At 60.2% G+C, this 57,671-nt stretch carries 55 protein-coding genes (1 of these 55 running past the window's edge); 28 read left to right on the top strand and 27 right to left on the bottom strand.

Translation table 11 applies throughout. From position 1 onward, the window contains the following. The 4 genes from F8A88_RS14890 to F8A88_RS14875 all read left to right on the top strand — a co-directional run. A protein-coding gene (locus F8A88_RS14890) for an HAD family hydrolase (protein WP_151151972.1) crosses the window boundary here: on the top strand, positions 1-351 show its 3' portion. The gene continues 321 nt to the left of window position 1, outside the view; 351 of the gene's 672 nt are visible here — the last part of the coding sequence; its start codon lies off the left edge, out of view; the stop codon is at positions 349-351. Between the two features lie 125 nt (positions 352-476). Next, positions 477-1,751 carry an HD-GYP domain-containing protein gene (locus F8A88_RS14885; RefSeq protein WP_161598440.1) on the top strand — a complete coding sequence of 425 codons (1,275 nt, stop codon included), beginning with the start codon at positions 477-479 and terminating at the stop codon, positions 1,749-1,751. A gap of 360 nt (positions 1,752-2,111) precedes the next feature. Continuing rightward, on the top strand, positions 2,112-3,326 hold the full coding sequence (locus F8A88_RS14880) for a CgeB family protein (RefSeq protein ID WP_151151970.1): 1,215 nt from the start codon (positions 2,112-2,114) through the stop codon (positions 3,324-3,326). 12 nt (positions 3,327-3,338) lie between these two features. Then, the gene (locus tag F8A88_RS14875; RefSeq protein ID WP_241667482.1) at positions 3,339-4,754 is read left to right on the top strand and encodes a glycosyltransferase family 9 protein; all 1,416 of its coding nucleotides are present in this window, start codon (positions 3,339-3,341) and stop codon (positions 4,752-4,754) included. A 92-nt stretch (positions 4,755-4,846) separates the two neighbouring features. Here the strand turns inward: F8A88_RS14875 and F8A88_RS14870 are convergent, their stop codons facing one another. Next, positions 4,847-6,658 carry a LysM peptidoglycan-binding domain-containing protein gene (locus F8A88_RS14870; RefSeq protein WP_151151969.1) on the bottom strand — a complete coding sequence of 604 codons (1,812 nt, stop codon included), beginning with the start codon at positions 6,656-6,658 and terminating at the stop codon, positions 4,847-4,849. A 192-nt stretch (positions 6,659-6,850) separates the two neighbouring features. Between F8A88_RS14870 and rlmB the strand changes: the two genes are divergently transcribed. Next, positions 6,851-7,615 (top strand): 23S rRNA (guanosine(2251)-2'-O)-methyltransferase RlmB, encoded by a 765-nt coding sequence (rlmB, locus tag F8A88_RS14865; RefSeq protein WP_151151968.1) that lies wholly within the window; start codon positions 6,851-6,853, stop codon positions 7,613-7,615. Between the two features lie 76 nt (positions 7,616-7,691). Here rlmB and F8A88_RS14860 read toward each other — a convergent pair whose 3' ends face one another. From F8A88_RS14860 to F8A88_RS14780, 18 genes are all read right to left on the bottom strand, one after another. Further along, positions 7,692-7,973: a hypothetical protein gene (locus tag F8A88_RS14860; protein ID WP_151151967.1), complete on the bottom strand. Its 282-nt coding sequence runs from the start codon at positions 7,971-7,973 to the stop codon at positions 7,692-7,694. 510 nt (positions 7,974-8,483) lie between these two features. Beyond that, entirely contained in the window at positions 8,484-8,753 is a 270-nt protein-coding gene (gene fliQ, locus F8A88_RS14855) for a flagellar biosynthesis protein FliQ (protein WP_151151966.1), read from the bottom strand. 23 nt (positions 8,754-8,776) lie between these two features. Beyond that, positions 8,777-9,502, bottom strand: a complete 726-nt coding sequence (fliP, locus tag F8A88_RS14850) for a flagellar type III secretion system pore protein FliP (protein ID WP_421958127.1) — start codon at positions 9,500-9,502, stop codon at positions 8,777-8,779. Between the two features lie 49 nt (positions 9,503-9,551). Continuing rightward, on the bottom strand, positions 9,552-9,956 hold the full coding sequence (gene fliO, locus F8A88_RS14845; RefSeq protein WP_241667481.1) for a flagellar biosynthetic protein FliO: 405 nt from the start codon (positions 9,954-9,956) through the stop codon (positions 9,552-9,554). After that, positions 9,949-10,494, bottom strand: a complete 546-nt coding sequence (gene fliN, locus F8A88_RS14840) for a flagellar motor switch protein FliN (RefSeq protein WP_151151964.1) — start codon at positions 10,492-10,494, stop codon at positions 9,949-9,951. Before fliN ends, fliO begins: the two co-directional genes overlap by 8 nt. Before the next feature lie 84 nt (positions 10,495-10,578). Next, the gene (locus F8A88_RS14835; RefSeq protein ID WP_151151963.1) at positions 10,579-11,070 is read right to left on the bottom strand and encodes a flagellar basal body-associated FliL family protein; all 492 of its coding nucleotides are present in this window, start codon (positions 11,068-11,070) and stop codon (positions 10,579-10,581) included. 64 nt (positions 11,071-11,134) lie between these two features. Further along, complete coding sequence (locus tag F8A88_RS14830) at positions 11,135-11,860, bottom strand: OmpA/MotB family protein (RefSeq protein WP_151151962.1); 726 nt, start codon at positions 11,858-11,860, stop codon at positions 11,135-11,137. A gap of 2 nt (positions 11,861-11,862) precedes the next feature. Then, positions 11,863-12,684 (bottom strand): OmpA/MotB family protein, encoded by an 822-nt coding sequence (locus F8A88_RS14825; RefSeq protein ID WP_151151961.1) that lies wholly within the window; start codon positions 12,682-12,684, stop codon positions 11,863-11,865. A gap of 24 nt (positions 12,685-12,708) precedes the next feature. Beyond that, a complete protein-coding gene (locus F8A88_RS14820) occupies positions 12,709-13,473 on the bottom strand; it encodes a motility protein A (protein ID WP_151151960.1) in 765 nt (254 codons plus the stop codon). A 21-nt stretch (positions 13,474-13,494) separates the two neighbouring features. Further along, positions 13,495-14,196: a YggS family pyridoxal phosphate-dependent enzyme gene (locus F8A88_RS14815; protein ID WP_151151959.1), complete on the bottom strand. Its 702-nt coding sequence runs from the start codon at positions 14,194-14,196 to the stop codon at positions 13,495-13,497. 375 nt (positions 14,197-14,571) lie between these two features. Further along, positions 14,572-16,164: a DEAD/DEAH box helicase gene (locus F8A88_RS14810; RefSeq protein WP_151151958.1), complete on the bottom strand. Its 1,593-nt coding sequence runs from the start codon at positions 16,162-16,164 to the stop codon at positions 14,572-14,574. A gap of 416 nt (positions 16,165-16,580) precedes the next feature. Further along, positions 16,581-17,339, bottom strand: a complete 759-nt coding sequence (gene aroE / locus F8A88_RS14805) for a shikimate dehydrogenase (RefSeq protein WP_241667480.1) — start codon at positions 17,337-17,339, stop codon at positions 16,581-16,583. Continuing rightward, complete coding sequence (locus F8A88_RS15890) at positions 17,308-17,643, bottom strand: hypothetical protein (protein WP_170283799.1); 336 nt, start codon at positions 17,641-17,643, stop codon at positions 17,308-17,310. Before F8A88_RS15890 ends, aroE begins: the two co-directional genes overlap by 32 nt. Before the next feature lie 33 nt (positions 17,644-17,676). Then, positions 17,677-18,441, bottom strand: a complete 765-nt coding sequence (locus F8A88_RS14800; RefSeq protein ID WP_151151956.1) for an enoyl-ACP reductase FabI — start codon at positions 18,439-18,441, stop codon at positions 17,677-17,679. Between the two features lie 249 nt (positions 18,442-18,690). Further along, a complete protein-coding gene (locus F8A88_RS14795; RefSeq protein ID WP_151152010.1) occupies positions 18,691-20,349 on the bottom strand; it encodes an AMP-binding protein in 1,659 nt (552 codons plus the stop codon). A 96-nt stretch (positions 20,350-20,445) separates the two neighbouring features. Next, on the bottom strand, positions 20,446-20,994 hold the full coding sequence (locus F8A88_RS14790; protein WP_151151955.1) for a helix-turn-helix domain-containing protein: 549 nt from the start codon (positions 20,992-20,994) through the stop codon (positions 20,446-20,448). Positions 20,995-21,057: 63 nt separating this feature from the next. Then, positions 21,058-22,704, bottom strand: coding sequence for an AMP-binding protein (locus tag F8A88_RS14785; RefSeq protein ID WP_151151954.1), 1,647 nt, complete (start codon positions 22,702-22,704; stop codon positions 21,058-21,060). Between the two features lie 9 nt (positions 22,705-22,713). Next, positions 22,714-23,277 (bottom strand): helix-turn-helix domain-containing protein, encoded by a 564-nt coding sequence (locus F8A88_RS14780; RefSeq protein ID WP_194163294.1) that lies wholly within the window; start codon positions 23,275-23,277, stop codon positions 22,714-22,716. 307 nt (positions 23,278-23,584) lie between these two features. Here F8A88_RS14780 and F8A88_RS14775 point away from each other — a divergent pair, with 307 nt between their 5' ends. The 4 genes from F8A88_RS14775 (at position 23,585) to uvrA (ending at position 28,748) form a co-directional block, all read left to right on the top strand. Continuing rightward, entirely contained in the window at positions 23,585-24,397 is an 813-nt protein-coding gene (locus F8A88_RS14775; protein WP_151151953.1) for a tetratricopeptide repeat protein, read from the top strand. Next, the gene (locus tag F8A88_RS14770) at positions 24,394-25,047 is read left to right on the top strand and encodes an ABC transporter ATP-binding protein (RefSeq protein WP_151151952.1); all 654 of its coding nucleotides are present in this window, start codon (positions 24,394-24,396) and stop codon (positions 25,045-25,047) included. The genes F8A88_RS14775 and F8A88_RS14770 overlap by 4 nt, the downstream gene beginning before the upstream one ends. Continuing rightward, positions 25,044-25,823, top strand: coding sequence for an ABC transporter permease (locus F8A88_RS14765; protein WP_151151951.1), 780 nt, complete (start codon positions 25,044-25,046; stop codon positions 25,821-25,823). The genes F8A88_RS14770 and F8A88_RS14765 overlap by 4 nt, the downstream gene beginning before the upstream one ends. A gap of 159 nt (positions 25,824-25,982) precedes the next feature. Then, positions 25,983-28,748 (top strand): excinuclease ABC subunit UvrA, encoded by a 2,766-nt coding sequence (uvrA, locus tag F8A88_RS14760; RefSeq protein ID WP_151151950.1) that lies wholly within the window; start codon positions 25,983-25,985, stop codon positions 28,746-28,748. Positions 28,749-28,751: 3 nt separating this feature from the next. On the opposite strand, the gene F8A88_RS14755 is transcribed toward uvrA, so the two are convergent. After that, complete coding sequence (locus tag F8A88_RS14755; protein WP_151151949.1) at positions 28,752-29,471, bottom strand: hypothetical protein; 720 nt, start codon at positions 29,469-29,471, stop codon at positions 28,752-28,754. Between the two features lie 213 nt (positions 29,472-29,684). Between F8A88_RS14755 and F8A88_RS14750 the strand changes: the two genes are divergently transcribed. The 7 genes from F8A88_RS14750 to F8A88_RS14725 all read left to right on the top strand — a co-directional run bounded on the left by F8A88_RS14750 (position 29,685) and on the right by F8A88_RS14725 (position 36,727). Continuing rightward, entirely contained in the window at positions 29,685-29,909 is a 225-nt protein-coding gene (locus F8A88_RS14750) for a YgdI/YgdR family lipoprotein (RefSeq protein WP_151151948.1), read from the top strand. Positions 29,910-29,963: 54 nt separating this feature from the next. Next, complete coding sequence (locus F8A88_RS14745; RefSeq protein ID WP_151151947.1) at positions 29,964-30,350, top strand: PilZ domain-containing protein; 387 nt, start codon at positions 29,964-29,966, stop codon at positions 30,348-30,350. A gap of 128 nt (positions 30,351-30,478) precedes the next feature. Next, on the top strand, positions 30,479-32,470 hold the full coding sequence (locus F8A88_RS14740; protein WP_151151946.1) for a flagellar hook-length control protein FliK: 1,992 nt from the start codon (positions 30,479-30,481) through the stop codon (positions 32,468-32,470). A gap of 155 nt (positions 32,471-32,625) precedes the next feature. Then, positions 32,626-33,369: a flagellar hook assembly protein FlgD gene (locus tag F8A88_RS14735; RefSeq protein WP_151151945.1), complete on the top strand. Its 744-nt coding sequence runs from the start codon at positions 32,626-32,628 to the stop codon at positions 33,367-33,369. A gap of 166 nt (positions 33,370-33,535) precedes the next feature. Continuing rightward, a complete protein-coding gene (locus F8A88_RS14730; RefSeq protein WP_151151944.1) occupies positions 33,536-35,215 on the top strand; it encodes a flagellar hook protein FlgE in 1,680 nt (559 codons plus the stop codon). 149 nt (positions 35,216-35,364) lie between these two features. Next, the gene (locus F8A88_RS15800; RefSeq protein ID WP_161598439.1) at positions 35,365-35,520 is read left to right on the top strand and encodes a hypothetical protein; all 156 of its coding nucleotides are present in this window, start codon (positions 35,365-35,367) and stop codon (positions 35,518-35,520) included. Between the two features lie 268 nt (positions 35,521-35,788). Next, complete coding sequence (locus F8A88_RS14725) at positions 35,789-36,727, top strand: flagellin N-terminal helical domain-containing protein (RefSeq protein WP_151151943.1); 939 nt, start codon at positions 35,789-35,791, stop codon at positions 36,725-36,727. A 49-nt stretch (positions 36,728-36,776) separates the two neighbouring features. Here the strand turns inward: F8A88_RS14725 and rnc are convergent, their stop codons facing one another. Further along, positions 36,777-37,490, bottom strand: coding sequence for a ribonuclease III (gene rnc, locus F8A88_RS14720; protein WP_151151942.1), 714 nt, complete (start codon positions 37,488-37,490; stop codon positions 36,777-36,779). Between the two features lie 23 nt (positions 37,491-37,513). On the opposite strand from rnc, the gene F8A88_RS14715 reads away from it, so the two are divergent. The 7 genes from F8A88_RS14715 to F8A88_RS14685 all read left to right on the top strand — a co-directional run bounded on the left by F8A88_RS14715 (position 37,514) and on the right by F8A88_RS14685 (position 46,785). Continuing rightward, the gene (locus F8A88_RS14715) at positions 37,514-39,616 is read left to right on the top strand and encodes an acetate--CoA ligase family protein (protein ID WP_151151941.1); all 2,103 of its coding nucleotides are present in this window, start codon (positions 37,514-37,516) and stop codon (positions 39,614-39,616) included. A 35-nt stretch (positions 39,617-39,651) separates the two neighbouring features. Next, on the top strand, positions 39,652-40,719 hold the full coding sequence (locus F8A88_RS14710; RefSeq protein WP_151151940.1) for a phosphotransacetylase family protein: 1,068 nt from the start codon (positions 39,652-39,654) through the stop codon (positions 40,717-40,719). A gap of 110 nt (positions 40,720-40,829) precedes the next feature. Beyond that, positions 40,830-42,173, top strand: a complete 1,344-nt coding sequence (locus F8A88_RS14705) for an MATE family efflux transporter (RefSeq protein ID WP_151151939.1) — start codon at positions 40,830-40,832, stop codon at positions 42,171-42,173. A 92-nt stretch (positions 42,174-42,265) separates the two neighbouring features. Further along, positions 42,266-43,174 (top strand): zinc dependent phospholipase C family protein, encoded by a 909-nt coding sequence (locus tag F8A88_RS14700; protein WP_151151938.1) that lies wholly within the window; start codon positions 42,266-42,268, stop codon positions 43,172-43,174. 79 nt (positions 43,175-43,253) lie between these two features. Continuing rightward, positions 43,254-45,548: a PAS domain S-box protein gene (locus tag F8A88_RS14695; RefSeq protein WP_151151937.1), complete on the top strand. Its 2,295-nt coding sequence runs from the start codon at positions 43,254-43,256 to the stop codon at positions 45,546-45,548. Positions 45,549-45,629: 81 nt separating this feature from the next. Further along, entirely contained in the window at positions 45,630-46,346 is a 717-nt protein-coding gene (locus tag F8A88_RS14690; protein ID WP_151151936.1) for a sulfite exporter TauE/SafE family protein, read from the top strand. 22 nt (positions 46,347-46,368) lie between these two features. Beyond that, positions 46,369-46,785 (top strand): MarR family winged helix-turn-helix transcriptional regulator, encoded by a 417-nt coding sequence (locus F8A88_RS14685; protein ID WP_151151935.1) that lies wholly within the window; start codon positions 46,369-46,371, stop codon positions 46,783-46,785. Between the two features lie 234 nt (positions 46,786-47,019). Here the strand turns inward: F8A88_RS14685 and F8A88_RS14680 are convergent, their stop codons facing one another. The 3 genes from F8A88_RS14680 to F8A88_RS14670 are packed head-to-tail and all read right to left on the bottom strand — an operon-like array spanning position 47,020 to position 48,417. After that, the gene (locus F8A88_RS14680) at positions 47,020-47,598 is read right to left on the bottom strand and encodes a flavodoxin family protein (protein WP_151151934.1); all 579 of its coding nucleotides are present in this window, start codon (positions 47,596-47,598) and stop codon (positions 47,020-47,022) included. 1 nt (position 47,599) lies between these two features. Next, the gene (locus F8A88_RS14675) at positions 47,600-47,899 is read right to left on the bottom strand and encodes a putative quinol monooxygenase (protein ID WP_151151933.1); all 300 of its coding nucleotides are present in this window, start codon (positions 47,897-47,899) and stop codon (positions 47,600-47,602) included. A 2-nt stretch (positions 47,900-47,901) separates the two neighbouring features. Then, complete coding sequence (locus F8A88_RS14670) at positions 47,902-48,417, bottom strand: nitroreductase family protein (protein WP_151151932.1); 516 nt, start codon at positions 48,415-48,417, stop codon at positions 47,902-47,904. Positions 48,418-48,562: 145 nt separating this feature from the next. Between F8A88_RS14670 and F8A88_RS14665 the strand changes: the two genes are divergently transcribed. Both F8A88_RS14665 and F8A88_RS14660 read left to right on the top strand, forming a co-directional pair. Continuing rightward, a complete protein-coding gene (locus tag F8A88_RS14665; protein WP_151151931.1) occupies positions 48,563-48,955 on the top strand; it encodes a winged helix-turn-helix transcriptional regulator in 393 nt (130 codons plus the stop codon). Between the two features lie 121 nt (positions 48,956-49,076). Next, positions 49,077-49,634 (top strand): hypothetical protein, encoded by a 558-nt coding sequence (locus tag F8A88_RS14660; protein WP_151151930.1) that lies wholly within the window; start codon positions 49,077-49,079, stop codon positions 49,632-49,634. 40 nt (positions 49,635-49,674) lie between these two features. Here the strand turns inward: F8A88_RS14660 and F8A88_RS14655 are convergent, their stop codons facing one another. Next, positions 49,675-51,948: an acetate--CoA ligase family protein gene (locus tag F8A88_RS14655; RefSeq protein WP_151151929.1), complete on the bottom strand. Its 2,274-nt coding sequence runs from the start codon at positions 51,946-51,948 to the stop codon at positions 49,675-49,677. Positions 51,949-52,147: 199 nt separating this feature from the next. Here F8A88_RS14655 and F8A88_RS14650 point away from each other — a divergent pair, with 199 nt between their 5' ends. Further along, on the top strand, positions 52,148-52,633 hold the full coding sequence (locus F8A88_RS14650; protein WP_151151928.1) for an Lrp/AsnC family transcriptional regulator: 486 nt from the start codon (positions 52,148-52,150) through the stop codon (positions 52,631-52,633). Here F8A88_RS14650 and F8A88_RS14645 read toward each other — a convergent pair. Continuing rightward, positions 52,562-53,545: an alpha/beta fold hydrolase gene (locus F8A88_RS14645; RefSeq protein ID WP_241667478.1), complete on the bottom strand. Its 984-nt coding sequence runs from the start codon at positions 53,543-53,545 to the stop codon at positions 52,562-52,564. The two genes, F8A88_RS14650 and F8A88_RS14645, sit on opposite strands and share 72 nt — an antisense overlap. Between F8A88_RS14645 and F8A88_RS14640 the strand changes: the two genes are divergently transcribed. Then, positions 53,532-54,575, top strand: a complete 1,044-nt coding sequence (locus F8A88_RS14640) for a DUF1786 domain-containing protein (protein WP_421958125.1) — start codon at positions 53,532-53,534, stop codon at positions 54,573-54,575. The two genes, F8A88_RS14645 and F8A88_RS14640, sit on opposite strands and share 14 nt — an antisense overlap. A gap of 20 nt (positions 54,576-54,595) precedes the next feature. On the opposite strand, the gene F8A88_RS14635 is transcribed toward F8A88_RS14640, so the two are convergent. Next, positions 54,596-55,738 (bottom strand): ATP-binding protein, encoded by a 1,143-nt coding sequence (locus tag F8A88_RS14635; protein ID WP_151151927.1) that lies wholly within the window; start codon positions 55,736-55,738, stop codon positions 54,596-54,598. A 283-nt stretch (positions 55,739-56,021) separates the two neighbouring features. On the opposite strand from F8A88_RS14635, the gene F8A88_RS14630 reads away from it, so the two are divergent. Further along, positions 56,022-57,542 carry a hypothetical protein gene (locus F8A88_RS14630; protein ID WP_151151926.1) on the top strand — a complete coding sequence of 507 codons (1,521 nt, stop codon included), beginning with the start codon at positions 56,022-56,024 and terminating at the stop codon, positions 57,540-57,542. Positions 57,543-57,671 lie beyond the last annotated feature (129 nt).

The following is a 57,671-nucleotide window of genomic DNA, read 5'->3' as shown; positions in this document are numbered from 1 at the left end:
GTGGCCGTGGGCGTGATCTCGCGCAACATAACCCCGGCGGTGACAACGGTCTTTCCCGACATCCTCGACCATGTGCAGGTCTTCATTCCCCGCGACGAGGCCCGCAAGGTCAAACCCCACCCCGACCATCTGCATCAGGCTCTGGAGATCGTGGGCGTAGCTCCGGAACATACGCTCATGGTGGGCGACCACCCCATGGACGTGCAGACCGGGGTCCGCGCAGGTGCCGCCGGAGCGGGCGTAACCACAGGACATGCGGACAAAGCCGGATTCCGCGATGCCGGGGCTTTGTTCGTGGCCGACGACGTACGCGCGCTGGTGGACATGCTCTGTGACAAAAAACATATCTGACAGCATGAGAACCATTGCTTTCCGGTATAAATATTATGTATCCTGCCATTTCGGCCGGGCTTGAGGGGGGCGGGCCGGTTTTCCGTTGCAAGGGGAGCGGAATACTCAAAGGGTGGGGGACAGACATGAGCCATCAGGATCGGGATACATCGTCCCGGCAACAACTGGAACAGGAAGCACGAGAGCGCTTTGAGCAAAGGCGGCGGGCCAAGCTCGCCGTGGACGCCCTTGATGACCGAAAAGGCGACCGCAAGGCACATCTTGACGAGGCACAGCTTTCCCGTGATATCCGGGCCGAGGCCGCACGCGAACGGGAGCGTGAAGCGCGCCACCGCTCCGAGGAAATGGCGAGACTCCGCACCCAGATGCGTGAACAGCGTGCCGCGGAAAAGGATGAGTACCTCCAGGCCGGAGTGCCCGAACCCCGTACCCGGAAACTGTCAGTTTCCGACAAGGAACGGGTGCCCCTGGAAGAGGAGATCGTCCGCGCAGACAAGATTTACGGTCAGGCAGTGGACTATGCGCGCGGCTTTCTGGATGACGTCCGGTCCGGGCGCGCCTTTGACCACAGGGCCTCCGAACCGGTGGTGGACGGCTTCATCGATTCGGTTTTCCGCAACGAATCCGCCGCATCCGCTCTCTGCAAACTGCGCAACTACGACGAATACACCTACACCCACAGCATCAACGTGGCCGTGCTGTCCATCATTCTGGGCAAGCACATCGGGCTGGACCGCGACAAGCTCAGGCTTCTGGGCATGGCGGGCATGTTCCACGACGTGGGCAAGGCCGTCATCCCCGAATCGATCCTGAACAAGCCGGGCAAGCTTTCGGACCGGGAAATGGACGTCATGCGCACGCATCCGCGCGAAGGCTTCGACATCCTGAGCAAACAGCCGGACATGCCGCCACTGGTGGCGCGCGCCGCGCTGGAGCACCATGAACGGTTCGACGGCAACGGCTATCCGCAAAAACTGAAGGGGGAAGGCATCAGCCTGATCTCGCGCATCGTGGGCGTGGTGGACGTGTACGACGCCCTGACCAGCAAACGGGTCTACAAGGCCCCCCTGCCCCCGGGCAAGGTGCTGGGCATGATGTACCAGTGGCGGCTTTCGGACTTTCATCCCAATATCGTGGAACATTTCATCAAGAGCCTCGGCATCTATCCTGTGGGCAGCTTTGTGCGGCTCTCGGACGGCGAATTCGCCATCGTCATGGACCACAACCCGAACGCGCCCCTGCGCCCCACGGTCAAGATCGTCTATGACTACCGCATGCGCCCGCGCCCGTTCCGGCTGGTGAACCTGGCCAACCCGGCCTCCAACCGCAAGGCCCTGCTCATCTCGGACATCGTCAACGCCCGCGACCACAACATCGACGTGGCCAAGCTCATGTGCTGACCCGAAACGGGTACAGAAATTTGGCCCGGCACCGGCGACACCGGCACGATGTTAAAAAAATTATACCCGGCATCGGGCGTTGAGCCAACAGAGGGAACAATATTCAGACAGCGCAATCACCTGTAATTATTATCTTTGTTTATTAATTTTACAGTGATCCAAACTTTGGCACGGTCAATGCTATATGGAAAGTATCCTTCTTCTTTTGTAGCGAGAATCCACAGGCTCCCAGGGACGGTCCCTCGGGGGCCTTCTCGTTTTGTGGGGTTTTGAGGGCAGGCGGGTTCCGCTTGAGCCCTTCCCCGCCCCGTGTGCGCCCGGTATGGACATCAGCCCATACCAAGGGTAGATATTGATGTCATGAAACAGACAGACTCTCCCCGGATTCCGGAGCTTTCGGGCACAAAACCCCGCGTGTTGCTGCTGACCAGCCAGTATTTCATCATGGGTGAAATCGAAGCGGCGCTCAAGCGACTCGGCGTGGAACACCGGCTGCTGGACCTTGCGGCAAGGGAAATGGACCTGAACGAATTCGTACGGCTCATGACCGAAACCCTGAGCGATTTCAAGCCGGACTTCGTGCTTACCGTGAACCATCTTGGCGTGGACCGCGAAGGCGTGCTCATGTCAATCCTCGACCAGATGAACGTGCCGCTGGCCAGCTGGTTCGTGGACAATCCACACCTGATCCTCGACCTGTACAGCAATGTGAACACCGGACGTTCGGTGCTGTTCACCTGGGACGCGGACACCGTGGAAAGCCTGAAGGCGGACGGGTACGAATCGGTTTTTCACCTGCCGCTGGGCGCGGACCCGCACCGCTTCACCCCGGAAGGAAAGGATGTGCCGCAAGAATGGCGAGCGGCCATTTCATTCGTGGGCAACTCCATGAAAACCAAGACTGAAATGCGCTTTGCCGCGGCCCGGCCCACCTTTGCCATGATGGAGTCCGGCTTTGAAATGGCCGAAGGATTCATGGAAGCGCCGGAACGCACGGTACGCGAATACCTGCAGCGCGAATGGCCGGACATTGTCACGGAAATGAGCCGCCAGCCGCGCGAACGGGCACTGGCCTTCGAGACCTACCTCACATGGCTGGCCACCTGCCTGTACCGGCGCGACTGCCTGCTGCGCATCATGCCCTTCGAGCCGCTCATCGTGGGCGACGACGGCTGGAACGACATTCTCGGCCGCATAGAGGGCTGGCGGTACCACGCCGAGCTGAACTATTACGACGACCTGCCGGACTTCTATCTGGCCAGCGACATCAATTTCAACTGCACCAGCAAGCAGATGAAAGGCGCGTGCAACCAGCGCGTGTTCGATGTGCCCTGCTGCGGCGCGTTTTTGCTCACGGACCACCGCGACCAGATCGAAACCCTGTTCGAGCCGGGCCGTGAAATGGCCGTATACAACACCATGGACGAAATCCCGGACATGGTGGAACGGTTCATGGCCGAGCCGGACGAACGCAAGCGCATTGCCGAAGCAGGACGCAGGCGGGTACTGGCCGAACACACATACGATCACCGCATCGTCTCACTGCTGACGACCATGCGCGACACGACCCTCTAGCCGGAACCGAACGTGCCCGAGAAAAAACCCATCCTCGTACTCCAGATGCAACGCATGGGGGACCTGATCCTGTCCTTTCCCATGCTGCTGTGGATCCAGCGCCACTATCCGGGCCATCCGGTCTGGGTTGTGGCGGAACCGAACTTTTACACCCCGCTCATGGCTCTGGCCCCGCAGGTGATATTCATGCCGTGGACCAGCACGGCCTTCATCAAACGGCACGACTACACGCTGGTGGTCAACCTGAGCATCCGCGAACAGGCCGCAACCCTGGCCGCAGAAGTTTCAGCCGAGCGCAAGATCGGGCCACTGCTGGAGAACGGCATTGCGCGCATCAACGGCAACTGGCAGCTCTACCGGGCCTCGCTGGTGAACAACAACCGTTACAACCGCTATCACTGGGCCGACCTCAACGCGCTGGACATCGTCAGCGCCAGCACCGTGGGCGGCACGGTTTTCGAGGAACCGCGCACCCTGCCGGGCAAGGAAAACCGCATCGGACTGTTTCTCGGCGCCAGCGACCCGGCCAAGCATCCCACGCCTGCATTCTGGGCCGCGCTCATCAGCGAGCTCCTTGGCCGCGGACTGCGGCCGGTGCTGTTCGGCGGCCCGGCCGAGGTAAAGCTGGGCAACGAGGTGCGCAGGCTGTTCAACGGCCCGGTGCTCGACTATTGCGGCAAACTCGAATTGAACGATTTCACCAAGGTAGGCCAAAGCCTGGCCCTGTTCATCACGCCGGACACCGGCCCCATGCACCTGGCCGCGTGGACCGGACTCAAATGTCTGAACCTGTCCATGGGCAACGTGCATCCGTGGGAAACCGGCCCCTACCAGCCCGGTCATTTCGTGCTGCGCGCGTCCATGGACTGCGCCAAGGGGTGCTGGACCTGCCCGGAAAACACCCTTGCCTGCCACGCGCCGTTCGAGCCGAAACGCATTGCCATGCTCACCTCACGGCTGGCGGCCGGGGACGGACCGGACAAACTTGCGCGACTCCGGCTGCCCGGCCTGGACCTGTTCCGCACGGGCCGATCCAAGAGAGGCATGTACCATCTGCACTGCCTCGGCAGCCAACCAGACGAACACCGCATGCTGAGCCGTTTCTGGAACGCATGGTTCGGCTGGCGCCTTGGCGGTGCCAAGGAACAGGACAAAACGGACGCCCGGCAATGCTGGACCGATCTGCAACAGCAATATCCCGAGGCCGCAGAGGCACTGCTCGGCCACGTTCCGGCCATGAGTCGTCAACTGCGGCACGGATTGGCTTCCGGCGAGGTGTTGGACCAGAAGTTCTGGGAGGACAGTCCGCAGCGGATCAAACCCCTGACTGGATTCGCCCACATGCTGCTGCAGAACAGAGACTACTCGCAGCAGGCGTGGAAGGACGGCATGCAACTGCTGGAGGCGTTTCTGGCCATCTGCACCTGAACGCACTCTCCGGCCCGGCCCAACACGCGCAAAAAAATCCCGACACCATGAAAAGCATGGCGCCGGGATTTTTGTCCTTGATGTATCGCCGCCTACTGAACGTAGACCTTGAGACGCTGGCCCGCGTAGATGGTGCCTTTCCTGTTCAGGCTGTTCCAGCGGCGCAGGTCGCTGATGCGCACGCCAAAACGGCGGGCAATCTTGGAAAGGGTATCGCCCCGGCGCACCTTGTAGCGCACCAGTTGGGCGGCCTTGGCGCTTTCGGCCTTTTTGGCGGCCGTACGCGTGGCAGCCGAGGAATGGTCGGGAATGAACAGCTTCATGCCCGGTTTGAGGCGGCTGGAGCCAAGCCCGTTGGCACTCTTGAGCGTGCTCACGCTGATGCGGTAGCGCTTGGAAATCGACCACAGGGAGTCGCCCCGTTTGACCACGTAATTGCCCTTCTTGGCAGCAATGGCGCGCTTCTTTGTGGATGCGGAGGCGTACTTCTTGGAGGCCGAGGCCTTGGAACCGGGGATACGCACGATCTGTCCGATTCGCAGCGTATTGCTCCGGCGGTTGTTGGCACTCTTGAGACGATTGATGGAAACCCCGAACTTGCGGGAAATGGTCCACCATGAATCGCCGCGGCGCACCTTGTAGCGGCCCGACGTCGGAATGGGGCTCGTGCCCGAAGAGGCGATGGCCCTTGCCGAACCGCGGCCCGGAACCATGACATAGCGGCCAGGGCGCAGGGTGTTGCTGCGCCGATTGTTGACCTTCTTGAGCACGGAAATGGGCACTCCGAACTTGCGGGAAATACGCCACCACGAGTCGCCGCTGCGGATGCGGTAGCGAACATAGCCCGCGTAGGGACGCGAAGACGGGTTGGCCAGATAGGCCATCATCTTGTCCGCCCTGTCCACGGGCAGATGCGCGGTGGCCTTGAAATCGGGCGGGCTGACCTGCCTGCGGAAGGCCGGGTTCATTTCGTGGAACTCGCGCCAGCTCATTTTTCCGGCGCGGGCAAGGGCCAGCAGGTCCGTGCCGCCGGGGATGGCCACGGCCACGGTCTCCTTGTCCTGATCCCAGCGCACCGGCTCGAACCCGAGCATGTCGAGGTTCTGGAATATCTTGGAAATGGCAATGAATTTGGGAACGTAATGCCGTGTTTCCTTGCGCAGCCGACTACGGCGCGAAAGCCTGCGGTTCTTCTTGCACAGCTCGAAGAAGTCGTCGGAATTGGTCTTTTTCAGTGCGCGTGAGATTTTGCCTTCGCCCGCGTTGTATGCGGCCAGGGCCAGATACCAGTCCCCGAACCGCTCATGCAATTCCTTGAGGTATTTGGCGGCGGCTTCGGTTGCCTTGTACGGATCACGGCGTTCATCAATCCACCAGTCCACCTTGAGCCCGTACTTGCGGCCGGTATAGGGCATGAACTGCCACATGCCGCCCGCTCCGGCCCACGAATAGGCCTTGGGGTTGTACCCGGATTCGGTAAAGGGCAGCAGCACCAGATCCTGGGGCAGGCCGTGGCGGGTCAGGGTCTTGCGCACATAGGGCAAATACGGCTCGGAACGTTTGAGCCAACGCTCGAACGTACGCCGCGCCTTATGCGTGAAGTACTTAAGGTATTGTTCCACTTCCTTGCTTTCGTGCGGTTCAAGGTCGAACAGCAGTCCGAAGCGGGAGTTGAGCACTGTCTGCTCGGCTTCGGTCAGGGTGGAATCGTCGGATTTCGGGTCGGCGGCCAGTTCCGGGTCGAGGGTCTCATCCGGGCTGTCCGGCCCGAAGGATTCCGCATACACGGTCCTGTCCGTTGCGGCCTGTTCGTCGGTGGACACGGATTTGGGCGTACATGCCGCCAAAAGCGCCGCGCCGGCAACCAACAGGAATAAAAGTCGTACTCTACTGAATTTATGCAAAAAGTCCTCCTAGCACTTGCCTCGAGGCCGGTGGTCCGGGGCTTCCGGGAGTCTAGAAAATGTCTTAAAAATCGGTTACGCCTTGAAGATACCTGCTATCCTACCTGCGATCCAATTGCAATAGTGGACCGAAACCGCTACTCAGTGCCTGTGGCGCGTGAGCGCCGACTACACTCGGAATTTGGAGCAAAAATGCAAAAAAACGCAGAGAGACCACAGGCGGGCGGCAAGTCCTTTGTCATCGGCAACAAGCCGGTGCTGGAATTATTGCAGAATTCCCCGGCCCGCGTGGACTTCGTCTATTTTCGCAAAGGTCGCCACGACAAGGGGCTGGAGCAGATCATTTCATTATGTAAAAAGGTCAAGATTCCGTTCAAGGCCCTGCCGGGCCAAAGCCTTGACCGCATGTATCGCGGCAACCACCAGGGTGTCATCGCCCAGGCCGCGGCACTGGAATACGTTGACCTCGACCATGTGCTCGAAGCAGCCCACAGCGCGCCCTTGCCGCTGGTGGTGGTGCTGGACCAGGTGCAGGACCCGGGCAACGTGGGCGTTCTGGCCCGCACGCTCTATGCGCTGGGCGGGGCCGGGCTGGTGGTGGGCCGCCACCACAGCGCCTATCTCGGAACCGGAGCGGTCAAGGCCAGCGCAGGAACCCTGAACCACCTGCCCGTGGCCAAGGCCGGAAACGTGAGCCGCGCGCTGGAGCAATGCGCCAAGCAGGGATTCCTCATCTACGGAGCGGGAACCGGAGACGACGCGCAGCACGCCTATGAGACCGAGTTGCGCACGCCTGCGGTACTGGTGCTGGGCAACGAGGAAAAGGGCATCCGCCCGGGCGTTGCCAAGCATTGCGACACCATGCTGGCCATCCCCTTTGCCCGGCCGTTCGATTCGCTGAACGTTGCCCAGGCCGGGGCCATTCTGGTCAGCCGCTTTTCCGCGCAATGCATGTGACGGATTCGTACGCACGCCAAAAAGGCCCGGCTCCCATTGGGGAGCCGGGCCTTTTTCGTCCGGAAACAATTCCGGCCTACTTGATCCAGCCGTTGAGCGCGTCCACGATCTTCTCGGCCTGCGCCTTGCTGGAAATATTGAACTTGGATTTGGGACGATAGGTTCCGCTGACCTTCTGGTAGCGCCGGATGGAATATTTCTCCGGTCCGTATTCGCCCTTGGCACGGTTCCATTCCTGATACCGAAACAGGATGGTGGTCCATGCGCCCTTGGACAGGATGACCTTGTCCAGCTCCTGAACGATAAGCTGGTCGTCCTCGGAATAATTGATGGTGATTTCGTCTACCGTGGCAGCCACTGTATGTTCCTCCCTGAATGAAATGAGCCGCTCATGCGGCCAGAAGGTTGCTTACATGGATGAAAGCAAAAGGGCAACCCACACGGACAAATGGCATCACCGTGGCCAATCAAAAAGCATTCCCGGCATTTAGACCGTCAAAAACACGGAAAACGTGCGCCGGGCCGCCGTTGCCGACTGGCAAGAAACAGGGCTCCCCACCGGGAAAATCCATTTTTCTGCATTTCATGGTTGACAGAATATATCTTTATAGGAATAATTATCATTAGCATTGCAACGTCACACGCTTGGGGCGAGCCTCTTCCTCTCCTCCCGAAGGGGCCGCCCCGAAACAAACGCTTTTTGGGACGGCAAGGGCGTCTGCCCGCACCGTCCCGGCAGGCCGCGGCGAAAGAAAGCCGCCGCAGCCGAACAACCCCCGGCCCGTGTGCCGGAAGTTCCTCCCCTCCTTGTGCCTCCTGGCAGGGCGGTCTCTTCCCTGGGAAAGGGGCCGCCTTCGTATTGCGTAAGCTATTGGATATATTTCGGAAGATTGATGAACAGCGTGCGGGTGTAGGTGACCATCTTGTCCATTATCCATGGAAACGCCACCAGCAGGGCAATGAAGATGGCAATGATCTTGGGCACGATGGTCAGGGTCATTTCCTGCAGCTGGGTAGCGGTCTGGATGATGGAAACCGTCAGGCCAACCACCATGCCGATGGCAAGCATGGGCAGGGCGATGGTCAGGGTCATTTCAATGGCCTCGCGGGCAAATCCTATGACGAATTCCGGTGTCATGGCGCACTACTCCCCTGGATCGGTCATTTGATCATGAACGTGTTGACCAATGAGCCCACCAACAGGCTCCAGCCATCCACCAGAATGAACAAAAGAATTTTGAACGGCAGCGAAACCATGACCGGCGGCAGCATCATCATGCCCATGGAGAGCAGGATGCTGGCCACGACCATATCCAGAATGAGGAACGGAATGTAAATGAGAAACCCGATGGTGAACCCGGTCTTGAGCTCACTGATGGTATAGGCGGCCACCAGCATGATGGTGGGCACATCCTGCTTGGTGGTGGGCCGGGGCTCCCCGGTGATGGAATAGAAAATGGAAAGGTCCTTTTCCCGGGTATGCTTGAACATGAAGGCCCGGACGGGTTGCTGGGCACGATCCAAGGCTTCGGAAAAGGGAATCTCTTCTTCCAGATAGGGCTGCAGGGCCTCGTTGTTGACCGTGGTGGCCACGGGCCACATGATCACGAAGGTCATGAACATGGCCAGCGCTGCCATGATCTGGTTGGGCGGCATCTGCTGCGTGCCCATGGCCTGCCGCAAAAAATGAAAGACCACGATGATGCGGGTGAAGGAAGTCATGGTCAGGATGATGGCCGGCGCCATGGACAGCACCGTGAACATGAACAGGATTTCCAGCAGCACGGAAATCTCTTCGGGCTCGGCCTGACCGGCGGCAAGGCTCATGCTCAGCTTGGGGATGACCGGGTCCTGCGCCCAGGCGGCAACAAAGGAGACGAGCACCATTGCAACGGCGGCAATCAATATTGCCAGAGGCCGGACAGCCCGGCCGGAATCAGGATTCCGATGCATCCTCGACCTTTCCCTTGAGCAGCCCGGCAAACGCGGAGGACGACGGTTCATTGTCTTCCGGCTCGTCGCCCTCTTCCTGCCCGAGCAGGTTGATCTGGTGCTCGGTCACACCCAGCACCATTGTTTTCGTCTTGTAGCGCACCACGGCCACGCTTTGGCGATTGCCCAGATACAGCCGCCCCAACAGGCGCGGGCTGTGCGCATTCGAACCCGGCGTGCCCATGCCGAACGGCCCGAACCGGCGCAAAAGCCAATACACTAAAAACAGCCCGCCAAGAATCAGGCACAGATAGCCCAATGTGGCAAAAATGCTCGACCCCGTGTCGAGAACCGCGCCGGACGACTGGACCGCCCTGTGCGCTCCGTCGGCAATGGTGGCGTTATCCAAGCTGTTTCACCCGTTCGATGGGGCTGATGATGTCCGTCAGCCGGATACCGAACTTTTCGTTGATGACCACAGCTTCGCCGCGCGCCACCAGCTTTCCGTTCACGTAGATTTCCAGCGGTTCGCCCGCGAGCTTGTTCAGCTCCACAACGGAACCCTGACCGAGCTGCAAAAGCTCGTTGATGAGCAGCTTGGTGCGCCCCAGTTCCGCGGAGACGTCCAGAGGGATATCCAGAATGAAATCAAGGTCCCGCTTGCCGCCTTCGTTGGAGCCGGACTTGGCTTCTGCGGTCATGTCCTCAAACTCCGCAGTGTGCGCCTGCGTGGCCAGGAACTGCTGTTCCTTTTCGTCCCGGACCTCTTCCTGCTCGGTATCGGCCAGAGCCGCGGCCCATTCGTCGGCAAGGGCCTCATCGGACCCGCCTCCGGCGTCCGCGGCCATGTCGGCCATGGTATCCTCGACCGGATCCGAGCCTTCGTCCTCGTCTCCGCCCAGTGCTGCGGCCCATTCTTCAGCCAATTTGTCCTGATCGTCAGACATGTTCATACCTCTGCAAAAAAGTGTTCAACATCGGGGACACGGTCAAAATGCCGTCGGTCCGGGAATGGTTTTGCAATAACCGTGCTACTGAATAACCATTTCCGTTATGTACACCCGCAGAATGCTGCCGTTGCCCAGAATCTGGTTGAGCCTGCGCACGATCTCCTGCTTGAGCTCCACCTTGGCCTTGAGCGTGGAAAGCTGGTCGAAGGTCTTGCTGGAAAGCAGCAACAGCATGGTATCCTTTATCTTGGCCTCGTTCTTGGTCAGGTTCTCCGTAACCTTCTCGTCGCGCACCTCCACCTCAAGCCCGAGCTTGAGATAGCGCCTGCCCAACGGGTCGGCCAAATTGACCAGAAATTGCGGCAGCGGCACCAGCTGCCCTTCGGCAGGCTGCTGCGCCTGTTGCTGGTCACCGGCCTCTTCAGCCTGCGTTTCCTCGGCGGGCGCGGCAAAGAACTTGGTGTAGGCAAAGTAGCCGCCTCCGGCCAGCGCGATGATCAGCACGGCCAGAATAATCCACTTGATCTTGCCGCCCTTTTTCTTTTCTTCCTGGGGAAGCGCTTCGTCAGCCACGAATACCACCTTTGTTGTTCGTTGATTCCTTCAGAGTACTACCCTGAATCGGCTTGTTTTTCCACTACAGGTACGAGCCCACCGCCACCCGGGTCTTGAGCAGTATCTCCACGCGCCGGTTCTTGGCGCGCAACTCGGGATTCTCGCCCGTATAGCGGGGCCTGTCGTTGCCGTAGGCCGATAGGGAAAACCGTTTCTGCGGCACCTTGTTGTCCTGCAGGCAGGTCAGCACGGACAGGGCGCGGTCCTCGGACACGGCATAGGGGTCCACGCCCTCGGCCAAAGTATCGGCATAGCCCACCACGTTCACGGGCGCGGTCATGTAATTGATGACCGGGGCCAGCCTGCCCACCACGTATTTGCCGGCATCGCTCAGCTCAGTGGAGCCTTCGCGAAACAGCAGCTTGTCCGTGATCACCAGCGCCACGCCGTCATTGCGGGCCAGTATGTCCAGATTCTCGCTCAATTCCCGCTTGTTCAGTTCCAGCGGCATGGTGTCCTCCGGATAGAGCAGGTCCTTGATGCGGTTCTGCTTGTCCATGACTTCCCACGGTTTTTCCATCATCTCGGCCACAAGACGCTCGGTGGCCGTGACCTTGCCCGAACCGCGAATGTCTAGCAGGCCAAGGTCCGCGGTGGTCAGGGTGACCGTGGTCAAAAGGCTGCTGTCCATGGACGACATGGTCAGAAGCAGCACGAAAAATGTCAGCAGCAGCGTGGTCAGGTCGGAGAACGTGACCAGCCACAGCGCCAGCGGCGGACATTTCTCTTTTTTCTCCTTTCTGGCCATGGCTATTGCTCCGGCGTGTCGTCGCGCACGTCAAAAATGAAGCCGTCCACATCCACGGTCCCCGGCTTTTGCGGCGCTGTTTCGCGGGTATCCTCGATGCGGTCGCGCTCAATGCTTGAGCGCTTGTCCAGCACGAAATCCACACGCCGGTTCTTGGCCCGTGTGGCCGCTGTGTTCTGGGACCAGTGCGGCTTGAACTTGCCGAACCCCTCCACCTTGAGCAGATTGGGATCCATGCCATTGTCGATAAGCCAGCGGTAAACCGCCAGCGCACGATTCAGTGAAATCTTCCACGAAAGGTCCGGGACCATGTCCGCGTCGCCCGGGTTGTAATTCCTGCCCAGTTCATCGCGCAGTTCCGAGGTATGCCCGGCCAGCAGCAGGGGGTACTCCACGCCGCTCAGGGTGGGCAGCACGGTCTGCAGGAAGCGTTCGCCTTCGGGCGTGATCACGGCCCCGCCCGGCCCGAAAAGCACGTCCGCGTTCACGGAAAGCACCTGCACGAAACGGCTGGAACGGAAATCGAGATCCTGCTCGGCGTAATCCCACATGAGGGGCTTGAGGGGCATGAGGTCGCCCTGGTCGATGGGACCGGGCTCAACGGTGCGGCGGGTGTCCGTGCGCGTATAGACGCGGTAGGACTGGTCGTGAAAGCCGAAGGTGCCGATGATGGAACCGAGCACCACCAGCTTGCGCCGTTCGTCTACCTTGGCCATGGATACCAGCAGCACGAAAAAGGTCAGCATCAACGTCATGACGTCGGTGAAGGTGATGAGCCACGGGGCCATCTCCTCGCATTGCGCCTTTTTCTTTTTTCTGGCCATGACGTGCTCCGAAACGTGCCGCGACTAAGGCTGGTCCGTGACCCTATCCTTGGGCGGCAGGAAGCTGTTGAGTTTTTCCTCGATGATGCGCGGGTTCTCGCCCTTTGAAATGGCCAGAATGCCTTCGAGGATCATTTCGCGGATCAGCACTTCTTCCTTGCTGCGGGTCTTGAGCTTGCCGGACATGGGGTTGAAGACGAGGTTGGCCAGAATCGCGCCGTACAGGGTGGTCAGCAGGGCCACGGCCATGGCCGGGCCGATGGTGCTGGGGTCGCTCATGGTCTGGAGCATCTGCACCAGCCCGATAACCGTGCCGATCATGCCCATGGCCGGGGCCAGGGTGCCCAGCACGGCCACCACGTCCGCGCCGGTTTCGTGCCGCTCCTGCAGATAGGAAATCTCGGTTTCCATGATCTCCTGAATGGTCTGGGGCTCGAGTCCGTCCACGGTGAGCTGCAAGCCCTTGCGCATGTAGTCGTCGTCAATCTCCTTGAGCAGCGGCTCCAGGGAAAGGATGCCCTCGCGGCGGGCGCGGTTGGCGTAGTCTTTGAATTTGTCGATGACCGAGGCCGGGGTATCCAGATTGGAAAAAAACGTATTCTTGATGACGCCGATGACCCCGATGACATAGCTCAGGGGGTAGTTGACCAGAGCCGCGCCGATGGTGCCGCCAAGCACGATGAGCGCCGAAGGCACCGAGATGAAAACCATCAGGCTGCTGCCGGTCAGGATGGCCGCGACCACCAGTCCGAAGGACAACACTATGCCGATTACGGTTGCGAGATCCATACTACCCTCTTGGCGGGGTTGCTATTTCTGGGGCCGTGCCCCGAATATCCTGGTTCCGATGCGGACCAGGGTTGCTCCTTCCTCGACAGCGGGCACGAAATCGCCGGTCATGCCCATGGACAGATGCGGCAGCCCCAGCCCCATGCGGGCCGAAAGCCGTTCGCGCAGCCTGCGCAGCTCCGCAAAAACAGGCCGCGCGCGCTCCGGGTCGTTGAAAAACGGAGGCATGGTCATGAGTCCCTGCATGCGCAATCCGTCCATGGCCGCCACTTCGTCGGCCAGCCGGTTCAGGCCGTCTTCGGCCACGCCGGACTTCTGTTCTTCCCCGGCAATGTTGACCTGCAGCAGGATATCCTGCACCACGCCCAGCGAGCGGGCCTTCTTGTCCAGCATGGCGGCCAGCTTGGCCGAATCCACGCTGTGCACAAGCGCAAAGCGCCCGGCCACATATTTGGCCTTGTTGCTCTGCAGTCCGCCGATGAAATGCCAGCGCAGGTCGAGTCCGGAAAGCTCATCCTGCTTGGCCGTGGCTTCCTGCACGTAATTCTCGCCGAAATCCAGCTGTCCGGCCTGCTCGTGCACGGTCCGTATGTCCGCCGCGGGATGCAGCTTGGAAACCGCCACAACCTGAACGTCCGATGCGGACCGTCCGCATTTTTCGGCCGCCTCGGCCACCTCGTCCCGCACCCGGATCATGCGTCCGGCCAATTCCTGTTCACTCATAATCTCGTCATATCCATGCCTTAGGGTCAACAAGACCCTTATCGGCGGTTTATTCGTTTAGTTAAGTGATCAGTACCGGATTCCCGGGCAAAGAACAACACGGGCCGCAAAAAGCGCTGCCCGTCCCAAATTGCATTCACCCGAAATGAATGGAGATAGATTTTCTCTAGAGATTTTCAAGCGTTGCGATATTTTTTTTGAAATTTACCGGGTGAACGGTACGGAACATGCCGGACACGCTTATTTTTTCAACGCACAGGCCACGGTCGACGCGTTGAAAAAGCTCTCTGCAACGAGATTTTGCAACAAGGCAAAAAAAAAAGCCGGGGTGCGGTGAACGCGCCCCGGCATTGTTCATCTTGTGTGCCAATCATCCTAGCGATTCTTGACCTGCACCTTGGGACCGCCGCCGCGGCTCATGCCGCGCAGAATGAATTTCACTTCCTGCTCGGGCACGGAAAACTCGGTCTGGAGATTCTGCACCTTGACGTTCTGGATCTTGAAGGGGCGGGTCTTGGTCTTGCTGACCAGAAAATCCACGAACTTGCGCGGGTTCATGCCCTGCTTCCGGCCCACGGACGCAACCATGCGCACCCGACCTCCACCACCGCCACCACCGCCACGCCCCTGACGGTCGCGCTGGTCATGGCGCACGTCGCGGATTTCGCGATAGGCGTCCTGTTCCAGTTCTTCGCCGAAGGCATAGCGCAACAGCGCGGCCATGGCCTGATCCGCGTCGCGTTCCTGCAACAGTTCGCGGGCAAGCGGCATGTAGGTCTCGAAATCCTCGGTGGTGAAAATTTCATCCAGCTGGGCCACGATGCGGGTCTTCTTGTTGTAGATGACGTCCTCGACCCGGGGCAGCTGTTCCTTGGTTATCTCCATGCCCGTGGCGCGGCAGATGAACATGAGCCTGCGGAATTCGCGCGGGGCGATGAGCGTGACAGCCTTGCCTTCCTTTCCGGCACGGCCCGTGCGACCCACCCGGTGCACGAAGGTCTTGTGGTCCTGCGGCAGGGCAAAGTTGACCACGTGACTGAGGTCGGGCACGTCGATGCCGCGCGCGGCAACGTCCGTGGCCGCGAGGATGTCTATGGAAGCACTGCGGAACTTGCCCAGTATGTGCTCGCGCCGGGCCTGATTCAGGTCGCCATGGATTGGCTCGGCCGGATAGCCGCGCTCGGCCAGGCGCGAGGCCACCTCGTCCGCGTCCGCGCGGGTACGGCAGAAAATCAGGCCGCGAAAGTCCGGCTCCGCGTCGATGACCCGGCACAGGGCCTCGAAACGGTCGGATTCGGCTATCTCATGAAAAACCTGCGTGGTCAGCGGGGTTTCGCTCTTCTTGGGCTTGACGCTTACGGTCTGGTAGTCGCCCATGAATTCCGAAGCGATGCGCATGACCTGCGGCGGCATGGTGGCGGAAAACAGCAGGGTTTGCCGGTCCGGGTTGCTCTGGGAAAGAATGTCGCGAATGTCGTCAATGAAGCCCATGTCGCACATTTCGTCCGCCTCATCGAGCACGGCCATGTCAATATGGGAAAGATCCAGCGAGCCACGGTTGAGATGGTCGAGAATGCGGCCCGGGGTGCCCACTACCACATCCACGCCCCGGCGCAGGCTCTTGAGCTGCATGCCGATGTACTGGCCACCGTATACGGGCACCACGCGCAGCTTTCTGTCGCCCTTGAGGGAGTTGATTTCATCGGCCACCTGAATGGCCAGCTCACGCGTTGGAGCCAACACCAGCGACTGCACCGCACGCACGGATTCGTCGGCCCGTTCGAGAATGGGCAGGCCAAAGGCCGCGGTCTTGCCCGTACCCGTGGAGGCCTGCGCCACGATATCCGTGGTTTCCGACAACAGCATGGGGATGGTGCGTTCCTGAATGGGAGTGGGCTGTTCAAAGCCCTTTTTTTCCAAAGCCGCGACAATATTGTCCGACAATCCGAGTTTCTTGAAAGGATTCATATTTTCCTGTGGTTGAAAGTTTTGCTCGTTCCCGAAGGGCCCGGAATCCTTACCGGAAAATGGTGCCGCCAGTGCCGTATGCATTACGACCAAGCGATATCGGGCCGAAGATTCATGCGATAGGAGGACGGGAACGAAAAAGAGGTGCGGCGCGTCCTGAAGCGCTATCCGCGTGGTACGAGGTATGCCAACCCGGGCGGAAGGTCAAGTGAACAGCAAATACGCCCGGCGTACAAACAGGATTCAGGCGGCCTTGGAGGATACGTCAGCCGCCTGAATCATCTGGGGGGAATGGAGGGCATTCCCAATACCGGGTGCCGATAACTGTCTGCAAGCAATCTAGCGCTCCCCCAACATGACAATCCATTATTATCACACGGCAAGGTGTAGGCGTCCGCACCCGCGACCTGCCGCCATCACCCCAGCGCCGAGCGCAACAATTCCCGGGCCGTGTCCGGATCCGGTTCCTGCCCGGTCCAGAGCCGGAACTGGGCCAGCCCCTGTTGCAAAAACATTTCCAGTCCCTCGATGATCAGACACCCGGATTGCTCGGCTTCACGCAGCAAACGGGTGCGCAACGGATTGTACACGATGTCGTAAACAACGCATCCGGACGGAAATTCTCCGGGCCACGGCGTCATGTCCTGCATGTCTCCGGCCATGCCCAGCGGCGTGGTGTTGATGATCAGATCCGGCGTAGTCGTCTGCCGTTTTTCCCAGTCAACCACCCGTGCGGCAAGGTCGTGCGCTATGGTTTCGGCCTTGGACCGGGTGCGGTTGGCAATGAAAACGGACTCGATTTCCAGTTCGTTCAACCCGGCAACGGCAGCCCGCGCCGCACCGCCGGCGCCCAGAACCAATGCAGTTTCCGGCTGTTTTTGCAGCGCACGCAGCGGCGCGATCAGTCCGGTCACGTCCGTATTTTCTCCGAAAAGCTGCCCGTCTTCCCAGAAAAGCGTGTTCACTGCGCCCACGCTTTTGGCGCGAAACGACATGCCGTCCAGATGCTTCATGACCGCCTGCTTGTGCGGAATGGTCACGCTCACGCCCTGTATTTTTTCCTCGCGAACCCGCGAAACAAAGGCTTCAAGCTCCTCCGGCTGCGTGGGCCAGACCTCGTATTTTGCGTCCAGTCCGTGCCGTTCAAACAGGAAATTGTGCAGCGTCGGACTCATTGTATGACCCAAAGGCCAGCCGATAATTCCCATTTTTTGCGTCATGTCGGTCCTGTTTTTTTGCATTTTCAGACGGCAATCTTACCGTTTTTTGAACAGGTGCGGGGCGTTTTTTTTGCCTCCGGCGGCCAAAGAACCTTTTGGGAAAAAGGTTCTTTGGAATCTCCAAAACCTTTTGGCGGTGAGCACGGTTTGCGCTGCAAACCGTGCTCACATTTGACAGGCTAATGCGTTTGAAAACAAATGGGAAGAGATGGCCAAGAGACAAAATACCGGGACAGACCACCATGAACGAAAGTTCCACGGCGACTGCTCCCCTGCTCCTCCCGAAGGGAGCCTACACACCCATGATGTTGTATCCGGAATCCACGAACACCACGTCGCCGGTGGTGCCGGAAGACAGGTCCGAGGCCAGATACAGTGCGCATTTGCCCACGTCGTCGGTGGTGATGTTGCGGTGCAGGGGCGCACGTTCCTCGATCTTGGAGAGAATGGTCTTGAACCCGCCGATGGCGCTGGCGGCCATGGTCTTGACCGGCCCGGCGCTGATGGCGTTGATGCGCACGCCCTTTTCTCCGAGGTCCACGGCCAGATAGCGCACGCAGGCTTCCAGCGCGGCCTTGGCAACGCCCATGGCGTTGTAGTTGGCCACCACCTTGCCCGCACCGTAGTAACTGAGCGTGAGCACGGATGCGCCCGGGGTCAGCATTTCCTCGTATGCGCGGCACAGGGCCACCAGTGAAAACGAGGAAACGTCCAGGGCCACCTTGTAGCCTTCGCGGCTGGTATCGATGAACCGGCCCTTGAGATCTTCACGGTTGGCATAGGCGATGGAATGGACGATCACGTCCACGTCGCCCCATTGTTCCCGCACCAGGTCGGCCCCTGCGGCAATGTCCTCGTCCGAGGTCACGTCGCACTTGTACATGAACTCGCCGCCAAGATTCTCGCTGATGGGCGCGAGCCGCTTGGCAATGGGGTCCGCGGCATAGCTGAAAGCAAGCCGCGCGCCCTGTTCGCTGAACTGCTTGGCAATGCCGTAGGCAATGCTCCTGTCGTTCACAACGCCGAATATGAGAGCTTTTTTTCCTTTCAAAAGCATATGTATCTCCTTGATGGGATGGTCCGGGCTGACGGCTTGCGCAACAGTGCGCGCCACACCCGGCGCGGCCCAGCATACCAGATTCCTCGCGGCTGGCAATCCGCGGAAAAAACCACATGGAAAAGAAAGCAAAACAACACGTTCGGACACAGCCTGAAAACCATGCGGACGATGTTTTCAAATCAAAAAAGGCGCGGCATTCCGCAAGAACAGGAATGCCGCGCCCGTGGTTAACGCTCTTTTTTTTTGCTAGGCAGAATACTTTTTGGAGTCTTCGGTGCGGATTTCCGCGCGCTTGATCTTGCCCGAAATGGTCTTGGGCAACTCGTCAACGAACTCGATCACGCGCGGATACTTGTACGGAGCCGTGATCGTCTTGACGTGATTCTGCAACTCCTTGATCAGGTCTTCGGATGGCTCATAGGTCGGGCCGAGAACGATGGTGGCCTTGACCGCCTGCCCACGCACCGGGTCCGGCACGCCTGTGACCGCGGCTTCCACCACGGCGTCGTGGGACACCAGTGCGGATTCCACCTCAAAGGGTCCGATGCGGTAGCCCGAACTCTTGATCAGGTCGTCGGTACGGCCCATGAACCAGAAGTATCCTTCCTCGTCTTCCCAGACCTTGTCACCAGTATGGTAATAGCCGTTGACCTTCACTCCGGCGGTTTTTTCCGGCTCATCCATGTAGCTGTCGAACAGGCCGTGCACGCCGTTGTTGCCGTGCTCCGTGTGCATCTTGATGCAAATTTCGCCCTCTTCGCCGCGCGGAACAGGTTGGCCGTCATCGCCCAGAAGCGCGATTTCCCAACCCGGCACCGGACGGCCAATGGACGAAGGCTTGGGCTCCATGAACTTGAATGTGGCCACCTGCAGGGTGGTTTCGGTCTGTCCGTAGCCCTCGTAAATGGGCAGGCCCGTGGCTTCCCGCCAGGCATGAAACACGGAATCGTTGAGCAGTTCGCCCGCCGTGGTGCAATGGCGCAGGTGCGAAAGGTTGTAGCCCTTGAGGTCCTCGCGCACCAGAAAACGGTACACCGTGGGCGGCGCGCAGAACGTTGTCAGCTTGTTGTCCGCGATGATCTGCAACAGCTCCGAAGGCACGAACTTGCCCCGGAAGTCCCAGACAAAGATCACGGCACCGGCCATCCACTGGCCGTAGAACTTGCCCCACACGCACTTGCCCCAGCCCGTGTCGGAAAGGGTCAGATGCACGTCGCCCGGCTCCAGATCGTGCCAGTAGGCGGCGGTTGTGTAGTGGCTGAAGGGATAGGTGTGGTTGTGCAGCACCATCTTGGGCATGCCGGTTGTTCCCGAGGAAAAGAAGATCAGCAGCGGATCGTCGCCGCCCGGCGCGTTTTCCGGACGCGGATAATCCATGTATCCGTCCGTGAGCACGGCGTCCCAACGCTCCCAGCCTTCGGGCGCGCCCTGCCCGTCCACCTGCACCAGCGTGCGCAGTCCGGGGCAGTCCTTGCGGGCCGCTTCCACGCGCTCCACAATGGAATCTTCACAAATGATGCCGGTAATGTTGGCGTAATTGACACGCTCGCGGATGTCCTTTTCCGTGAGCAGCGAGGGCGAGGGAATGGGCACGGCCCCGATGCGGTGCAGGGCCAGCATGGCAGTCCAGAACTCCACCCGGCGGTACAGGATGAGCATGACCCGGTCGCCTTTTTTCATGCCCCGCGATTCCAGCGCGTTGGCAAGGCGGCAGGACTGCTCCTTGAAATATCCGAAGGTATACTCCCGGCGTTCTCCGTCCGGACCGAGGTGAACCATGGCCAGCCTGCCCGGGTCCTCGGCCAGTTTGTCCAGCACGTCGAAAGAAAAGTTGAAGTTCTCGGGAACCTCGAGTTTATAGTTGGCGGCAAAGTCCTCGTAGGACGTGAATTCCTGTTTTTTCATCATAGTCGTCTCCGTGATTCGGAAAGGGTTGTCCGTGGTAGCTTCTCCAATGGGTCCTGTCGTTTGGAGCGGGCAGACCGTGAAAGGCGGCCAGCCCTATAGAATCACGTCGATGAATACAGCCTGCTTGCCGTCCAGGCCGCGCAGGGCGTGGGGAGATTCGGAGTTGAAATACACGCTGTCACCCGGCTCCAGAATCAGGGGTTCGCCGTTGATACGCAGTTCCAGCCTGCCTTCGAGCATGTAGATGAATTCCTGTCCCTTGTGGCTGGTCTCGGCCATTTCCTCGCCGGACTTGGGCGGAACGCTGATGAAAAACGGTTCCATTTCGCGGCCCGCGAACTTGTAGCCCAAGCTCTTGTAGTCGTAGTCCTTCCTGCGGTCCACGGCAAAGCCTTCACCCTTGCGCACCAGCGCATACGATTTGAGATGGGGTTCGCGCCCCGAAATCAGCGTGGTCAGGTCCACCTTGCACAGACGCGAAACATCCAGCAGATAGCCCACGGGGATTTCCACTTCCCCGTGTTCGAACCGCTGGACATCCTCGACGCTGCGATCAAGCTTTTCCGCCATTTCCTCGGCGGTCCAGCCCATGTCGTCCCTGAGTCCTGCCAACCTCGGAGCAATGTCCTTGTACTGCTCCATGATCACTCCTTGTGGTTGAAACGGGCGGACAGGGTTCATGCCCCGGCCCGCCCGAAACGGAATCTATGCGTCCGGGAACATTTCCCCGGCCATTTCGCGCAACTTGTATTTCTGAATCTTGCCGCTGGCCGTCATGGGGTATGCCTCCATCATGGCCACGTATTTCGGGATCTTGTAGCGGGCGATCTTGCCCCGGCAATAGTCCTTGACGTCTTCGGGCTGAATGTCCTGCCCTTCCTCAAGGATGATGAACGCACCCACTTCCTCGCCGAAACGACCGCTGGGCACGCCGGCCACCTGCACGTCCTGCACGCCGGGCATGGTGTACAGGAACTCCTCGATCTCGCGGGGATAGATATTCTCGCCGCCGCGGATGATCATGTCCTTGAGCCGGCCGGTAATGGACAGGTAGCCGTCTTCGTCCATGACCCCCAGATCGCCGGAATGCAGCCAGTTGTCCCCGTCGATGGCCGCCTTGGTGGCCTCGGGATTATTGTAGTAGCCCTTCATGACGTTGTAGCCCCGGCAGCAAACCTCGCCCTGCTCGCCCGGAGCGCACTCCTTGCCGGTTTCCGGGTCCACCACGCGCACCTCGATCTCGGGCATGGGCGGCCCCACGGATTCGGTCATGTGCTTCATGCTGTCGCCGATCAGGGTCTGGCTCATGACCGGGCTGGCCTCGGTCAGGCCGTAGCAGATGGTGATCTCGGGCATGTGCATCTGGTCGATGACCTGCTTCATGACCTCCACCGGGCATGGCGAACCGGCCATGATGCCGGTGCGCAGGGAAGAGAAGTCGAACTTGTCAAAGGCCTTGTGCTGCAGGATGGCGATGAACATGGTGGGCACGCCGTACAGGGATGTGCAGCGCTCCTCCTCCACGGCAATCATGACCTGCATGGGATCGAAATCCTCGAGAATGACCATGGCGGTGCCGTGGTTCACGCAGGCCATCACCCCGAGCACGCAGCCGAAGCAATGGAACAGCGGCACGGTCAGACAGAGCCTGTCGTCGGCGGAATAGTTCATGTTCCTGCCGATCCAATAGCCGTTGTTGCCCACGTTGTAATGGGTCAGCTGCACGCCTTTGGGGAACCCGGTGGTTCCGGAGGTGTACTGCATGTTGACCACGTCGTGCGGGTCCAGCGAATCCTGCCGGGCAGCGTATTCGTCGTCGTCCACCATGGCGGACATGCCCATGACCTCGGGCATGGAGTACATGCCCCGGTGTTTTTCCGCACCGAGGAAAAAGACCCGCCTGAGGTGCGGGAACTTGGGACAACGCAGGTTGCCCCGCTCCTGAGTCCGCAGCTCCGGAATGAGTTCGTAGGTGGTGCTCAGGTAGTCGTGGTCGCGGTATTCCCCGATGATGACGAGGTTTTCGGATTCCGAGTTGTTGAGCAGATATTCAAGCTCGTGGGTGCGGTAATGGGTGTTGACCGTGAGCAGCACGGCCCCGATCTTGGCCGTGGCAAACTGCAGGGCCACCCAGTAAGGCACGTTGTTGGCCCAAACGGCCACCTTCTCGCCTTTCTTGATGCCCATCGCCATGAGCCCCTTGGCCAGGTCGTCCACCAGTTCGCCGAATTGGGACCAGGTGAGCCTGAAGTCGCGGTCCACGTAAATGACCGCGTCATTGTCCGGATATTTCTGAACGGTCTCGTCCAGAATCTGGCCGAGCGTAACGTTTCTGAGTGCTGATTCTGCCATGCTCCCCCCTTATTCCGGGAAGTAGAGCACCGCGTATATTTCACATTTTTCATCCCCGGCTGCGGAGACGTTGTGCGGTACTATGGAGTTGTAGTAGATGCTGTCGCCTGCCTCGAGGATGGTCTCTTCCCTGCCATAGGTCACGGACAACTGTCCGGACTTGACCAGGATGAATTCCTCGCCCTCATGGGAGGAAAGGCTCTTGTCCTTGCCGGATTCGGGCAGAATCTCGATGAAGAAGGGTTCCATGTGGCGGTCGGACTTGCCCTGTCCCAGCGGAAAATAGCGAAACGCGGCAGCATGGTCGCCGCCGTGCATGGTCAGCTCTTCCTGACGCTCGTCAAGACGGACCACAAGCGGATCGCGGGAGACCTGATCGTCCAGGAACGTCCCCAGACGGACTCCTAGGGCGCGTGCGATCTTGAGTAGCGGTCCGAGGGAAGGATACATGCCCTCCTCTTCCACCGCCTTGAGAAAATCGATTCCCAGGCCAGTGCGTTCGGCCATGGCTTCGAGCGTAAGATCCTGCTTTTCCCTGAAAGTCCTGATCCGTTTGCCAATCTTGTCCTGCATCAATGCGTCCTCCATTCTTTGCCCGAACCAGTCGGGGCGGGCTGCACTATTGCGGGATGCGAAAAAACGCCACAGCACGACAAATGAGCATGCTGAATGGCGGTTTCACCCCCCTTTTCACCTCTCTCGACCTTTGGCATGTACCCGAACCCGGCCCAAAAGTCACGAAATCCGAAGTCAAATACGCAAAACGTAATCACCGCAATGTAACCGAACAGCGGTTGCAAACTGCTCCTGGCCAGTGTTATGAAAAGACTTGATATTTTAATCCGAACCAAACCAATTCATATCTTACCGGAATGATTCCATGACCAGTGAAAACGTGGAAAAAGACGGCTCCGTCAATCTTGAACAGGAACAGGACAGCTTTGCCGTGCCCGAAACAGTAAACCGCACGCTGATTTCCGGTCTGTTCTCCTCGCAACAGGTGGACAAGGTGGGCACGGGCACCACCACGCGCAAGACCGTGAGCAAGACCTACTGGTTCTGCCAGGAACGCGAGGACGGCATCGTCGAGGTTCAGCCCCTGAATGTAAACAATATCCCGTCCGGACCAAAAAACGAAATCCCGCGCGAGGACCTCATCGCCAAGTTCAACCCGGAACCCGAATATTACCAGAAAGAGGTCTTCCCCAAGATCAAGGAGCTGAATTCCTCGCTCAAACGCGCCGAGGAACAGCGCAAGCAGGGCGCGCACTACAGTGCGGAATTCGAATTCCAGCAGGCCCTTTCCGTGGACGAGGAGAACGTGCGCGCCAACTTCGGACTGGGACTGACCTACATGGAACGGGGCGAAGCCAACAAGGCCAACGACATGTTCAAACGGCTGGTGGGGCTGGAAGCCGCCTTTACCCCGGAACACAAGCACCTGTTCAACGAATTCGGCATCAACCTGCGTAAATCCAACCTCTTCGATCAGGCCATCGAATACTACGGCAAGGCCATCGACACCGCGGAGAAACCGGACGAGAACCTGCACTACAACATGGCCCGCGCCTATTTCGGCAAAGGTGAAAAGGACCAGTGCGTAAAACAGCTTCAGGAAGCCCTGACCCTGAATCCGAACTTCGAAGAAGCCAATAAATTCCTTGAGTACCTGAATGACGCCGAGGCCACATGACCCTGCGTCTGCACGCCGTGACCTTTGCCTATCCGGATGCGCACCCGGTGCTGGAAAACGCGGACCTGACCATCGACACGGGTCAATTCCTGCTGGTCCGCGGAGCGTCCGGCGCGGGCAAATCCACGCTGCTGCGCCTGCTCTGTCGAATGGAGCTGCCTGTTTCCGGCCATTTGAGCCTTGACGAAACGCCCTACGAAGACATCGACCCCACAATCCTGCGTCGCCGCGTGGCCCATGTGCAACAGACCCCGACCCTGATTCAAGGCGCGGTGCGCGACAACCTGCTGCTCCCCTACCGGCTCAAGGCCAATGCGGACCTGCCCGTGCCGGACGAGGCGACCATGCGTGCGGCCATGGACGATTTTCTGCTGGAATCCGTGGACCTGGGCCACAATGCGGCCGACCTTTCCGTGGGGCAGGCCCAACGCGTCTGCCTGCTGCGCACCCTGTTGCTCTCGCCCGAGGTGCTGCTCATGGACGAACCCACCTCGGCACTGGACCCGGACAGTGCCAGCGTGGTGCTCGACGCAGCGCGCAAACAGCATGACAAGGGCACGACCGTGATACTGGTCTCCCATTCCGAAACCGTGCCGCACGGCATCACCGGCACCATCACCCTTGCCGACCGAAAGGCGGTGCTCGCATGAACGGCATCGCAGACATCGGCCCATGGCAACTGGCCCTGTGCCTCGTATTCACGCTCACGGCCGGAGCCGCGTCCATGGCCCATGGCCTCGGGCTGGGGCGCGACCTGCTCGTGGGCACGGTGCGCACCTTTGCCCAGCTTTTCCTCATGGGCTATGTGCTCAAGTTCGTGTTCCGGCTGGACATGGCCGCCCCGGTCATCGGCCTGTTCCTGATCATGGTGGGCGCGGCCACGCACATCATCCGGGGCAGGATCAAGCAAAAGAACATCCCCATCGCCCTGCCCACGTTCACAGCCATGTTCGTCAGCTATTTCGCCATGTCCGTGGTGGTCACGGGCGTGATCGTGGACGCGGACCCGTGGTGGAAACCGCAATATTTCATTCCGCTGGCCGGAATGATCGTGGGCAACGCCATGACGGCCATAGCCATTTCTCTGGAAAGACTCTTCTCGGACCTCAAGGCCCATCGCAACGAAGTGGAAATGCGGCTCGCGCTGGGGGCCACGCCCGCCGAGGCCTCCGACGGATTCGTTGCCGAGGCCATCCGCGCGGGCATGATTCCGTCCATCAACTCGCTCATGGGCGTGGGCATCGTGTTCCTGCCCGGCATGATGACCGGCCAGATTCTGGCCGGAGCCGACCCGCTGGTGTCCATCCGCTACCAGATCGTGGTCATGCTCATGCTCGTGGCCTCGGTGGCCGTGGGTTCGGTCATCGTGGTCCGGCTGGTGCGCAACCGCTGCTTTGGCAAGGCTCAGGAATTGCTGGTGCGCTAGCCTCCATTCCCGAACGCTTCGCACCCCTCCATGATGCAAATCGTCAGGCAATGAACCGCAGACCATGCCATTCAGAGCACGACAGATGAAAACCCATGCTGCGGGTTGGGACGCACGAATTTGACTTGCCAACTTTTTAAGAATGATTATCATCAAGCGATGAACAAAAACACATCCGACAACTGTATCCATATAGAAGGCGCCCGCCACCACAACCTCAAGGACCTGACCCTGGACATCCCCCGGGAACAACTGGTGGTTGTCTGCGGCCCGTCCGGTTCGGGCAAGTCCACGCTGGCGTTCGACATCGTCTATGCCGAAGGCCAGCGACGCTACGTGGAATCGCTTTCCGCCTATGCCCGCCAGTTCCTGCCGCAGATGGACAAACCGCAGGTGGACAGGGTGGAAGGGCTTTCCCCGGCCATTTCTCTGGAACAGCAGACCACCTCGCGCAACCCGCGCTCCACCGTGGGCACGGTCACGGAAATCTACGACTTTCTGCGCGTATTCTTTGCCCGGCTGGGCAAATTCCATTGCCCCAAGTGCGGCCTGGCCATCGAGGCCCAAACCACGGACCGCATCATCGACGACATCCTGTCCATGGAGCAGGGCACCAAATTCATGCTGCTGGCTCCCATGGCCGAGCACCAGAAGGGAACCCACAAGGACCTGCTGGCCCGGCTCAAAAAGGACGGCTTCGTGCGTGTGCGCGTGGATGGCGAGATCATGCTCGTGGACGACGTACCAGACCTTGAAAAAAACAAGAAACACACCGTCGAGCTGGTGGTGGACCGGCTGGTCATCAAGGACGGCGTGCGCAAGCGGCTCGGGGATTCCGTGGAGCTGGCCCTAAAATACGGCGAGGAACGCATCACCGTGGTGACCATGGGCGAAAACGGAACGGAACGGGCCATGAGCACCCTGTCCACCTGCCCGTCCTGCCGCATTTCCATGCCGAGGCTCACCCCGCAGCTCTTTTCGTTCAACAGCCCGCAGGGTGCCTGCTCGCAATGCAAGGGCATCGGGGCCGTGGACTATTTCGAGCCGGATCTGGTGGCCCCGAACAAGGGACTTTCCCTGAACAGGGGCGGCATCATCCCGTGGAAATCCGCCTACCGCCAGAAGCAATACGGCCCGCAACTGGCCACGCTGGGCAAGGAGTACGGATTCACGCTGGACACGCCCCTGGCCGAGTATTCCGAACAGGCGTGGGACGCCCTGTTCTTCGGCTGTGACAAGACCGGATGGCAGGGCGTGATCCCCATTCTCGAATACGGATTTCAGCAGTCGGACGTGTGGGATCACTGGCTGAGCACCTTCCGCCAGACCCGGCCCTGCCCCACCTGCGCGGGTGCGCGCCTGCGCCCGGAGACACTGGCCGTGCGCGTGCAGGACAAGAATATTTTCGAATTCGTGTCCATGTCCATCCGCCGTGCGCTGGGTTGGCTGGAAACGCTGGAATTCACGGGCCACGAGACCCTGATCGCCGAACCGCTGCTCAAGGAGTTGACCCATCGGCTGGGCTTCATGGTCAACGTGGGGTTGGACTATATCAACCTCGGCCGCAACATGGCCACGCTCTCGGGCGGCGAGGCACAGCGCATCCGTCTGGCGTCGCAGCTCGGCTCCGGGCTGGTGGGCGTGACCTACGTGCTGGACGAACCCAGCATCGGCCTGCACCCGCGGGACAACGAACGCCTGCTCCAGACCCTGCGCTCGCTACAGGGCCGGGGCAACACCGTATTGGTCGTGGAGCACGACGAACCCACCATCCGCCACGCGGACCACGTCATCGAACTGGGGCCGAACTCCGGCATGCTGGGCGGTGAAATCGTGTTTCAGGGGCCAGTGAAAAAACTGCTCAAATCCGATTCGCTGACCGGCAAATATTTGCGCGGGGACATGCGCATCGACATCCCCACAGAGCGGCGCACGGCCACCGGGCACATCTCGCTCAAGAACGTGACCACCAACAACCTCAAGGGCATGGACGTGGACATTCCGCTGGGCGTGCTCACCTGCGTGACCGGTGTTTCCGGGTCGGGCAAGAGCTCGCTGGTGGTGGATTCGCTGTACAAGCACCTGCAACTGCACATGGGCACGCGGGCCGACAACCCCGGCACCATCGGCGGCATCGAGGGGCTGGAACAGGTGGAAAAGGTCATCTCCATCGACCAGACGCCCATCGGCCGCACCCCGCGTTCCAACCCGGCCACCTACACCAAGATATTCGATGAAATCCGCAAGCTGTTCGCGGGTTCCAAGGAAGGCAAAAAGCGCGGCTACAAGCCGGGCCGGTTCAGCTTCAACGTCAAGGGCGGCCGCTGCGAGGCCTGCCGGGGCGACGGCCAGATCAAGATCGAAATGCACTTTCTGCCGGACGTGTACGTGACCTGCGACACCTGCAAGGGCAAACGCTACAACGCCCAGACCCTTGAAGTGACCTACCGTGAAAAGAACATCGCCGAAGTGCTGGACATGACCGTGCGGCAGGCCAAGGCGTTCTTCGAGCACCACCCGGGCCTTGCCCGCAGGCTGACCGTGCTGGAACAGGTGGGGCTGGAATACCTGCACCTCGGCCAGCCCGCCACCACGCTCTCGGGCGGCGAGGCCCAGCGCATCAAGATCAGCCGGGAACTGGGCAAACGCAGCCTGCCCGGCGCGCTCTACATTCTGGACGAACCCACCACCGGCCTGCACATGCACGAGGTGGGCAAGCTCATCCGCGTGCTGCATCAGCTTGTGGACAAGGGTGCCACGGTGGTGGTCATCGAGCACAACACGGACGTGATCATGAGCTCGGACCACGTCATCGACCTCGGACCGGGCGGCGGCGAGCACGGCGGCGAGATCGTGGCCTCGGGCACCCCAGAACAGATTCTGGCCGACCCGAACTCCGTGACCGGCCGGTTCCTCAACACCTAACCGCTATTTTCGAGGCCACGGACCGGGCGTATCCACCTTGCCCGGTTTTCCGGGCCACGGAGAAGGCGGCGTAATCCCTGGAACTTCTCCCGGCGGCGGAAACAACGGCGGCACGGGCTGTGGCACTGCGGGTTTTTTCCGGGGCGGCTCAGGCTTTTCCCGTGGGGGTTCTGGCTGTTCAGCAGGAGAATCCCCGTCCTCCCCGGCCATGACCGGAACAAAAAAGACGTCCGGGGGCAGTTCTTGGCAAACCTGTGCGAAACACTGGTCCCGCAAACGCTTTCCGGGGCTGAATCCCGCCTCGCAGTCGCAAAGGCAGCGCCGTCTGTCTATGCACGACTCCAGTTCGGCAGCGTGTTTTTCCGTGTATCTCCCGGTGGAACGCACGGAACGGATGATGCGGTCCAGATCCTCCTCATATTCCATGTACTGAACGACCAGACCGTGACTCGCCCTAATCTTGGCCTGCATACCCAGAAGAGGATGCACGGCGGCAGCGATCGACGCCAGCCCGCTGGTCAGCACCCAGGCATATTTTCCCAAAGGGGACTGCCAGATGAACCAGCCGGAAACAGCGGACGACGGAGCCGCCACGAGCATGAATATCTGAATAAACCGATCCCTGCGCTCGTATTTGGTCCTGATGGCCGTATACACCTTCTTGCTGAAACGAACGTCCCGAAACTTGTTATACAAATCCCATACGGATTCACTCGAGGTCATGACGGCTTCCTCCGTTTATACTAGCAGCCCGCCCCGGCGAGACTTCATAGGCCAAGCTATACCATATTCTCATACAAAGAAAAGCCGCCATGCCCAAAAAACCGACCGGACGGTTCCTCAAGCAGGATTGAAACAGCGTCTAAACATGTTGCGCACAGGGCGAAAAACGCCGTATGAACAGGGCATATACAAACAACCTTTTTCGGAGGCATCATGAAAACCCTGTGCACGACCCTGCTCCTGTGCCTGTTCCTGTTGGCGGCAACCGGATGCGGCTCCAAATCCTATCAGGTGAAAACCACGGACGGCGACGTCTACACCACGAGCGAGCAGCCCGAATACGATAAGAAGTCCCAGACCTATTCCTTTGAAAACGAAAAAGGCATGGCCGTGACCATCAAGCGCGAAGACCTCAAGGTCATCGAAGAAGTGAAATAGAGTTGTAACGAAATCTAATGGGCGGCCACGGCCGCCCCATGATACGATACCGCCATGATACGCAAATGGTTCGACAGCATTCGCAAACGGCTCCGCCCGGAACACCGCAAGCGCAGCCGCGTGCACATGGGCATCGAGGCCTTCATCGAGGCGGACGGCGTGGTCACGCCCGTGGTCACCAGCAACCTGAGCATGAACGGCGCCCTGTGCCGCGGGCTGGAAACCTTTGAATCCGGCCTTGCCTGCTCGCTGATCATCCCGCTGGCTTCGGGCGTACGCATTGCCATCGAGGGCGAAATAGTCCGCACCACCGAGCAGGGAACCGCCATCCGCTTCCGGTCCATGGGGCCGGAAAGCTTCACCCACCTGCGACGCATGGTGGAACTCAATGCCCGGGACGCGGACCGCATTGAAAACGAGCTGCGCGGCCGCTCGTCCTGACCCGGGCGCTGCGCCCGAAAAAACGCCCCAGGCAAATACTTCCCTCCCCACACTACCGCTAACAACTCAAGATACATAAAGATTTCTTTGGCACGACCTTTGAATAAAACAGAGCCAAGGAGTCTACCATGCAAAACATTCCGTATCTCGAGGACATGAATTTTCCGCAAAGCGCCCCGAAACTGGCCAAGAAAGTGGCCGGTGATGCTCGCGACGCCAAGGATACGTTCTCGGAACTGGTCGAAAAGCAGTCGAACCAGCAAGCGCCCGAAGCGGACCTGAACAAGGCCCACCGGGACGAACTGTTTGACGAGATATTCGAACAGCACGATGCGCTCGTGGACAAGGAACTGGCCACGGCTCCGGTCTCCACGGATTCCCACATGCACGAGGCCGCACCGGAAGTCGCTTCCAACTCCACGCCCAAAACCGCGGAACCTCTCGAACCCGCGGAAAAGTCCGTGCATGAAGAACCCGAAACCGCTCCCGAAGACGAACGCATGACCGAGGATGACCTTGAGGAAATGCGTGACGACCTTGAAGAATACGGGCTGAGCGAATCCGAAATTCAGGAAATCGAAGAACAGATCAACAGTGAAGAAGGCCTGACCTGGGGCGAATTCACGCAGCAGCTTGAAAACAGGATCAAGGAAAACAGCAAGGTCGAACTTTCCGACGATCAGCAAAAGGAACTCGCATCCTTCCTGGGCAAGCTCGGCTTCACCGAAAAGGAATCCGCCAAGCTCATGAAGCAATTCATGAACGGTGAAGGCTCCGAGGCCATGCAGGCCATTGCCCAAAAGCTGGAGACCCTGCCCGAAAACAAGAAGCTTCTGCTCACCAAGGGCGAGGTGGAATCCTTTGCCGCGGCAGTGAACGCGTCCGAGGAATTCACCGCGGACATCAAGAAGCTGCTGGGCAAGGAAGCCCTGCCCAAGGACGTCAAGGAAGCCTTTTCACTGATTCGCCAGGACATGGCCGACAACGAAGCAAAGAACGCCAAGCTGGTCCGGGCCGTGGGCAAGACGCTTTCCAAGGTCATGGGCAAGGAACTGCGCGAATCCTCGGCAGCAGCTGAAACCGGCGGAACGTCCGACCTCTGGGAACGGGTGGCCAACGAAGCACGCACGCTCATGGCCGAAGCCGAAACCCGGAACGTCCGCAATGAAAATGCCCATGCTCGGCATGGAGCCAAACACGCTGAAAACCCCGTGGCACAGGCGGCTGCCGAGACGCAGAACAGCAAGGCTGCGGGCGAAAACCCGGGACAGACCGTGCGCCAGGTCGCCAAGGACCAAGGCGAAGCAGCCGGACAGCAGGCTGTCAATGACCGGCAACAACAAAATGACAACGGTCGCCAGCAGTCCGCAAACGGACAGAAGGACAATCCCGCGGGCCAATCCATGAACCCGGCACGGCAGTCCGCACAACGCGATCCCGGCTCCAACCAGCCTTTCATGGAAAAAGACGCCTACAACGCCGATAACGCGAAAAAGGCTTTCACCGACAAGCTTCGCGGGGACGACGGAGCCGCTGTGCGCGACGCTTCGGGCGTCAAGGCCGGCAACAAGGCCGCCGATGCGGCCCGGACCCTGATTGCCGAACATGCCGGGCACGGCACGGAAGCCAAGGCCAAGGCCGAAAGCGCATGGGAAAAAATTTCCGCTCCCAAGGTCATGAAGCAGGTAACCGATGCCGCCTTCAAGAACCTCGGACAGGGCAAAAAGCAGCTGACCCTGAATCTCAAGCCCGTGGAACTGGGTGCCGTGCGGGTCATCCTGCAGGTGGACGGCAAGGAAGTGAACGCCACATTGCGCGCGGAAAACGCCGATGCGGCCAAGGTCATTTCCGACAACATCGAGATGCTGAAGCAAAGCCTTGAAAATCAGGGTCTTAAGGTCAACAAGCTCGACGTTCAGACCGGTCTTGCCGACAACAGTTCCCAGCAGAACTGGCACGGAGAACAGCAGCACAACCTGGCCCGCGAACGCGAAGCCATGAGCCGCATGCGGGAAAGAATGCGCAATCTTCGCTCCGCCGACGGCAACTTGGCCCGCAACATGCAAAATATGAATACAACGGCAAATACTGCCGATCAGGGTTTACACGTCGTCGCATAATTAGGGATGCGGCGGCACCGCCAGCCGGAGTTTAGGGACCGGCGGGCGAACATTTTTTCAAACTGACACAGCGGATCACATGTCCCCCGGGGACCAACCGGCCATACATGGCCGACATCCCGGCACCACACGGATCCGCATTGGGGAAGAAGGTCATGGCATACTCAGCAGCAGGATACATTTTGGGAGGACATGAACAGTACCTCGCCGAATCCAATGCTCCGTCACAAAAGAAAAACATGGATCAGGATTCGTTTCTGACCCTGCTGGTCGCCCAACTCACCCATCAGGACCCCATGAACCCCATGGAAGACACGGACATGACCGGCCAGCTCGCCCAATTCTCCAGTCTTGAACAGCTCACCAGCATCAACGACGGCATCGGCAACCTGGCCACTGGCCAGAACCGCACGGACATGCTCAATGCGGTCAGCTTCATCGGCAAGAACGTCAAGGCCAAGGGCTACAATGTGGCCATCGACGACGGCACGGTCAGCACCATTCATTACGGCGTGGGCGAAGCCGTGGCCGGGGTCAAGGTCAACATCTATGACGGCGACGGCGCCATTGTCCGCACCGTGGAAATCGGAGCCAAGCAGCCCGGCACCTACGAGTTCGAGTGGGACGGCCGCAACGACAAGGGCACACAGCTCCCGGACGGAACCTACAGCGTGGGTATCCTCGGCGAAGACCTCAACGGCAAGCCGGTCATGATCCAGACGGAAGTTTCGGGCGAAGTCTCGGGCATCGTGCAGGAAAACGGCCAGAGCTACCTGCGCCTCAAGGACGGCCGCTACATCAACTTCGCCAACGTCACCGAAGTGGTCAATACCAACGAAATCGATACCGGATCCGACACGGATTCGGACACGGATTCCGAAACAGATACGGACGCTTAGCGGCAACAGCCGCCATGCACATACAAGGCATCAGGGTAATCAGCTTGTCGCCCCGAAGACCGGAACGGCCCGGCGCATCATCTTAGGGGTAAGGGAGAACGCCGACAACGGCTCCCGGAAAACGGAACGACAGGCACAAATTGGAGAAGAGATCAGGAGGTACATCATGGGTTTGTCATCATCATTATACTCCGGAATCACCGGACTTACCGCCCACGGTGAAAAGATGACGGTTATCGGCAACAACCTCGCCAACGTCAACACCACCGGCTACAAGGGCGCCAACATGTATTTCGAGGACTTCGTGAGCCAGGACGTGGCCACGGCCGCCGGAATAGGACAGGTGGGACGCGGCGTGCGCGTTGCGGCCATCTATGCCGACTTCGGGCAGGGCTCGCTGGAAACAACCACCGAATCCACGGACATGGCCATTTCGGGCGACGGATTCTTCACGGTCTCGCCCAAGGGGCTCGACCAGCAGTACTACACCCGCGCAGGCATCTTCCGCTTCGACAACGACGGCTACCTCGTGGATCCCCACGGCTACCCCGTGCAGGGCTGGGAAGTGGAACAGGCTTCGGCCAGCGTGGCCACAGCCACCAGCACGGAACTGAACACCGGCAACAGCGGTCCCAGAATCATCGGTACGCCCACGGACATCCGGCTGGAAAACTTCCAGTCTCCGCCCAAGGCCACCTCGCAGGTGTCCATGGTCACCAACCTGGACCCGTCCATGACCAGCCGGTCCAACAATTCAGCTGCACCCTACTTTGCGCTCATGCAGAACTGGGACGGCTCCGAGGAACCGCCCCTGGCCGGCGGCAACTATTCCTATTCAAGCACCGTCAAGGTTTTCGACGACGTGGGCGCGGCCCACAACATGACCGTGTATTTCGACCAGGTGACCCTGTCCAACGCGGGCGGCGACACTGTATGGGAATACATCGTGACCATCGATCCGGAAGAAGACCAGCGCAGGCTCTCCGGCGCGGACGGCAACCTGACCACCCTGGCCGGGACCTCGGCTGCCGGTCTGCTCATGACCGGAACCATGACATTCCGCACCGGCCAGCTCGTGGGCATGAGTTCCTTCACCCTGCAATCCAACGGCGGCGTGAACGGCGGGTCCATGGCCCTGGAATCCTGGCAGCTGGCGGATTTCTCCACACAGGGATATCCGGTGCTGACCGCCAACTTCCTGGGCCGCTCCAATGCGAGTTCCACTGCTCAGGACGACGCCACGCTCATGGAAATCAACTTCGGCCTGCGCTGCACCGACCTGACCAGCAACGGCACCGGCGGCGTCACCGCAGGATGGGGTTCCGTTACCCCGCCCCTGGCACTCACGGCAGCCGACGTGGCCAACACCATTTCCAATACCGGCATCCTGCCGTCCTTCAAGGATACGGAAATCAGCGCACTGGCCACCCAGAGCTACGACACCGGCGGATCGTCCACCCTGTTCCAGAACCAGGACGGTTACTCCGCAGGTGTGCTCCAGGGGGTCTCGGTTTCGCGCGACGGCATCCTCACGGGACGCTATTCCAACGGCCAGTCCATTGAACTCTACTCGCTGACCCTGGCTACCTTCACGGACAAATGGCACCTGCGCCGCGAGGGCGGGAACCTGTTCTCCGCCACCAACGAATCCGGACCGGCCCTGACCGGCCAGGCCGGAGACCAGGGCAAGGGAACCGTGGACGGCAACTCGCTTGAAGTGTCCAATGTGGACATGGGCAACGAGTTCGTGAAGATGATCACCACGCAGCGCGGCTTCCAGGCCAACACCAAGGTGATCACCTCGACGGATTCCATGCTCGGCGAAGTCATCGCCATGAAACGCTAGGTAGCGCACTGAAATGACCCGAATGGAGCTTGCTGAATACAAACCCTGACATGTAAGACTCCTTCTCCAATGCCCGCTTCCACGCCGCCCCGCGTGGGAGCACGAAAGAAAAGCCCCCTGCCGGATATTTCCGGCAGGGGGCTTCTTCAATGATTGATCCCAACAACGTGCACAGGCGTCCGCGCACGACGACTGCCGGATACCTGTGTGGGCGACACGCCTATTTCGCGAATCGCAACGTGCACCAGCCTCCTGCAAACCGCGATCCGGACTTCCCGGCCTGTACGGCCACCGCCTGCCGTTGACCGCCGCAATACCTTTTCCGCGCTGCGGCCTGAATGACTGCCGCCACGGGCCGCACGCGCACAGACGCGCCTGGGAATATTTTTCTCGTTCATGCGCCAAGCCTATGACGCAACGCGGAAAAACACGGCCATCCTCCTTGTTCCCGCCTCTTTTCTAGACTTTATTTAAACAGATATTGCGTTGATATTTATTAATAAAACTTAATTGGCACATATGATGCTTAACACAGTCCAAATGGATTTGTAGCATCAACAAGGAGGTTTACTGATGTCTCTCGTAATCAACCACAACATGATGGCAATGAATGCCAGCAGAAACTTGAATGCCTCATACGGCAGCCTGGCAACGTCTACCCGGCGGCTGTCTTCGGGCCTTCGCGTGGGCACGGCAGCGGACGACGCCGCAGGTCTGGCCATTCGCGAACTCATGCGTTCGGAAATTTCTTCCATCCATCAGGGCGTGCGCAACGCAAACGACGCCATCTCCATGATCCAGACCGCTGACGGCGCTCTGCAGGTCATCGACGAAAAGCTCGTGCGCATGAAGGAACTGGCAATGCAGGCCGCGACCGGTACGTACAACTCCGACCAGCGTCTGATCATCGACTCCGAATATCAGGCCATGGCCTCGGAAGTTTCGCGTATCGCCAACTCCACGGACTTCAACGGCATCTATCTGCTCAACGGCAACCTGTCCGGTCAGATATCCGACCACGAAGGCACCGTGCTGGCTCCCAGCGGACCGATCAAGATCCACTTCGGAACCGGCAACGATTCGTCCGAGGACTACTACTACATCGCCATCCAGACCGCCACGGCTTCGGGCCTTGGACTGGGGCACGCCGCAGGCACCAAGGTGGCCGCAGACGGTTCGGCCCTGAGCTTTGCACAGGCCAACGCGGGCAAGACCGTTTCCACGCAGGGAATGGCCCAGACCGCCATGGACGCCATCAACCAGGCCATCATTTCCAAGGACAAGATTCGCGCAAACCTGGGTTCGCTGCAGAACAGGCTGGAAAACACCATTACCAACCTGCAGATTCAGGCAGAAAACCTTCAGGCAGCGGAATCGCGCATTTCCGACGTGGACGTTGCCACGGAAATGACCGAATTCGTCCGCCAGCAGATTCTGACGCAATCCGCTGTCGCCATGCTGGCGCAGGCCAACTCCCTGCCGCGTATGGCCATGCAGCTCATCGGCGGCTAGGGCTGACGGGAAAGAAAGGGATTTGGGACATCAGGAACCGGATCGGCGCTCAAGCGCCATCCGGCTCCTGATGTCCTGGCTTTTGGGTTCCAAGCAGTTCAAGGGCCTTTCTGGCCGCATTCTGCTCGGCTTTTTTCACGCTGGTGCCGCTGGCTTCAAACCCGGATTCGTCGGGCAGGGTCACCCGCACTTCAAACACCTTTTCATGCTCCGGACCTTCCGTGCCGGTCAGCACATACACAGGCCGGGCCTGAAACAGTCGCTGGGTCTCTTCCTGCAGGCGGCTCTTGTAGTCCTTGGCCTCGCGCATGACCGTGTTCTCGGGCCAGCGGTCGCTGAAGATTCCGGCCACCACGCGCTTGGCGTTCTCAAAACCGCTGTCCAGAAAGACAGCGCCGATCACGGCCTCGAACACATCGGAAAGCAGTGAATCGCGTTCGCGTCCGCCCTGCATGTCTTCACCCCGTCCCAGCAGGAGATAACGGTCCAGCCCCAGGCCCCTGGCTATGGACGCCAGACTTTTTTCCTTGACCAGATTGGAGCGGATTCGCGTCAGATGCCCCTCGGGCACGAGCGGATACCGTTTGTACGCCTCTTCGGAAATACACAACTCCAAAACAGCATCCCCGAGAAACTCCAAACGCTCGTTATTGCCCTCGCAGCCCTGCTCATTGGCATAGGAGCTGTGGGTAAGCGCCAGATGCAGGAGCTTGACTTGGGAAAAGCGATGGTGAATACATTGCTCTAGTTCAACGGTGTCCATAAACTCTCCAAAATCAGGTCGTAATGCAGTCCGTAGACAAATTCGAACCACTTTTCAGGCCGCAATCCATTGCGGTTGTCGGCGCTTCCCGAAAAAAACACAAGCTCGGTCACGTCATCACGGCCAATATTGTCGGCGCAGGGTATAAAGGCAAGCTGTATCCCGTCAATCCCGCAGGCGGAGAAATACTCGGACAAACGGTATACGCCTCCTGCGCGGACCTGCCCGAAGCACCGGACCTGGGCATCGTCATTGTCCCGCGCGACCGTGTGCTGCGCTCGCTGGTGGAGCTTGGCCGGGCCGGAGCCGGGGCCGTGCTGATCATCACCGCAGGATTCAGGGAGACCGGACGGGAAGGGTTCGAACTGGAACAGGAAATGGCCAACATCGCCACACGCTGGGGTTTCGTGCTCATGGGACCCAACAGCCTCGGCCTGATCAATACCGGACACCACCTGAACGCTTCCATTGCCGCCCAGGTACCGCCGCAGGGGAACATAGGATTCTTTTCCCAGTCCGGCGCGCTCTGTTCCGCCATCCTCGACTGGGCCATGGGCGAAAAGCTCGGCTTCTCCAAATTCCTGAGCCTCGGCAACAAGGCGGGCATTTCCGAAGCCGACGCGCTGGAAGCCATGGCAGACGATCCGGGCACCTCGGTCATCATCGGCTATCTGGAATCCCTGGAAAACGGTCGCGAATTCATGCGCGTGGCGCAAAAGGTCACGGAAAAAAAACCCGTGATCATGATCAAGGCAGGCACCACGCAGGCGGGCGCACGGGCCACGTCCAGCCACACGGGCTCGGTCAGCGGCTCCATCGAGGCCTGCAGGGCTGCCTTTGCCCAATCCGGCATCATTCAGGTGGACGACATCGAATCCCTGTTCGATCTTGCCCGCGCCTTTTCCTGCCAGCCGCTCCCCCAGGGGCACAACCTCACGGTGATAACCAATTCGGGCGGACCGGGCATTCTGGCGGCCGACGCCTGCGAGCTTTCCGGGCTGCACCTGGCCACGCCGGCGTCGCAGACCATAACCGCCCTGCGCGCGGCCCTGCCCGCATACGCCTCGCTGTACAACCCCATCGACATCATCGGAGACGCCGGGGCCGACCGCTACCGCGCCACGCTCGAAGCCGTGGTGGACGATGACATGACCCATGCGGTCATGGTGGTGCTCACACCCACGGCCTCGGCACAGATAACCGAAACCGCACAAGCGGTCATCGACGTGGCCGAAACTTCGGACAAACCCATGTTCGCCTGTTTCATGGGCGACAGCCGCGTGAGCCCGGGCAGGGACATGTTGCTGGACGCAGGCATTCCCTGCTACGCCTATCCGGAGCCGGCCGTACGGGCGCTTTCGGCCATGGTGCGCCAACAGCGCTGGCAAAACCGCCCGTGGCCCGTGGAAGTATGTTTCCGCCGCGACAAGGGCAAGGCCGAAAGGCTGGTGCGCAACGCTCTGGAAATCCATCTGCCCGAACTGCGGCAGGCGCAGGCCTTTGAAATGGCCATGGCCTACGAACTGCCCGTGCCGGAATCCAAGCTGGCCCGCACCAGCGACCAGGCGGCCAGAGCAGCCAAGAAAATCGGCTACCCGGTGGCGCTCAAGATCGTGTCCCCGCACATTGACCGGCGCAGCGGACTGGATGCGGTAGCCCTGAATCTCGAAACCCCGCAACAGGTGCGCAGCGCGTTCCGGGACATCACCAGCCGCGTCATGCGGTTGCGTCCCGGCGCATACATTACCGGCTGTCTGGTGCAGTCCATGGGTCCGGCCAACGCCCGCGAAGTCAAGATACGTCTTCGCCAGGACCCGCAGTTCGGCCCCATGGTGGGTTTTTCCATGGCCGGCCCGGCCGCGGACATACTCGGGGACGAAGCATGGAGACTGGCACCGCTGACCCTGCAGGACGCTCAGGAGATCGTGCGCGAAATCCGCTCCTACCCGTTGCTCAGGGGCGTGCGAGGCCAGCCGCCGGTGAATTTCGGAGCGCTTGAGGACATGGTCATGACGGTATCACAGATGGCAGACGATTTTCCCAACATCCGGGAAGCGGAGCTGAATCCGGTACTTGTGGATGAATATGGGGCCCTGGTGGCCGACCTGCGCTTGACCGTAGGCTGATTTTTACGCAAAAGTTTCCAAAAGAGGAGGAAGGCATGCCCGGTCTCTACATAGGATCGACCACCGGCTATTCGGGAAAGAACATGATCGTCATGGGGCTCGGCCTCAAATTCCAGAAGGAAGGCTACAACGTGGGCTACATGAAGCCCGTGGGAGCCATGCCCGTGGAGGTGGACGGCAAACTCGGGGACGACGACGCCCTGTTCGTGCAGGACGTGCTCGGACTGGATCAGGACCCGGAAAAAGTCACCCCGGTGGTGGTTACGCAGGATTTCAAGGTCAAGGCGTTCTCCGGCAAGATGGACGGGCTGACCGACACCATTGCCGAAAATTACGAAGCCCTTTCCAAGGACCGGGACGTGACCCTTGTGGCCGGGTCCGGCTCCATGTACTCGGGCAAGTACTGCGACACGGATGCGGTCACCGTGGTCAAGCGCCTCGGAATCAAGACCGTGATCATCGACCGCTTTGAAAAAGAGCTCAAATACGACTATCTGGCGGTGATGAAGGAAGCCCTCGGGGACAACCTCATCGGCGTGGTGCTCAACGACGTCCCGCCCCATTTCATGGACGAGGTCAACCAGCTGCTGGCCCCGTTCCTCAAAAGCCGGGGCATCAACGTGCTGGGCGTCATCCCGCGCGACCCGCTCATGGGCGCCATCAAGGTGGGCGATCTGGCCGAACGCCTGGGCGGCAAGATCATCTCCGCGCACAACAAGGCGGACCGCGTGGTGGAAAGTTTCCTCATCGGCACCATGCAGGTGGAGAACTTCATGACCCACTTCCGCAAGAAAAAGAATTCCGCCATCATCGTGGGCGGCGACCGCTCCGACGTGCAGCTGGTGGCTCTGGAAGGCGACTGCCCCTGTCTGGTGCTCACCGGCAACCTCTATCCCAACGACATCATCCTGACCCGCTCCGAGGTGCTGGAAACCCCGATCATCATGGTGCGCGAAGACACCTACTCCGTGGCCAAGAAAATGGACTCCATCCTTTCGCGGCACAAGCTGCGCGATGCCATCAAGATCAAGCAGGGCGCCGACCTCGTGGCCAACAACATCGATTTCAAGTTCCTGGAAAAGGAACTGGGCCTGAAAAAATAGCCTCTCCCTCTGCCGCAGACAACGAGGCCGACCCGATCAAACGGGTCGGCCTTTTTTGCACCGTCACCGTCATTGCCTCGGCGGAAAAGGCAGGATAGTCTCGCCGGACCATGCATGAAAAAAGCCTGACCACGCTTCCCATCCCCGGATTGATCCGCAGCATCGCCATTCCCGCGAGCGTGGGCTTCTTTTTCAACACCATGTACAACGTGGTGGACACATGGTTCGCGGGCCTCATCGGCACCGAGGCACAGGCCGCACTCAGTCTTGCCCTGCCCGTATTCTTCATCATCATAGCCGTGGGCTCGGGTATCCAGACCGGCTCCATGGCCCTGATCGGCGGGGCCCTGGGCGCGAAAAAAAACGACGAGGCCCGCCTGTTCGTGGTGCAGACCGTGAGCTTCGGCCTCGTTTCCAGCGTGCTGCTGGGCTTCTTCGGCATCCGCTTCGCGCCCGTGCTGTTCGGAATCATGGGCGCCCACGGTCCGTACCTGGACACCTGCATGGCCTACATGACGCCCATTTTCATGGGCGCTCCCGCGTTCCTGCTCGTATTCATGTTCAATGCCACGCTGCAGGCCACGGGCGACACCCGGACCATGCGCAATTTCCTGATTGCGGGCGCCGTGCTCAACTGCGTGCTGGACCCGTGGTTCATCTTCGGCGGGCTGGGCGTCCCGGCCATGGGCGTTTCCGGCGTGGCCTGGGCCACCGTGGTCATCCAGTGCATCGGCAGCGCGTACCTTTTGTACAAGGCCCGGCGCACCGGATTGCTGTGCACGGCCAGAGGGCGAAACCTGATTCCGCGGCCCACGCTGTTTCTGGACATAGCCCGGCAGGGCTTTCCGGCCACCCTGAACTTTCTGACCATCGGCATGGGCATGTTCGTGGTCAACGCCTTTATCAGCGATTTCGGGCAGCAGGCCGTGGCCGCTTACGGCGTGGCCATGCGCGTGGAACAGGTGGCCTTCATGCCCGGCATCGGCCTGAACGTGGCGGCCCTGTCCATCGTGGCCCAGAACCACGGGGCCGGAAACGTCGACCGCATCCGCGAGACCATGCTCACCTGCATCAAATACGGGGCATGGGTCATGCTGCCCGTGGCGGTTCCGGTCATCGCCTTTGCGCGGCCCCTCATGAACATATTCACCGCAGACCAGACCGTGGCCGACATGGGCGCCGCGTATCTGCGCATCGACGCCCTGATCTTCCTCGGCTACATCATCATCTTCGTATGCACGTCCGCGCTTCAGGGCATGAAACGGCCCGCATTCGCGGTCTGGCTGGGCCTGTGGCGGCAATTTGCCGCGCCCATCCTGTTTTTCTGGGTCTGTACGGACCTCCTGCACCTCGGTCTGACTTCTGTTTGGTGGTCGATTTTCGCCATTACCTGGAGCTCGGCGGCCATAGCCTACCGATATGCCGACACAAACATCAAAAGACTTGGGGCATGACCCGCGCCGTGCAACGAAAAACCACGAATTCGTACCCGAAAAAACCTTGACTTGCAGGCCCACATCCTTACCTTGAGGCCTCGGAGCGAGGCATGAAAACGATATTGACCCTCTGCGCGGGATTCTGCGCAACACTTACGGCCATCATGGCCTTCCCGGCCGACGCCATGGCCTGGGGACCGGGCGCACATCTGGCCATCGGCCAGTTTGCGCTAGACAACCTGCACCTTTTTCCGGCCCTGCTCGCACAAAACCTGTTCCGCCATTCAACGGCCTTTCTCTATGGCTGCCTGAGCGCCGACATCTTCATCGGCAAGGGCACCCGCTTCAAACCCGGGCACAGCCACAACTGGGAAACCGGCCTTACCCTGATGGAATCCGCCCGCGACCCGCGCACCAAGGCCTATGCCCGGGGCTATCTGACCCATCTTGCCGCGGACGTGGTGGCCCACAACTATTTTGTGCCCAACATGCTCTGGAACATGCCCTACGGGGGCAAGGCGAGCCATGTGTACGTGGAAATGCAGGCGGACCTGAAAATCGACTGGAACCCGCGCACCGCGCTCAAGCTTTTTCGCACACCCAGCAGGCGGCAGGAAGGCGCCTTGCTCTCGGCCACAGCCCAACGCCGCTGGACCTTCCTGATCAAGAAACGATTGATGATGGGCAGCCTGAACCTGTGCACGCGCAAGACATGGGACCAGTCGCTGGGAATCGCGGAGCGCGTGCAGCCATGGGCGCAGGCGCACGATTACCTTGAAGACATGCTGGACCTGGCCACGCGGGCGGCCATGGACGTGCTTGTTTCGCCTGCCGAAACAGCGGCCCGGTCATTCGACCCCATCGGCAGCCGCAACCTTGACCGCGTGCGCGGCCTGCGCACACGAAAGCTGCGCCGCCGCACCACCACGAGATTCCTTTTTCCGACACCCGCCGAACTCGCGGCCCTGCCTGTCAGGGCAACCGCCACCACCCGCTACGCCAAGGCGCAGGGACAATAGTATTCTAAAATCATTCTCATAATTCACCGAGGGTGCTATCCTGCCTCCAAATCCGGCCCTCAATCGCCCGGAGGCACTGGTGAAACGCTCGACACTACTTATTCCCGCCATCCTGTTTGCGGTCCTCGTGGCCGCGACGTTTGTGGTGCAGCAGGCCGACGACAAGGCCCAGCGCACCAAGGAGCGGCTGGACACCTTCTACAAGCTCAGCGCCATCCAGAGCCGCTTTGAAAACGCACTGGGCGACAAACTGAACATCATGCGCGGCCTCAAGGCTTCGGTGGCCTCGAACCCGGACATGACCGCCCAGGAATTCGACACGCTGACCCGCAGCCTTGCCTTCGGGCAAACAGGCGTGCTGGCCGTGATCCTGACCCGCGGCAACACCATCGTCCACGCATACCCGACCAGTTCCCGCCTCTCCCTGGTGGGCTCCAGCATACACGACGGCCTGTCCCGAGTTCAGACCGAAGTCATTGAAAACAGCATCGCCCGGCGCAGCATGTACCTTGCCGGGCCCGTTTCCCTGCAGAACGGCACGAAAGGCATCGTGGCGGCCACGCCCGTTTTCCTGCACAAGGAAGGACGCATCGACGCCGGACCGTTCTGGGGCACGGTGACCATGATCATCGCTCCGGAACCGCTGTTCCTTGAAGCCGGGCTTACGGAGTATCCGCTGCTGCAAAAAGCGCTGAAAACGCCGTCTGCGGACGGTGGCTGGGATGTCATTTTTGGCGAAGCAGCCGTATTCCGAAACGACCCCGTGATCATGAACGTGCTGCTGCCCCAGGGATACTGGATGCTCGCGGCCGCGCCCGAAGGCGGATGGGGCCCGTCCCCCTACCGGCCATTCATCATCGGCTCCGGGCTGCTGCTGGCCCTGCTGGTTTCGCTGGTGGTCTGGTTTTCCCTGCACCAGATGCAGGCACGCGAACTGGCCCAAGAAGAATACATGCACCTCGTGCATCAGGCCCGCAGCCTGATCCTGCGGCTGGAAACGGACGGGACCGTGGCCTTCATCAACGAATACGCCCTCTCGTTCTACGAACTCGAAAAAAACGACGTTCTGGGAAAACCCTTTGCCGGAACGCTTGTGCCGGAAGTCTCGGTGGACGGAACAAACCAGGTCGGCAAGATCAACCTCATGCTGCGCGACCCGGCATCGGTGCCGGTCCACGAACTGCAAAGCGTACGCAAAAACGGGGAAATCGTCTGGGTTTCATGGGCCAACCGACCTTCCTACGACAATCGCGGACGACTTCGAGACGTGCTCTGCGTGGGCACGGACATGACCCGGCGGCGGCAGATGGAAGAGGCCCTGCGCAAGAGCGAAAGCAAATACCGCCTGCTCACGGAAAACGTGACCGACGTGATCTGGGGACTGGACGCCAACATGCGCTTCACCTACATCAGCCCCTCGGACCGCAAATTGCGTGGCTACGAAGCCTCCGAGGTGCTCGGCCGCCCCCTGTGGGATTTCATTGCTCCCGGCTCCCGGCCGGTGCTGCTCAACGCGGTCTCCGCACTGGAAAAAAGCATCCGCAACCGACTGCCGCCCAACAAAAGCCTGACCCTGACCCTTGAAATGAAATGCAGGAACGGCTCCACCGTCTGGGTGGAAACGCGTGCCACCGTGCTCTACAACGAGGAAGGGGAAATGGTGGGCATGCAGGGCGTGAGCCGCGACATCTCGGACATGAAGCGTGCCGAAGCATTGCGCGACGACATGGAACGCATGGCCCGGCACGACCTCAAGACGCCGCTGGGCGCGGTCATCGGCCTGCCTGACGAAATCATCCGCATGGGCAATCTGGACGACAGGCAGACCCAGATGCTTGGGGTGATCCGCAAAGCCGGAGAATCCATGCTGCAGCTTATCAACCGCTCGCTGGACCTCTACAAGATGGAAACCGGCACCTACCGGATCGAGCCGGTACAAATCGACCTGTTGTACCTTCTGGACCAGATCAGTGCCGAAATACGGCCCCTGCTGCGGGCAAGAAGCATAAGCTTTGGCGTGAACGCCCCGGACGGGGCGCAGACATTCCCGTTCATGGGCGAAGAGACCCTCATGCTTTCCATGCTTTCCAACATGATCAAGAACGCCATCGAAGCCTCGCCCGAAGGCGGCTCCGTGCAGGTGGAACTGTCCCGCAACCACGCCGTCACCATTTCCGTGCACAACCAGGGTGCGGTGCCGCAGGAGCTGCGCGACACCTTCTTCGACAAATACGCCAAAGGCAGCGGGTCCAAGGGGTCGGGCCTCGGAACCTACTCCATACGGCTCATCGCGCGCACCCATGGCGGCGACGCCCGGCTCGACACTTCGCTGCCCGGCGAAACCGTGGTTACGGTGACCCTGCCCGCCAGCTGATTTACCCGCCCTGCAGCTTCGCTTGACTATCAAGCTTTTTGGGAATAGTTCATTTTGATACTCAAACAAAATGAGGTCAAAATGAATACGGACACCCTCTTTCTCGTTGCGCTGCAATCCGGCCTGTTTCTCGGACTCATTCACGGCATCAATCCATGCGGGCATTCATGGGTTGTACTGGCACCGTTCGTGGCCGGGGACAGCAGCGGGCGACGGGTAAGCGTCCTCACGGCATCCTTCATAACCGGCACCACGCTGGGCTGCCTTGCCATCGGGCTGGCTCTCGGCCTGCTTTCCACGGGGTTGCCGGACTCGGTGCGCGCGGTAACGGACGTGGTCACGGCCGGGATCATCGTGCTGTTGGGCCTGATCCTGCTTGTGCGGCCACAGTTGCTGCACAATCACGACCACTGCCATTGCGGGCATGAGCACTGCCACAGCGACCACAAACACGACCGAAACGACCACGCCCACTCGCCGCTTTCCGCGCGCCGCTCCACGGCCTGGGGGCTGGCCATATTGGGATTCGTGAACATGATCGTGCCCTGCCCCACCGTGGCCATCATGTATTCCTATGCGCTGGAATCCGGCAGCGCGTTCCGGTCCATGGCCGTATTCGGCATCTATGCCCTGAGCACGGGGGTGGCATTGGCCGGGGTCATCTATGCCATCTTCAAGGTCGCCGGAATCATGCGCCGGCTGCAGCGCCCATGGGTGGAACCGGCCATCATGCGCACGGCCGGGCTGTTGACCGTGGCCTTTGGCACCTATACCCTGTACGGCGATTTCATCAGCTAGACAGACCGCAAAAGGAGCGCCCATGCCGGAACTGGAACGCCTGACCCTGTTGATCGTGGAATTCTTCGAAAAACTCTCGTCATGGGAGCACGGCGTGGTGCGCGACAACGGGTTGAGCCTGCCGCAGATGCATACGCTGGAAATCCTCGGCATCCATTCCGCCCTGCGCATGAAGGAACTGGCCGGGAAAATGGGCGTGACCACCGGCACGCTGACCGTGATGGTGGACAGGCTCGAAGCGGCCGGTCTGGTCCGGCGCAGACCGCACGACACGGACCGTCGCTCCATTCTCGTGGAGCTGACCAGCGCGGGCATGGAAATCTTTGCCGAGCACGACATGCAGCACAACCGGCTCACCGCCGACATCACGTCCACGCTCACCGATCAGGAGCGCGAAGTATTGGAAGCCGCGCTGGAAAAGATGAACCGGGAATTCTGACGCCCCCGGCGGGCAGGGCGCTGCCCTGCACCCGCAAGGGACACGTCCCTTGACCCTGCTCAATTCCGCATTCTGCGAAAGCGGAACGGGATGCGAAAAACCTACCTGTTCGCAAAATAACCGGTGCCCGTCCTGCGAAAGCGGGACGGGCACCGGCGCTAAAAAATTTGCGGGGTGGGGTTTGGGGAGGGGGGCTTTTCAAAGCCCCCCTCCCCAAAAAAATCCTCCCATAGACTATGCCTTGTGCAACGCTTCCATGACCCAGGCCATGTTCTCGCCGAGGATGCGCATGGTGTTCATGGCCTCCTCGTCCTTGAGCACGTCGCCCTTTTCCAGACCGAAGCCCATGTTCCAGTAGTCGGCTCCGGGCACCACCATCTCGTTGATGAAAAAGAAATGGTTCAGGGAGTTGAAGGCGTGCACGGCTCCGCCCCGGCGGGCCACCACGACCCCGGCCCCGACCTTGCGGCGCAGGCTGTTGCCGTTGGCGCGGGCCACCAGCCCGGCCCGGTCGATGAGCGCCTTCATCTCCGTGGAAATATTGGCGTAGTACGTAGGCGAGCCAAGCAGGATGCCGTCCGCATCGTGCATGCGGTCGATACATTCGTTCATGAAATCGTTGTTCACGGCGCAACGATGGTCCTTGTTCTCAAAACACTTATAGCAGGCAATGCAACCGTGCATTTTCCTGCCGCCCAGTTCCACCAGTTCGGTTTCGATTCCGGCGGCTTCCAGCGGCGCCATGGCCGCCTTGAGCATTGCCGCGGTGTTGCCGCCGCGGCGCGCGCTGCCGTTAAATGCTACGATGTTCATATCATTCTCCTTTCAATGGATTCCATATGGTTATCAAGGGCTTGTCCACCAGCACGTCCGCCATCTCTTTTTGCACCCCTGCCAGATGTTCCGCGCCCAGATGCGCGTCCAGCAATTCCTGCGACTCCCAGCGTTCATAGAGCATGAATTGATCCGGATCGTCGGGAAGGCGGTGCATGTCGTACTGCAGACAGCCCGAATCCTTGCGGCTGTTGTCCTGCAATCGCAGCAGGACCTTGGCCAGTCGGTCGCCGAAGCCCGGACGGGCCTCGAACAACACGTGCACGCAGATAGTTTCCATGCCTAGGCCTCCCAACGATCACGGTGAATCCTGTCCTCGCGGAAACGGGGTTCGGACTTCATGTGCTGGTTCGGATGTCCCAGAACCACCAAGCCCAACGGTACCACATGCTCGGGCAGGCCGAGCAGCTGACGAAAGCCGTCCACACGGTCCTGCATGGGGTAGATGCCGGTCCACACCGCGCCGAGTCCCGACCCGTGGGCGGCCAGCAGCAGATTCTGGATGGCGGCGGAACAATCCTGCACCCAGTAGCCCGCGAACTTTTCCAGGCTCAGGTCGCCGCAGACCAGCACGCTCACCGGCGACTTCGGGGCCATGGCCGCATAGGGGTTGATCGTGGTCACCTTGGCCAGCGTGTCCCGGTCCCTGATGACCACGAACTGCCACGGCTGGGCATTGCCCGCGCTGGGAGCCATCATGGCCGCCTCCAGAACCGCGCGCAGATCCCCGTCGGCAACGGGTTCATCCGTGAATTTGCGAATGCTTCTCCGGGTGTTCAAAGCTTCAAACAATTCCATGATTGTTCTCCTTGTCAAAATGTGAACGGCTGACGCCGTGATTTACGTTGATACCTTTTTCTGACATAATGCCACTTATGACAAGTACGCACTTTCAAGTCATATAGTACCCAAAAACATACCATAAAAAATCACGAGGAAAACAATGGGTGCATGCACTCTCAAGACCTTCAACGGCAAGGAATACCGCTGCGAAATAGAGCTGACCCTGCTGGTGATCGGCGGAAAATGGAAACCCATCATACTTTTTCATCTGGGTTCGGACGGCACCATGCGCTTCAGCGAACTGCGGCGCACCATGCCCAACATCACCCAGAAGATGCTCACCCAGCAGCTCAGGGAACTGGAGGCGGACGGCATGGTGCATCGGGAGGTGTATCCGCAGGTGCCGCCCAAGGTGGAGTATTCGCTCACGGAGCTTGGTTTTTCCATCATGCCCATCCTCAGGCAGCTCTGCGACTGGGGCAGGGAATACACGCAGGTGATGCAGCCTGAAAAAGAACCGAAGTCCGCCCCGGGCGAAGCCGTGCCTGCCTGAACACCGGCCTGAACCTGCCGAAAAGCACCCGGAACCATACGGTATTCCGCAGGTTCATTTGCGTATGCACTCTCATGTGTGTACCATTCCCCCACCAATTCCATGGGAGGGCTAATCGGTCATGAGTGCTTCGGAAACTGCTCTGCGTTTCGAAATCCTGAAAATAGCCGGGGGGTGGCTGGACATGCGTCTGCATGTAGACGGCACTTCCTACGACCTGACGGTTTCCAGTGTTTTTTCCGAGCCGTTGCGCGACCTGTGCGACTGTCTGTACGACGCCGTTACCGGCGACACCGGCAACTGGGCCAACGGCGACATGCCGCATTTCGTCTTCGAATGGCTGGGAGAGGGCTGGTTGTACGAATGGAAGGTCAGCGCCCTTGCAGAAGACCGCATCCGGCTCGAGGTCGGATTCTCCGGCAACCGGGTCAAGGGCGAGGCCAAGTATCCGGTCTGGAACATCAGCTGCGAAGTTCCGGCACAGCATGTTGCGGATCAGGTCTGGTCCCAATGCCGGGAGACCATACGCACCATGGGCTTCACCCAGTACCGCAGTCAGTGGGGCAGCGATTTCCCCCTTGCCCAGCTGTTGGCCCTGCGCGCCGCCCATTCCGGGCAGGGCAAGGGCGCACCCGTGGCCGAGGAGCTGGACCTGTTGCGCGAGCTCATGGACGGCTGATCCATGAAACCCCGCCCCTGAACCGCATCCGAAACCCGCTTTACTGCTTCAACCACTCGGCATAACGCCCCGTGGACCGGCTCATGGCATAGCGCACGAACTGGTCCAGGCAGCGCATGGCGCGGCTGGCGTTCAGGAACGTGGGCACCCCGTCCTGTTCCAGCGTCTGCCCCAGCCGGTTGTAATCCGCATCCGCTCCGCCTGTAACGCACACCGAGACCGCCACGGGCTTGCCGTATTGCGCAGCCAGCCGGGCCATGCGCACGGCAATGTTCTCGGGTTCGCTTTCCATTTCGCGGTCCGTGGTCTTCAGGTCCATGGAATGGGGCACGATGGACACCAGCAGACAGTCCACGCTGGGAGAAGAAAGCATGATTTCCATGCAATCCAGATACATGTCGTCGTCCGCCATGGGTGTCAGGTCCAGCAGCGGGTCCGGCTCCACAAAGGCGGGAATACGCTCTCCCAAGCGGGCAAGGGTTTCCGCGTCCAGTTCGGCCACGCGCAGGGAGCCGAGATTGTCCGCTCCATAGGTCTTTTCGTACCCGGCATTGGCGATCACGGCCACGCGGTTATCGTTCACGCGAACGCCGTCGAGCATGGCAAAGGTCTTGGTCAGCTCCACATGGTCCATCATGGATTCGGCCACCACCACGCCGGCCTGCTTCATGGCCGCCTTGGCCACGGCGTATTCCCCGGCAATGCTGGCCGTGTGCGACTGTGCCGCGCGCATGCCCGCCTCGGTGCGCCCGGCCTTGTACACAATGACCGGCTTGGGGCAATGCGAGGCCGCCTCAAAGAAACGCGCCCCGGCTCCGGGCTTGAACCCCTCGATATAACAGGCGATGACCGCCACGTCGTCATCGTCGGAAAAATAGCCCACCAGATCTGCCGGATCCGTATCCAGCTGGTTGCCGTAGCTGACGATGGCCTTGGGTGAAATGGCGTTGCGCAGCTGGTGCAGTTCGATGATGCCCAAGGCACCACTCTGGCTCAGTATGGCCACGTTGCGTTTGTCCCGCTCCGGGATGCTGAATTTCTCCTCCGGGATGAAGAACGTGTTCATGCCCGGCTGTCCGTGGCCCGCGCCGTATACGAGGCCGAGGCAGTTCGGGCCCATGACGCGCATGCCCGCATCGCGCGCAATGCGCCTGATGTCGGTTTCGGCATCGGTGCGGCCGGTTTCGCCGAAACCGCCGGGTATGAGCACCACGCAACGCACGCCTGCCCGGGCGCATTCCTCCATGACCGGAACCACGCGCCCGGCCGGAACCGCCACAACCGCCAGTTCCACGGGTTCGGGCAATTCCGTCACCGACGTGTGCATGGGCAGGGTGGCGCTATCCAATTCCAGCTGTCCGCCCCGGGGATTCACGGCAAATACGTCCGTGCGCCCCATGCGGACAAGATTGTCCACGATGACCGAGCCCGGACTGGCCGGGTTGGTTGCGCTGACCCCCACCACGGCAACGCCGCGCGGCTCGAAAAAGGGACGCAGGGACGCGCGTTTTCTGCCCGCCTCTTCGAGCACGCCGGGATCACGGGGAGCGAACTCGGCATAGCCGTCAATGGCCCAGAACCGCTCGTGCCGGTCAAAAACCAGCGGATTGACCTCGAATTCGCGCAACACCCAGCGGCTGCCCGGGAAAAAATTGGAAAAGGCCGTGGACAATTTGCTGAACCGCAATCCCGCGTCCACAATGCGCGACGTACGCTCAAACCATCCGCGGGTTTCGTATTTCTGCTGAATGTTGGTGGAATAGAGCAAGGCCTCGGCCCAGGGCCGGTCTATGGGAGCGAGAATCAGGTTGGGCGCGGAAAAACAGCGGGCAAAATGCTCGGCGTCGCTGCCGCCCTTGGAAAAGGAAATCACCGGCCCGAAGGCCACGCTCTCGCGAAAGCCCAGCAATATTTCATTGCCCAGTTCCTGCGAATAATCCACGCACTGCATCAGCAGCACGCCGCGCGCCTTGATGCCGGCCGCAGCCATATCCGACACCATGCGTTCGACACTGTAGCGCACGTACTCCAGGTCCTTGACCACCACGCGCACGCCCCCGGCCTTTTCCTTGTGAATCATGTCCGGCGCCACGGCCTTGAGCACCACATGGTCGCTGGAAAAACGGGCCAGCGTATCCGCGCCCACGTCATCCGGGCCTTGCACCAGAACATGTTCCGGCACGGACATGCCCAAACGTTCCAGCACCGCATAGACCTCGTGCTCGAACAGCATGGACCTGCCGTCCGCATGCGCCGCATCCAGCAGCTGCTCTACAGCCTCCACCGCCGTGGAATCCAATCGTGAACGAAACATGGTTCTCCGTCAGGTCGAAAAACAACCGGTTTGGCCCGTCCACCAGTGGACCGGGCCGGGCACTGCCCGCTGCGCAGGATAGCGCATCCCCACGGACCGTGCAATCAAGCACGGCTCACGAACGGCGTCTTTTCTTTTGCCCGCAATTCCATTACTCAGTAACGGTACCGCGCAACACCCACATACCGGCTGCGGAGGCATGATGAAACTGGACGCCATGGACCACGACATTCTCGAGATACTGCAACGCGAGGGCCGCATCACCAATGCGGAACTGGCCAAGCGGCTGGGCATTTCCCCGCCCGCCATGCTGGAACGCGTCAAACGGCTGGAAAACAGCGGCGTCATCGACCGTTTCGTGGCCGTGGTCTCGCCGCAAAAGGTGGGAGTAGGCATCATCGCCTTTGTGCGCGTATCCCTTGGAGCGCACAACCTGCAGGATTTCGAGAATTTCCGCGACCACATCGAAACCATGGACGAAGTGCTGGAATGCTACCAGCTCTCGGGCGAGGACGACTACCTGCTCAAGGTGGCCCTGCCGGACATGCCCGGATATGCGGATTTCGCGTTCTCCAAGCTGGCGCCCATCCACGGGGTGCAAAGCATCAATTCATCATTCGTGCTCGGAACCATCAAGCAGGATACGGCCTTGCCCCTGCTCGCTCCCATCAAGGGCCAGTCCTGAATCGGATGCCCCGCCCCTGAGCGCGCGGTCCAGAAAAGCGGCCACGCGCCACGCAACGTCCTGCGAAAACAGCATGGAAACGTGGCTGACCGGCGAACAGACCTGTTCATTCCAGTCATGGCGGCCCACTCGCAGGCCGGACAGGGGCAACACGTAATCATCCACTAACGAATACACGGCCAGCTTCGGGGCCTGCATGTCCCGGCACTGTTCAACGGCGCGGATAACGGCCTTGCCCGGATACAGCCCCCGGGCCATGGGCCCGAGGCCGAGCGCAGCCAGCACGCTGCCTCCATGGGGCGAGCCCAGGGCAACGAGCGCGCCCACGCGCCCGGAAAACTCCGGCCGGGAAGCGGCCATGCGGCAGACCAGCCCCCCGAGGCTGTGCCCCACCAGTACGACCGTGCGCTCCGGATTGTCCCGCAGCACGTTCTCCATGACTTCGGCAAGGTCGTCCACCGCATTCTCAAAGGGACGGGTGAAGCTGTTGTAGCCGAACGCATGGAAATTCCGGTATCCGGCCCGGCCCAGCAGGATGCGGAACCATAACCATGCCGTGGGGTTGTGGTACAGTCCGTGCACGAAAATCACGGGCGTACCCCGGCCAGCACGAGCCGGAAAAATCAGGCCCAACGGCAGCATGAGCAGCACCCCCAGTTCGCTCAGCATGGCCGAAACCAGCCCGCACAACACATGGGGCAATGCGCGGCCATCGAGCCCCTGCCGGACCAGTTCCATATCGCCGGAGCGGGTGTTGCTGATCCAGAAAAGCACATAGCGCAGCACGGGCACGGCCACGACCCAGCAGGCCAGAAGCATAATGATGAAATTCATGGGCCGATGGTGGCCGCAAGCGGAAAAACTGTCAACGTTCTTGCCTTGCCCGAGACACAACGATATGTTTTTCGCCATGAATGCCACCACATTGTGCCTTGATATCGGCAGCGGCACGCAGGACGTTCTCCTGCACATCCCGGATCGCGAACCAGAAAACTGCCCGAAATTCGTGCTGCCCTCGCCCGCCCTGCAGGTGGGGAAACGCATTGCCGAACTGACCCGGCAGCAAAAGGCCATATGGCTGCACGGCCACAACATGGGCGGCGGCGTGACCCGGTTCGTGCGCGCGCACCTCAAGGCCGGGCTGGCCGTGAGCGCCCAGCCTTCGGCCGCCTATACCATGGGTGACGACCTCACGCGTGTGGAGTCCATGGGCGTGACCCTGAGCGAGGACTGTCCTGACGGCCATGAGCCAGTGCTCTTTTCCGACTTTGACAGATCATGGTGGGAGCGTTTTTTCGAGGCCGCGGAACTGGACTGGCCCGACCGCATTGCCGCCTGCGCACAGGACCACGGATTCCACCCCGGGACCTCCAACCGCATCGGCCGTTTCAAGCTCTGGGAACAACTGCTGGGCGACGGACAGGGACGCCCGGAATCACTGCTCTTTCAGGACGTGCCGTCCATGATGACCCGGCTGGCCGACCTGCAGGCATGCATCGGCAACGGACCGGTGGCGGACACGGGTGCGGCCGCGGTTCTGGGCGCGCTGTACGTGGTCGAAATCGAGGAACAAAGCCATTCCCGAGGCATCACGCTGGTCAACGTGGGCAACAGCCACACCGTGGCCTTCCTGCTGTACCGGGGACGCATTTTCGGGATCTATGAACACCATACCGGCCTTTTGGACGAAAAAACGCTTTGGCAGGACCTGCACTCGTTCCGCGAAGGCAGGCTCGCGCACCAGAACGTGTTCGACGCCAACGGCCACGGCTGCCTGACCCTGCCGTTGCCCGAGGGAGCGCAGGGGTTTGCTCCGGTGCACGTTCTCGGTCCGCGCCGGGCCATGCTGGAAAACCACGATGTCTCGTTTCCCTCGCCCGGAGGGGACATGATGCTGGCCGGAAGTTTCGGATTGATCAAGGGGATGGCCATGCAGGGCTGACCCTCAGGCCGGGGACATCCCTAGCGAGGACAGGAAGACGGCAGGACAACGGTGAACACCGTGCCGTCCTCGGGGTGCGAACGAAACGAGACCTTGCCGCCCAGATAGGTTTCCGCGAGCAGCTTGATGCTGTATGTGCCCAGACCGCGGCCCTCGCCCTTTGTGGAAAATGAGCGGTTGAATATCTGCAGTTGCACGTCCCGGGGAATGTAGTCCGGATTGTGCACCCAAAAGGCTGCACCGTCCGAAAGCCTGTCGCACCCCACGGTAACGCTCTGCCCCACACTGGTGGCTTCCAGGGCGTTCTTGAGCATGTTGCCCAGAAGCCTGTTCAGCAACAGCCGGTCCGTCAGCAACTCCACATCGTCCAGATCTTCGGCAACAAGAACCCGAACGCCCTGCGCGGCCTTGTGCATGGCATACAGCGCCGCTGCGGACTCGGTGACATTCCGTGTGGAAACAGGCTCGGGCCGCACCAGCAGATCGCCGCTTTCTGCAGCCATCAGGGTCTTTTGCGCGCGTATCTCCTCCAGCAGAAAACGGGCCGTGGACTGCATGAGTTCCGCGAGTTCGGGATTGACGTCCTGAAATTCCTCGGCAAACGACTGCATGGCCCCGTCCAGACCCCCGGCAAGGTTGAGCACGTCGTGAAAGAACAGACGCTCCATGGCCCGGCGGCGCACATCCTTGTCCTCGTTCCGGGCGGTGAGCACCACCATGGACATGCCCGCCACCTCGATGGGCGAGGTGTTGACCTTCACGTTCAGGGCCTTGATGCCGTTGCCCGCATGACGCAACATGCGGCAATGGCCTGCACCGGCTTCACCGGCCACGCCCTTGGCAAGCGCCTTGAGCGCGCCGCATTTCACGCAATACGCTGAAAAACCGCACCCTTCGGGCGCGTCTTCCGCGTGGATGCAGCCGAAAACCTCCCCGACACAGCGGCCGAGAACTTCCTGCATCGAATCCAGTCCCAATGAATCGAGGACCGCCTGATTGCAATATACGATCTGGCGGCTCCTGTTGAGCAAAAGCGTCATGTACGGCAGAACCCCGGCCAGGGCCAAGGCGCCGCTGTTCATGATTTCACGATGCTGCTCGCACACTGCATCATGCGTCAGCTTCGGATATATGCACAGTTCATTGATTTCCGGTTCGGACATGGAATCTCCGCTGTTACCGCGTCAAAAAGGCAGGGATAGGTCAAGGGGCAGGCAAAGTCAAAAGAATAGCACCGATTATCAAGCCCGAAAAAAGTGGACGACTTCATACGCAAAGACTATATAGACAATAGTCATAGTCGTCATCATCGGAAACAGGAGTACAGCCATGATCGGCACATCACCTTCAAACGCCGTTGTTCTCCTTGCAGGTGCCCTGTATGTCGCATGGGTAGCATGGAGCAAATTCAACCGCTGGCCGCCGGACCCCAGGAGAAAGCCGAAAATGCCTCCGCGTGCGTACACATGGTCCGCGCGGTTCACGTTCTTCCTGGGAGTATACGCCTGTGCCCATCTTGCATTGTTCGCCATGGCCTGTCTCTTCCCGGAACTGGTGGATGCGCTCATCAACGGATTTTTCGCGCCGGAGAAAAAAAGCACGCTCTCCGCAATGGGCCCGGGAGAGCGCACCCTGTTCGCATCATTTGTTCTCACAGGTGTCATTCCCAATATTCCGGTACTCAAAAGCATGGACCACAGGGCCCGCCGCTGGCTTCACGATCGAGCCCGCATTCCGGGCCACGCCAAAGCCCTTATCGAAGCACTGATCGACGAGTCGGCCTTCAGGCCCGGCACAATCACCTATGGCCGTTTTCTGAAGCAAATGGCGCTGTCGCTGGACTGCGATCCCCGGCGGCTCATATCCGGTGCCGATCCCATACTGAGCCGCTTTGCGAAGCTCGCCTTTTTCGCCAACCGGCTGCACAGATGGGAGTCCAAGCCATCCAAGAAGCATTTCCTGAATAAGAACTGCAAATTATACAATTTTTTTGAAGAGGGTTTCCAGTCCCATCAGGACAGGGTCCGCCGCTACTGCACCATTGATCGCACCAATCCGCTGCTGCCCGAATATGCCGTCGATCTGGACAGAAACACAGGGGAACTGCTGCATGAGGCTCTGGAAATCATCTGTTGCGGCATCAACAGGACCACGCCCACCAAGGCATGGCACGGCACGGAATTCCGCTTCTTTTCCCTGTATCCGGAGCTGCCGCCTCCGCAGGTGCTGGGCAGGGAAACCATCACCCGCACCCTTGTCGGCATTGCCGCGGCCAGCCTGCTGACGGGCATGGGCACCTACTTCCTGCATCTGGCCATGCACGGCACGGTGTCGTTCATTCCCACGCCCCTGCAGACACTGCAATGGACGGCCTACGCCATCCTGATACATGGTCTGGCCATCACCTTCGTTTCGCTCTACCACATGAGCAGGACCTCCTACAGACAGGCAAAGGGTTACAACCCCACCCGAGCACAACCGCTTTCGATATTTCAATGCGTGGTGGGCTTTCTTCTCGGTGTGGCTGCTGGCGCATTCCTGTTCATGACCGCACACCTCGTCCAACAGCACCTGTCCCCTGACGCCCGATCCATGAACATGAACGTTTTGTGCTGGACCGTATGCCCGGGCGCCACAGGCGCGTTCATATCCTACTACATCCAGAGCATGCGCCGCCTCGATCTGTCATGGTACTGGTACGCCCTCATGCAGGGGCTTGGCACCCAAGTCAGCGTGCTTCTTGCCGCCGCGCTCATGGATTCCGGTACCGTGCTTTCCGGAAACCGGCCCTTCATGTTGCTGGCCGGCTTCGTTGTGGGCGCAACCATTGGCGGCATTTTCCCGGTCAACTACAAGAAACGGCTCATGACGCTGGGGATGTTGCCGGAGCAGAGGGAACTTCTGCCACGAGACAAAACACGAATAGGCGGTGGCGCAAAAGGTCATGGTGTACGGGAACGGACGTGAACCGTCCGGGCAGATATTTCGTGAACACGCCCAGCCCCGCCCCCTGCTTTGTCCATTGCACCAAACGCAAAAAAGGCCCTGTCCGTATTGGACAGGGCCTTTTGAAATAAAGCCTTGGCAACGACCTAC

Origin of the sequence: Pseudodesulfovibrio senegalensis (genome assembly GCF_008830225.1) — a bacterium.
In the GTDB taxonomy this organism is placed as follows: Bacteria; Desulfobacterota; Desulfovibrionia; order Desulfovibrionales; family Desulfovibrionaceae; genus Pseudodesulfovibrio; species Pseudodesulfovibrio senegalensis.
Note: the sequence above shows the minus strand (reverse complement) of the source record. Positions and strands in the feature narration are given on the sequence as shown.

Coding starts and splice junctions, on each gene's coding strand:
- F8A88_RS14885 (WP_161598440.1), top strand. CDS start 477: ATGAGCCATCAGGATCGGGATACATCGTCCCGGCAACAACTGGAACAG.
- F8A88_RS14880 (WP_151151970.1), top strand. CDS start 2,112: ATGAAACAGACAGACTCTCCCCGGATTCCGGAGCTTTCGGGCACAAAA.
- rlmB (WP_151151968.1), top strand. CDS start 6,851: ATGCAAAAAAACGCAGAGAGACCACAGGCGGGCGGCAAGTCCTTTGTC.
- fliQ (WP_151151966.1), bottom strand. CDS start 8,753: ATGACACCGGAATTCGTCATAGGATTTGCCCGCGAGGCCATTGAAATG.
- fliP (WP_421958127.1), bottom strand. CDS start 9,502: ATGGTGCTCGTCTCCTTTGTTGCCGCCTGGGCGCAGGACCCGGTCATC.
- fliN (WP_151151964.1), bottom strand. CDS start 10,494: ATGTCTGACGATCAGGACAAATTGGCTGAAGAATGGGCCGCAGCACTG.
- F8A88_RS14830 (WP_151151962.1), bottom strand. CDS start 11,860: ATGGCCAGAAAGGAGAAAAAAGAGAAATGTCCGCCGCTGGCGCTGTGG.
- F8A88_RS14825 (WP_151151961.1), bottom strand. CDS start 12,684: ATGGCCAGAAAAAAGAAAAAGGCGCAATGCGAGGAGATGGCCCCGTGG.
- F8A88_RS14820 (WP_151151960.1), bottom strand. CDS start 13,473: ATGGATCTCGCAACCGTAATCGGCATAGTGTTGTCCTTCGGACTGGTG.
- F8A88_RS14815 (WP_151151959.1), bottom strand. CDS start 14,196: ATGAGTGAACAGGAATTGGCCGGACGCATGATCCGGGTGCGGGACGAG.
- F8A88_RS14810 (WP_151151958.1), bottom strand. CDS start 16,164: ATGAATCCTTTCAAGAAACTCGGATTGTCGGACAATATTGTCGCGGCT.
- aroE (WP_241667480.1), bottom strand. CDS start 17,339: ATGAGTCCGACGCTGCACAATTTCCTGTTTGAACGGCACGGACTGGAC.
- F8A88_RS14800 (WP_151151956.1), bottom strand. CDS start 18,441: ATGCTTTTGAAAGGAAAAAAAGCTCTCATATTCGGCGTTGTGAACGAC.
- F8A88_RS14795 (WP_151152010.1), bottom strand. CDS start 20,349: ATGAAAAAACAGGAATTCACGTCCTACGAGGACTTTGCCGCCAACTAT.
- F8A88_RS14790 (WP_151151955.1), bottom strand. CDS start 20,994: ATGGAGCAGTACAAGGACATTGCTCCGAGGTTGGCAGGACTCAGGGAC.
- F8A88_RS14785 (WP_151151954.1), bottom strand. CDS start 22,704: ATGGCAGAATCAGCACTCAGAAACGTTACGCTCGGCCAGATTCTGGAC.
- F8A88_RS14780 (WP_194163294.1), bottom strand. CDS start 23,277: ATGCAGGACAAGATTGGCAAACGGATCAGGACTTTCAGGGAAAAGCAG.
- F8A88_RS14775 (WP_151151953.1), top strand. CDS start 23,585: ATGACCAGTGAAAACGTGGAAAAAGACGGCTCCGTCAATCTTGAACAG.
- F8A88_RS14770 (WP_151151952.1), top strand. CDS start 24,394: ATGACCCTGCGTCTGCACGCCGTGACCTTTGCCTATCCGGATGCGCAC.
- F8A88_RS14765 (WP_151151951.1), top strand. CDS start 25,044: ATGAACGGCATCGCAGACATCGGCCCATGGCAACTGGCCCTGTGCCTC.
- uvrA (WP_151151950.1), top strand. CDS start 25,983: ATGAACAAAAACACATCCGACAACTGTATCCATATAGAAGGCGCCCGC.
- F8A88_RS14755 (WP_151151949.1), bottom strand. CDS start 29,471: ATGACCTCGAGTGAATCCGTATGGGATTTGTATAACAAGTTTCGGGAC.
- F8A88_RS14750 (WP_151151948.1), top strand. CDS start 29,685: ATGAAAACCCTGTGCACGACCCTGCTCCTGTGCCTGTTCCTGTTGGCG.
- F8A88_RS14745 (WP_151151947.1), top strand. CDS start 29,964: ATGATACGCAAATGGTTCGACAGCATTCGCAAACGGCTCCGCCCGGAA.
- F8A88_RS14740 (WP_151151946.1), top strand. CDS start 30,479: ATGCAAAACATTCCGTATCTCGAGGACATGAATTTTCCGCAAAGCGCC.
- F8A88_RS14735 (WP_151151945.1), top strand. CDS start 32,626: ATGGCATACTCAGCAGCAGGATACATTTTGGGAGGACATGAACAGTAC.
- F8A88_RS14730 (WP_151151944.1), top strand. CDS start 33,536: ATGGGTTTGTCATCATCATTATACTCCGGAATCACCGGACTTACCGCC.
- F8A88_RS15800 (WP_161598439.1), top strand. CDS start 35,365: ATGATTGATCCCAACAACGTGCACAGGCGTCCGCGCACGACGACTGCC.
- F8A88_RS14725 (WP_151151943.1), top strand. CDS start 35,789: ATGTCTCTCGTAATCAACCACAACATGATGGCAATGAATGCCAGCAGA.
- rnc (WP_151151942.1), bottom strand. CDS start 37,490: ATGGACACCGTTGAACTAGAGCAATGTATTCACCATCGCTTTTCCCAA.
- F8A88_RS14715 (WP_151151941.1), top strand. CDS start 37,514: ATGCAGTCCGTAGACAAATTCGAACCACTTTTCAGGCCGCAATCCATT.
- F8A88_RS14710 (WP_151151940.1), top strand. CDS start 39,652: ATGCCCGGTCTCTACATAGGATCGACCACCGGCTATTCGGGAAAGAAC.
- F8A88_RS14705 (WP_151151939.1), top strand. CDS start 40,830: ATGCATGAAAAAAGCCTGACCACGCTTCCCATCCCCGGATTGATCCGC.
- F8A88_RS14700 (WP_151151938.1), top strand. CDS start 42,266: ATGAAAACGATATTGACCCTCTGCGCGGGATTCTGCGCAACACTTACG.
- F8A88_RS14690 (WP_151151936.1), top strand. CDS start 45,630: ATGAATACGGACACCCTCTTTCTCGTTGCGCTGCAATCCGGCCTGTTT.
- F8A88_RS14685 (WP_151151935.1), top strand. CDS start 46,369: ATGCCGGAACTGGAACGCCTGACCCTGTTGATCGTGGAATTCTTCGAA.
- F8A88_RS14680 (WP_151151934.1), bottom strand. CDS start 47,598: ATGAACATCGTAGCATTTAACGGCAGCGCGCGCCGCGGCGGCAACACC.
- F8A88_RS14675 (WP_151151933.1), bottom strand. CDS start 47,899: ATGGAAACTATCTGCGTGCACGTGTTGTTCGAGGCCCGTCCGGGCTTC.
- F8A88_RS14670 (WP_151151932.1), bottom strand. CDS start 48,417: ATGGAATTGTTTGAAGCTTTGAACACCCGGAGAAGCATTCGCAAATTC.
- F8A88_RS14665 (WP_151151931.1), top strand. CDS start 48,563: ATGGGTGCATGCACTCTCAAGACCTTCAACGGCAAGGAATACCGCTGC.
- F8A88_RS14660 (WP_151151930.1), top strand. CDS start 49,077: ATGAGTGCTTCGGAAACTGCTCTGCGTTTCGAAATCCTGAAAATAGCC.
- F8A88_RS14655 (WP_151151929.1), bottom strand. CDS start 51,948: ATGTTTCGTTCACGATTGGATTCCACGGCGGTGGAGGCTGTAGAGCAG.
- F8A88_RS14650 (WP_151151928.1), top strand. CDS start 52,148: ATGATGAAACTGGACGCCATGGACCACGACATTCTCGAGATACTGCAA.
- F8A88_RS14640 (WP_421958125.1), top strand. CDS start 53,532: ATGTTTTTCGCCATGAATGCCACCACATTGTGCCTTGATATCGGCAGC.
- F8A88_RS14645 (WP_241667478.1), bottom strand. CDS start 53,545: ATGGCGAAAAACATATCGTTGTGTCTCGGGCAAGGCAAGAACGTTGAC.
- F8A88_RS14635 (WP_151151927.1), bottom strand. CDS start 55,738: ATGTCCGAACCGGAAATCAATGAACTGTGCATATATCCGAAGCTGACG.
- F8A88_RS14630 (WP_151151926.1), top strand. CDS start 56,022: ATGCCTCCGCGTGCGTACACATGGTCCGCGCGGTTCACGTTCTTCCTG.